Source organism: Streptomyces sp. NPDC050121, assembly GCF_044460385.1.
GTDB lineage: Bacteria > Actinomycetota > Actinomycetes > Streptomycetales > Streptomycetaceae > Streptomyces > Streptomyces soliscabiei.
Map to the genome: position 1 here is coordinate 1 of NZ_JBITJV010000016.1, position 57,671 is coordinate 57,671.

46 protein-coding genes and 7 pseudogenes (1 of these 53 running past the window's edge) are annotated in these 57,671 nt (G+C 68.6%); 27 read left to right on the forward strand and 26 right to left on the reverse strand.

All coding sequences use genetic code 11. From position 1 onward, the window contains the following. Positions 1-42 precede the first annotated feature (42 nt). Both ACIBTS_RS24030 and ACIBTS_RS24035 read right to left on the reverse strand, forming a co-directional pair. Positions 43-900 carry a hypothetical protein gene (locus tag ACIBTS_RS24030; RefSeq protein ID WP_399322001.1) on the reverse strand — a complete coding sequence of 286 codons (858 nt, stop codon included), beginning with the start codon at positions 898-900 and terminating at the stop codon, positions 43-45. Positions 901-972: 72 nt separating this feature from the next. Further along, entirely contained in the window at positions 973-1,194 is a 222-nt protein-coding gene (locus ACIBTS_RS24035) for a hypothetical protein (RefSeq protein WP_399322002.1), read from the reverse strand. 292 nt (positions 1,195-1,486) lie between these two features. Here ACIBTS_RS24035 and ACIBTS_RS24040 point away from each other — a divergent pair, with 292 nt between their 5' ends. The 4 genes and pseudogenes from ACIBTS_RS24040 (at position 1,487) to ACIBTS_RS24055 (ending at position 4,833) form a co-directional block, all read left to right on the forward strand. Continuing rightward, positions 1,487-1,774, forward strand: a complete 288-nt coding sequence (locus tag ACIBTS_RS24040; RefSeq protein WP_399322004.1) for a hypothetical protein — start codon at positions 1,487-1,489, stop codon at positions 1,772-1,774. A 199-nt stretch (positions 1,775-1,973) separates the two neighbouring features. Then, positions 1,974-2,804, forward strand: a pseudogene (locus ACIBTS_RS24045) (IS256 family transposase); the annotation flags it as partial. A 419-nt stretch (positions 2,805-3,223) separates the two neighbouring features. Beyond that, entirely contained in the window at positions 3,224-3,919 is a 696-nt protein-coding gene (locus tag ACIBTS_RS24050; RefSeq protein ID WP_399322006.1) for a response regulator transcription factor, read from the forward strand. Then, a complete protein-coding gene (locus tag ACIBTS_RS24055; RefSeq protein WP_399322007.1) occupies positions 3,907-4,833 on the forward strand; it encodes a sensor histidine kinase in 927 nt (308 codons plus the stop codon). Before ACIBTS_RS24050 ends, ACIBTS_RS24055 begins: the two co-directional genes overlap by 13 nt. Before the next feature lie 151 nt (positions 4,834-4,984). Here ACIBTS_RS24055 and ACIBTS_RS24060 read toward each other — a convergent pair whose 3' ends face one another. From ACIBTS_RS24060 to ACIBTS_RS24070, 3 genes and pseudogenes are all read right to left on the reverse strand, one after another. Then, the gene (locus tag ACIBTS_RS24060; RefSeq protein WP_399322009.1) at positions 4,985-5,452 is read right to left on the reverse strand and encodes a hypothetical protein; all 468 of its coding nucleotides are present in this window, start codon (positions 5,450-5,452) and stop codon (positions 4,985-4,987) included. Further along, positions 5,452-5,688, reverse strand: a complete 237-nt coding sequence (locus tag ACIBTS_RS24065; RefSeq protein ID WP_399322274.1) for a hypothetical protein — start codon at positions 5,686-5,688, stop codon at positions 5,452-5,454. The genes ACIBTS_RS24060 and ACIBTS_RS24065 overlap by 1 nt, the downstream gene beginning before the upstream one ends. A gap of 94 nt (positions 5,689-5,782) precedes the next feature. After that, positions 5,783-6,025: pseudogene (locus tag ACIBTS_RS24070) on the reverse strand (transposase domain-containing protein); the annotation flags it as partial. 337 nt (positions 6,026-6,362) lie between these two features. Here ACIBTS_RS24070 and ACIBTS_RS24075 point away from each other — a divergent pair. Continuing rightward, positions 6,363-7,166, forward strand: a complete 804-nt coding sequence (locus ACIBTS_RS24075; RefSeq protein ID WP_399322010.1) for a hypothetical protein — start codon at positions 6,363-6,365, stop codon at positions 7,164-7,166. Positions 7,167-7,194: 28 nt separating this feature from the next. On the opposite strand, the pseudogene ACIBTS_RS24080 reads toward ACIBTS_RS24075, so the two are convergent. Together ACIBTS_RS24080 and ACIBTS_RS24085 are read right to left on the reverse strand one after the other, a co-directional pair. Continuing rightward, positions 7,195-7,965 (reverse strand): annotated as a pseudogene (locus ACIBTS_RS24080) (SpoIIE family protein phosphatase); the annotation flags it as partial. A gap of 201 nt (positions 7,966-8,166) precedes the next feature. Next, positions 8,167-9,096 (reverse strand): helix-turn-helix domain-containing protein, encoded by a 930-nt coding sequence (locus tag ACIBTS_RS24085; protein ID WP_399322011.1) that lies wholly within the window; start codon positions 9,094-9,096, stop codon positions 8,167-8,169. 102 nt (positions 9,097-9,198) lie between these two features. Between ACIBTS_RS24085 and ACIBTS_RS24090 the strand changes: the two genes are divergently transcribed. From ACIBTS_RS24090 to ACIBTS_RS24100, 3 genes are read left to right on the forward strand one after another with little or no spacing between them, the layout of a single operon-like run. Continuing rightward, on the forward strand, positions 9,199-9,876 hold the full coding sequence (locus tag ACIBTS_RS24090; RefSeq protein WP_399322012.1) for a DsbA family protein: 678 nt from the start codon (positions 9,199-9,201) through the stop codon (positions 9,874-9,876). Next, positions 9,873-10,739: an NAD-dependent protein deacetylase of SIR2 family gene (locus ACIBTS_RS24095; protein WP_399322013.1), complete on the forward strand. Its 867-nt coding sequence runs from the start codon at positions 9,873-9,875 to the stop codon at positions 10,737-10,739. The genes ACIBTS_RS24090 and ACIBTS_RS24095 overlap by 4 nt, the downstream gene beginning before the upstream one ends. Before the next feature lie 50 nt (positions 10,740-10,789). Then, positions 10,790-11,656, forward strand: a complete 867-nt coding sequence (locus tag ACIBTS_RS24100; protein WP_399322015.1) for an SDR family oxidoreductase — start codon at positions 10,790-10,792, stop codon at positions 11,654-11,656. A gap of 359 nt (positions 11,657-12,015) precedes the next feature. On the opposite strand, the gene ACIBTS_RS24105 is transcribed toward ACIBTS_RS24100, so the two are convergent. The 7 genes from ACIBTS_RS24105 to ACIBTS_RS24135 form a co-directional block, all read right to left on the reverse strand. Next, positions 12,016-14,349, reverse strand: coding sequence for a glycoside hydrolase family 3 N-terminal domain-containing protein (locus ACIBTS_RS24105; protein ID WP_399322016.1), 2,334 nt, complete (start codon positions 14,347-14,349; stop codon positions 12,016-12,018). Between the two features lie 219 nt (positions 14,350-14,568). Next, on the reverse strand, positions 14,569-16,884 hold the full coding sequence (locus ACIBTS_RS24110; protein ID WP_399322018.1) for a beta-L-arabinofuranosidase domain-containing protein: 2,316 nt from the start codon (positions 16,882-16,884) through the stop codon (positions 14,569-14,571). Positions 16,885-16,967: 83 nt separating this feature from the next. Next, positions 16,968-17,525 carry a hypothetical protein gene (locus ACIBTS_RS24115; RefSeq protein ID WP_399322271.1) on the reverse strand — a complete coding sequence of 186 codons (558 nt, stop codon included), beginning with the start codon at positions 17,523-17,525 and terminating at the stop codon, positions 16,968-16,970. Positions 17,526-17,644: 119 nt separating this feature from the next. Then, positions 17,645-18,502, reverse strand: coding sequence for a glycoside hydrolase family 43 protein (locus ACIBTS_RS24120; RefSeq protein WP_399322020.1), 858 nt, complete (start codon positions 18,500-18,502; stop codon positions 17,645-17,647). A 266-nt stretch (positions 18,503-18,768) separates the two neighbouring features. Then, positions 18,769-19,710 (reverse strand): carbohydrate ABC transporter permease, encoded by a 942-nt coding sequence (locus ACIBTS_RS24125; protein ID WP_399322021.1) that lies wholly within the window; start codon positions 19,708-19,710, stop codon positions 18,769-18,771. A gap of 34 nt (positions 19,711-19,744) precedes the next feature. Continuing rightward, positions 19,745-20,617, reverse strand: a complete 873-nt coding sequence (locus ACIBTS_RS24130; RefSeq protein ID WP_399322023.1) for a carbohydrate ABC transporter permease — start codon at positions 20,615-20,617, stop codon at positions 19,745-19,747. 91 nt (positions 20,618-20,708) lie between these two features. Then, the gene (locus ACIBTS_RS24135) at positions 20,709-21,977 is read right to left on the reverse strand and encodes an ABC transporter substrate-binding protein (RefSeq protein WP_399322024.1); all 1,269 of its coding nucleotides are present in this window, start codon (positions 21,975-21,977) and stop codon (positions 20,709-20,711) included. A gap of 346 nt (positions 21,978-22,323) precedes the next feature. Here ACIBTS_RS24135 and ACIBTS_RS24140 point away from each other — a divergent pair, with 346 nt between their 5' ends. The 6 genes and pseudogenes from ACIBTS_RS24140 (at position 22,324) to ACIBTS_RS24165 (ending at position 28,304) form a co-directional block, all read left to right on the forward strand. Continuing rightward, positions 22,324-23,409: a LacI family DNA-binding transcriptional regulator gene (locus ACIBTS_RS24140; RefSeq protein ID WP_399322025.1), complete on the forward strand. Its 1,086-nt coding sequence runs from the start codon at positions 22,324-22,326 to the stop codon at positions 23,407-23,409. Between the two features lie 123 nt (positions 23,410-23,532). Beyond that, positions 23,533-23,934 (forward strand): hypothetical protein, encoded by a 402-nt coding sequence (locus ACIBTS_RS24145; protein ID WP_399322027.1) that lies wholly within the window; start codon positions 23,533-23,535, stop codon positions 23,932-23,934. Positions 23,935-24,802: 868 nt separating this feature from the next. Then, positions 24,803-25,564: a nuclear transport factor 2 family protein gene (locus ACIBTS_RS24150; protein WP_399322028.1), complete on the forward strand. Its 762-nt coding sequence runs from the start codon at positions 24,803-24,805 to the stop codon at positions 25,562-25,564. A 51-nt stretch (positions 25,565-25,615) separates the two neighbouring features. Then, a complete protein-coding gene (locus ACIBTS_RS24155) occupies positions 25,616-25,939 on the forward strand; it encodes a MoaF-related domain-containing protein (protein ID WP_399322029.1) in 324 nt (107 codons plus the stop codon). Between the two features lie 97 nt (positions 25,940-26,036). Beyond that, on the forward strand, positions 26,037-27,035 hold the full coding sequence (locus tag ACIBTS_RS24160; RefSeq protein WP_399322030.1) for a protein-ADP-ribose hydrolase: 999 nt from the start codon (positions 26,037-26,039) through the stop codon (positions 27,033-27,035). A gap of 29 nt (positions 27,036-27,064) precedes the next feature. Further along, positions 27,065-28,304: pseudogene (locus ACIBTS_RS24165) on the forward strand (sensor histidine kinase). Here ACIBTS_RS24165 and ACIBTS_RS24170 read toward each other — a convergent pair. From ACIBTS_RS24170 to ACIBTS_RS24190, 5 genes are all read right to left on the reverse strand, one after another. Further along, positions 28,270-28,761, reverse strand: coding sequence for an SgcJ/EcaC family oxidoreductase (locus tag ACIBTS_RS24170; RefSeq protein WP_399322031.1), 492 nt, complete (start codon positions 28,759-28,761; stop codon positions 28,270-28,272). The pseudogene ACIBTS_RS24165 and the gene ACIBTS_RS24170 sit on opposite strands and share 35 nt — an antisense overlap. A 127-nt stretch (positions 28,762-28,888) precedes the next feature. Continuing rightward, the gene (locus ACIBTS_RS24175; RefSeq protein WP_399322033.1) at positions 28,889-29,077 is read right to left on the reverse strand and encodes a hypothetical protein; all 189 of its coding nucleotides are present in this window, start codon (positions 29,075-29,077) and stop codon (positions 28,889-28,891) included. 469 nt (positions 29,078-29,546) lie between these two features. Then, complete coding sequence (locus ACIBTS_RS24180; RefSeq protein ID WP_399322034.1) at positions 29,547-31,082, reverse strand: sodium:solute symporter; 1,536 nt, start codon at positions 31,080-31,082, stop codon at positions 29,547-29,549. 1 nt (position 31,083) lies between these two features. Next, the gene (locus ACIBTS_RS24185; protein ID WP_399322035.1) at positions 31,084-31,395 is read right to left on the reverse strand and encodes a hypothetical protein; all 312 of its coding nucleotides are present in this window, start codon (positions 31,393-31,395) and stop codon (positions 31,084-31,086) included. 175 nt (positions 31,396-31,570) lie between these two features. Next, entirely contained in the window at positions 31,571-32,995 is a 1,425-nt protein-coding gene (locus ACIBTS_RS24190) for an amidase (protein ID WP_399322037.1), read from the reverse strand. 157 nt (positions 32,996-33,152) lie between these two features. On the opposite strand from ACIBTS_RS24190, the gene ACIBTS_RS24195 reads away from it, so the two are divergent. Next, positions 33,153-34,187 carry a helix-turn-helix domain-containing protein gene (locus tag ACIBTS_RS24195; RefSeq protein ID WP_399322039.1) on the forward strand — a complete coding sequence of 345 codons (1,035 nt, stop codon included), beginning with the start codon at positions 33,153-33,155 and terminating at the stop codon, positions 34,185-34,187. Positions 34,188-34,306: 119 nt separating this feature from the next. On the opposite strand, the pseudogene ACIBTS_RS24200 reads toward ACIBTS_RS24195, so the two are convergent. The 3 genes and pseudogenes from ACIBTS_RS24200 to ACIBTS_RS24210 form a co-directional block, all read right to left on the reverse strand. Next, positions 34,307-34,579: pseudogene (locus ACIBTS_RS24200) on the reverse strand (zinc ribbon domain-containing protein); the annotation flags it as partial. Between the two features lie 144 nt (positions 34,580-34,723). Further along, positions 34,724-36,409: a hypothetical protein gene (locus ACIBTS_RS24205; RefSeq protein ID WP_399322041.1), complete on the reverse strand. Its 1,686-nt coding sequence runs from the start codon at positions 36,407-36,409 to the stop codon at positions 34,724-34,726. Positions 36,410-36,907: 498 nt separating this feature from the next. Continuing rightward, positions 36,908-37,918: a LacI family DNA-binding transcriptional regulator gene (locus tag ACIBTS_RS24210; protein WP_399322043.1), complete on the reverse strand. Its 1,011-nt coding sequence runs from the start codon at positions 37,916-37,918 to the stop codon at positions 36,908-36,910. A 477-nt stretch (positions 37,919-38,395) separates the two neighbouring features. Here ACIBTS_RS24210 and ACIBTS_RS24215 point away from each other — a divergent pair. The 3 genes and pseudogenes from ACIBTS_RS24215 to araD form a co-directional block, all read left to right on the forward strand. Continuing rightward, a pseudogene (locus tag ACIBTS_RS24215) lies at positions 38,396-39,568 on the forward strand (ribulokinase); the annotation flags it as partial. A 23-nt stretch (positions 39,569-39,591) separates the two neighbouring features. Next, positions 39,592-40,353 (forward strand): annotated as a pseudogene (locus tag ACIBTS_RS24220) (L-arabinose isomerase); the annotation flags it as partial. A gap of 31 nt (positions 40,354-40,384) precedes the next feature. Continuing rightward, positions 40,385-41,113: an L-ribulose-5-phosphate 4-epimerase AraD gene (gene araD / locus ACIBTS_RS24225; RefSeq protein WP_399322045.1), complete on the forward strand. Its 729-nt coding sequence runs from the start codon at positions 40,385-40,387 to the stop codon at positions 41,111-41,113. A gap of 222 nt (positions 41,114-41,335) precedes the next feature. Here araD and ACIBTS_RS24230 read toward each other — a convergent pair whose 3' ends face one another. Further along, positions 41,336-42,355 (reverse strand): LacI family DNA-binding transcriptional regulator, encoded by a 1,020-nt coding sequence (locus ACIBTS_RS24230; RefSeq protein WP_399322047.1) that lies wholly within the window; start codon positions 42,353-42,355, stop codon positions 41,336-41,338. A 258-nt stretch (positions 42,356-42,613) separates the two neighbouring features. Between ACIBTS_RS24230 and ACIBTS_RS24235 the strand changes: the two genes are divergently transcribed. The 9 genes from ACIBTS_RS24235 (at position 42,614) to ACIBTS_RS24275 (ending at position 55,629) form a co-directional block, all read left to right on the forward strand. Then, on the forward strand, positions 42,614-44,569 hold the full coding sequence (locus tag ACIBTS_RS24235; RefSeq protein ID WP_399322049.1) for a glycoside hydrolase family 127 protein: 1,956 nt from the start codon (positions 42,614-42,616) through the stop codon (positions 44,567-44,569). A gap of 91 nt (positions 44,570-44,660) precedes the next feature. Then, a complete protein-coding gene (locus ACIBTS_RS24240; protein WP_399322050.1) occupies positions 44,661-45,911 on the forward strand; it encodes an extracellular solute-binding protein in 1,251 nt (416 codons plus the stop codon). A 115-nt stretch (positions 45,912-46,026) separates the two neighbouring features. Beyond that, the gene (locus tag ACIBTS_RS24245) at positions 46,027-47,010 is read left to right on the forward strand and encodes a carbohydrate ABC transporter permease (protein ID WP_399322052.1); all 984 of its coding nucleotides are present in this window, start codon (positions 46,027-46,029) and stop codon (positions 47,008-47,010) included. Continuing rightward, positions 47,007-47,828, forward strand: coding sequence for a carbohydrate ABC transporter permease (locus ACIBTS_RS24250; RefSeq protein WP_399322054.1), 822 nt, complete (start codon positions 47,007-47,009; stop codon positions 47,826-47,828). The genes ACIBTS_RS24245 and ACIBTS_RS24250 overlap by 4 nt, the downstream gene beginning before the upstream one ends. Positions 47,829-47,987: 159 nt before the next feature. After that, on the forward strand, positions 47,988-48,308 hold the full coding sequence (locus ACIBTS_RS24255; RefSeq protein ID WP_399322056.1) for a hypothetical protein: 321 nt from the start codon (positions 47,988-47,990) through the stop codon (positions 48,306-48,308). A gap of 31 nt (positions 48,309-48,339) precedes the next feature. After that, entirely contained in the window at positions 48,340-52,095 is a 3,756-nt protein-coding gene (locus tag ACIBTS_RS24260) for a helix-turn-helix domain-containing protein (RefSeq protein WP_399322057.1), read from the forward strand. 300 nt (positions 52,096-52,395) lie between these two features. Then, positions 52,396-52,680, forward strand: coding sequence for a WD40 repeat domain-containing protein (locus ACIBTS_RS24265; protein WP_399322058.1), 285 nt, complete (start codon positions 52,396-52,398; stop codon positions 52,678-52,680). Between the two features lie 620 nt (positions 52,681-53,300). Continuing rightward, on the forward strand, positions 53,301-54,239 hold the full coding sequence (locus ACIBTS_RS24270; protein ID WP_399322060.1) for a hypothetical protein: 939 nt from the start codon (positions 53,301-53,303) through the stop codon (positions 54,237-54,239). A 619-nt stretch (positions 54,240-54,858) separates the two neighbouring features. After that, positions 54,859-55,629, forward strand: a complete 771-nt coding sequence (locus tag ACIBTS_RS24275; protein WP_399322061.1) for a PucR family transcriptional regulator — start codon at positions 54,859-54,861, stop codon at positions 55,627-55,629. A 125-nt stretch (positions 55,630-55,754) separates the two neighbouring features. Here the strand turns inward: ACIBTS_RS24275 and ACIBTS_RS24280 are convergent, their stop codons facing one another. From ACIBTS_RS24280 to ACIBTS_RS24290, 3 genes are all read right to left on the reverse strand, one after another. Next, positions 55,755-55,982, reverse strand: a complete 228-nt coding sequence (locus tag ACIBTS_RS24280) for a hypothetical protein (protein WP_399322063.1) — start codon at positions 55,980-55,982, stop codon at positions 55,755-55,757. A 200-nt stretch (positions 55,983-56,182) separates the two neighbouring features. Next, a complete protein-coding gene (locus tag ACIBTS_RS24285) occupies positions 56,183-57,046 on the reverse strand; it encodes a hypothetical protein (protein WP_399322064.1) in 864 nt (287 codons plus the stop codon). Positions 57,047-57,509: 463 nt separating this feature from the next. Then, positions 57,510-57,671 carry the 3' portion of a UvrD-helicase domain-containing protein gene (locus ACIBTS_RS24290; protein ID WP_399322066.1) on the reverse strand. It continues 1,338 nt past the right edge of the window, so the window shows 162 of its 1,500 coding nt (coding positions 1,339-1,500); its start codon lies off the right edge, out of view — the gene reads right to left on this strand; its stop codon occupies positions 57,510-57,512.

Consider the following 57,671-nt stretch of genomic DNA (forward strand, 5'->3'; position numbering starts at 1 on the left):
GACCGCCACACCCGTGGCGCCCGCCGCGGCGCAACGCCCAGGCTAGTGACCTCCGTTCGCGAGGAGCAGGACACCGAAGTAGCGAACATGACAGGGCCGACTGGTACTTGAGGAGGAGACGTACCCGTCCTCAGGGGGTGCGATCTTCTTCGGGAGATCGTCTGTCACCGGTGGATTTCGGTGTTTGCGAGGACGAACAGGGCCCGCAGGAGGGTGGTGGCGTGCCGGGCGTTCATGCGGATCTTGGTCAGGAAGCGCCAGGACTTCAGGTTCGCGAAGCCGTGCTCGACGGCGGCACGTTCGCGGTTGAGCAGGCGATTCGCTCCCTTCTCCGCGTCGGTGAGGCGGTGCGGGTGCCCTACACAGATGGCTGGTGATCTTGTTGTGGCGGGCCGCGGTGATCTCGCTGGAGCGGCCGGGCTTGGCCGGGGAGATCCAGATCAGGTTGCCCTTCTCTTCGGTCAGCGCGGGAGACAGCAGGCCATGGGCTTTGTGCTTCCTGGAGAAGTTCTTCCGGTTGTCCGTCCCGGCGCAATGGCCCGTACGGATGAGGGTGCCGTCCAGCAGGACCACGACTCCGCCGCTGCGGGCGATCTTCTTCAGTGCCCGGTCCAGTCGCGGGGCCCGGACAGCCAGGAGCTCGATCGTTTCCTTCACGCAGCGACGCACGGCGGAGGCGGAGATGTGGTTGCCGCCGGCCATGTCGACCAGGCGCTGGTCGTGGCGGAGTACGGCGAGCACGACAACTGCTTGGGCGCCCGGGGTGAGCTTGCGCCATCGGGTGCCCAGCTGGTTGCGTCGGCGGCGTATCAGGCCGGCCCGATGAGATTGATGGTCCACTTCGATAGCGGGAGACGGACCTGGTAGCAACACGCCTTCGGCGGGCTGGTTTTTCGTCACCGATTCACCAACTCCCGCCGAAGGCAGTCTTGTTACGGACGGAATCAGCCGGTCCGCCACTGCCCTGACCGGTCAGCGCGTCAGATAGCGTCCCGCGCCGGTCCGCGAGATCCAGCCTCGGTCGGCGAGTTTGTGCAGCTGCCCGCGAACAGGCTCCACCTTCGCCGGTGTCGTCTGCCTGCCCAGCGCGCCCCCGACGTCCTTGGCCATCGCCAGAGCGTCCGAACTGGTCACGATCTCCATGATCCGCCGGTATTCCGGGGTGAGGACCTCCACCCCCCATGCCCTCGACACGGTCCGGCACCAGCCGCATCCCATCCGCACCCGGACCAGCCACCACCGGCTCCGGCTCCGGCGTGAGCGCGGATCCGGAACCGATTCGGGGAAGGGACGCAGGTCAGCGATCCGGTCCGCATCCAGCGGCCCCGGCTTCTCCAGCACGGCAGGGACGGGGGAAGACGCAACAGCAGGCACAGAACGTCCTCGTGATCATCTGGCTTCGACACCACAATGATCACGAACCCCGTGCCTGCTCCGCTATGCGCCCCAATCGGCTGATCGCCAACCCTCCACGCAATCACGGAACTTGGCGGAGCCCTGTCTCGACGACCCCCGCGCCCTGATCGCAGTGTCCGCCGCTTCCAACCGGTCCAAGGCAGACCAGGCCCCCTCCACCTGGCTCCCGCCGTATGCCGGCTACCGCCTCACTATCGACCCTGCGGAGCAGACCGCCCTCGCCCAGCGCCTCGCCGCATGTCCCGACCAGCCCATCACCGTCACCCTCACCCGCTCAACACGGGACTGGCCCGTCACCGCGGGGAGAGCGGCGCACGCACCGGCCAAGCCGTCATACACGGCGAAGACCACCTCGTAAGCAGTACTCAAGTAGTAATCCCCGCGGCCCAATTCACTTCTGAGGTACTGGGGGCGCCGGGACAGCCACTTCTAGCATTCGAGCAATGCTCAAGACCGATGGATCGAGCTCGGGGAACGCGGAGGGCGTACCTTCCCGAGTGATCGACTGATGGTCATCGAGTAGGCCGGTGTTCGCTGCACCGGTCGGGAAGGCACGCGTGTTCAGCGTAGTCAACGACGACGGCACCACGCCGAACGGCTCCCTGATCGACGCGATCGTCCGTGAAGGCGCCAGGCGGATGCTCGCCGCCGCACTGGAGGCCGAAGTCAACGCCTATATAGCCGAGTTGGCACAAGAGCGGGATGAGACGGGCCGGCGCCTGGTCGTCCGTGACGGCTACCCCCAGCCGAGGAAGGTCACCACCGCGGCCGGGGTGGTCGAGGTGCAGGCACCGCGCGTCAACGACAAGCGCGTCGACGAGGCCACGGGCGAGCGCAAGCGGTTTTCGTCGGCGAGCCTGCCGCCCTGGTGCCGCGAGTCTTCGAAGATCAGCGAGGTGCTGCCCCTGCTCTGCCTGCACGGCCTGTCCTCGGGGGACTTCGTGCCCGCGCTGGAGCAGTTGCTGGGCAGCTCGGCCGGGCTCTCCCCGGCGACCATCACCCGGCTCACCCGGCAATGGCAGGCCGGCCACGCCGCCTTCATGGACCGCGACCTCGCGGACGTCGGCTACGTATACGTGTGGGCCGACGGCATCCACCTCAACGTCCGCCTGGAGGGAGCCAAGGCGTGTGTGCTCGTGCTGATCGGCGTGCGCGTGGACGGCAGCAAGGAACCGGTCGCACTCAAGGACGGCTACCGCGAGTCTGCCGAGTCGTGGGCGGACATGATGCGGGACTGCGCACGTCGCGGCATGCGTGCTCCCGTCCTCGCGGTCGACGACGGGGCACTCGGCTTCTGGAAGGCCCTCGCGGAGGCCTTCCCCGAAACCAGCGGGCAGCGGTGCTGGGTCCATAAAACCGCGAATGTGCTCGATTCCATGCCGAAGTCGGTCACTCAACTCCGTCATCGCTGGCCTCACCCAACCGTGGAACTCCGGCGTCGTCGAGGGCCATGTCAACCGGATCAAGATGGTCAAGCGCCAGATGTTCGGCCGCGCAAGATTCGAACTCTTTACCAAAAGGGTCCTGTTGGCCTGACCGAGCGTCACCGCGCCACAGGAAGCGGACCAGAGCCCGCGCTCATGCACGTAGCCAACCGGCACAGGACGTCTTCCGAGGAGCCGCCGGACCGGCCGAAAAGCCCCGACCCCACAAACAGTCGAAAATTGCAGAAGGCCCTCGAAGTACCAACCGGTACATGCCAGGATGCCCGCGCCAGAGGGAACAGACGTCGGTGGCCCGAACGGCTGCAAAACCGAGCAACCGCGAACTCGAACAGCTACGCATTCGGCACGAGAAGACACAGGACATGACCACCCCTGCCTCCCCCTCCCTGCTCGTCGTCGACGACGAACACGGCGTCCGCGAGATGCTCACCATGGCCCTGGAGTTCGTGGGCTTCGACGTGAAGAGCGCGGCCACGGGCCGTCAGGCACTGGAGCGCGTCATCCGGTATGTGCCCGATCTGGTGCTGCTGGACATCAATCTGCCCGACCTCGACGGGTACGAGGTGTGCCGGCTGATGCGTGAGCGTGGCATGGCCATGCCGGTGCTGTTCCTCAGCGCCCGCTCGGAACTCGACGACCGGGTGCGCGGACTCGATCTCGGCGGCGACGACTTCGTCACCAAGCCCTTCGAACTGAAGGAGGTGGCGGCCCGCGTCCGGGCGCTACTGCGGCGCTACGGTGCCGACGGGCGGCCCGGGGCAGGAGGCCGGCTCACCGTCGGGGATCTACGACTCGACCCCGACAACCACCAGGTGTTGGCCGCCGGGGTGCCCGTGCAGCTGACCACCACCGAGTTCACCCTGCTGCGGTACATGATGGAGAACCCCGGGCGGGTGCTGACCCGCGCGCAGATCCAGGAGCAGGTCTGGAACCACCGTGCCGGCGGGTCCGGACTTGTCGACACCTACATCTACTACCTGCGGTGCAAGCTGGGGCACCGGCAGCCGTCGCCGATCCGCACCGTCCGCGGGGTGGGCTATCTGCTGTGCGCCGACTGACCCGCGTCGTCGCATACGGTCTGGCCGCCGCACTTTCCGCGCTGGGCGGCGCCACACTCCTGGCGGCCTGGCTGTTCCGTGAGCACCTCGGCGAGCGGGCCGTCGGCCGTCTGATCCGGTTCGAGGCGGCTCTCGGGGCGATCCTGCTGGTGGCCGTCGTGGCCGGAGCGTGGCTGCTGTGCCGCCGGGAGGCGCGGGACCGGCAGGAGTGGGAGCGGCGGTTGTGGGAGTTCCAGGCCACCGCCGGGCACGAGCTGCGCAACCAGCTCACCGTCATCTCCGGTTACACCCAGGTCGCCCGCGCCGGGAGAGAGGAGGAGACGCAGCGGCGTGTGCGCGGTACCGCGCTGGAGCGGGCGTCGGCCGAGATTCAGCGGATGGCCTCGCTCATCGACGAACTGTGCCTGCTGTCCCGGCTAGACCTTGGCCAGCCCCTGCGCAAGCAGCGGATCGATCTGGCCGAGCTATGCCGGGACGCGCACGCTGTGGCGCGCGACTGCCACCCGGAGCATCCGGTGCGGCTGTTCATCGCGCCCGGTGAACACACGGTCCGGGGCGATCCCGGGCAGCTCCACCAGGTCGTCGCCAATCTGCTGGTCAACGCCCGCGTGCACACGCCGCCCGGTACGACGACGAAGCTGGGGTTAGGCACTGAGGACGGGTACCGGGTCATCGAGATCGTGGACGACGGGCCGGGGGTGCCGCCTGAGCTGCGGGAGAGGATCTTCGAACGGTTCGTCAGGGGCGAGGACGCCACGGCGGTCGGCAGCGGGCTGGGCCTCGGCATCGTCGCGGCCATCGCCGCCGCGCACGGGGGCACGGTGAGCCTTGAGCCGCACGGACCGGGCGCACAGGGTGCCTGGTTCCGGGTGCGGCTTCCGGTGGAGGGGCCTCCCCCAAGGAAGGGCAGTTAGCGTTATCGCAGGTCACGCAAGTGATCCTGGGGACGCTGCTGTTGCGGCGTAGAGGCCGGGGCCGAGTTTGTGGATGAGGCCGCTGGCGGCCCATCGATTCAGTTGTCTGTACATGGCTTCCAGGGTGACATCGCCGAAGTGCGCGGCGATCTCAGGGGGTTGCCACAGACGTGTGGAGTCTTCCCGGAGCAGGGCCAGAATGCAGTGTCGGCGCCGTGCGGAAGGGCTGGCGTGTCGGTCGTCCGGGGAGGCCGTGGGCAGCGCGGGCTGATCCACGGGTTCGATGACGGTGACGTTCGAAGCGAGTGACGTTGTGGCTTGTGCCGGGCCGGCCGTCGGCGTGGCGCTCGCTGTAGCGGGACATCGGTGACTTGACCTTGCGGGTGCTGACCCGGTGCCGGCGGGTCGGGAACAGACCGGTCAGGATCCGACGACCGATCATCCCGAGGAGAGTGTCCCGATCGGTGTCCGCGCTGACGATACCGTTGGCCTGGATCACCTGGTCGCGGGCCGTGTGGAGCGTGATGCTGAAAAGGTCCGGGTCGGTGCCGGGGAGCGACTCGGCGGCGTCGGCCATCACGGTGCGCAGGGCCTGGTAGAGCGTGAGCAGGGACCACATCACATCTCCTGCTCGATCCCTGCCGGGTCACCCGAGCATAGGTTGCGGCCGTTCATGATGGTGTGGCGGAGCGCGTAGTACGCCGATTCGTATTCCCACCGCTGGTGATAGAAGCCCACCAGCGCGGTGGCGGGGTAACGGCGGGCGTCGGTCAGGGTCGTGACCAGTCGGTAGGACCCGGTGAAGGATGTGCCGTCCGTGACAGTCACGGCGATCTGTGCATCGATGATCCGCACTTTCACCTCCTGGCGTCGTCGGCCGGGCCAGCACCTCGAACAACGCCCGCACCGGCGCGCTGCCGATCCGCCGGCGCAGGTCACGCAACGCCTTCGCCGACGGACAGACCACCGGCATCCCGGACAGACCTGCGGTCAACTTGTCCCAGACGAGGCGATAGCCGACCTCGGGGAACAGGCACATCGCCAGCAGGAAGTAGACCCCGACCCGCGACGGAAGATCACGCAGCCGCTGCTGCACCGTCCTCGTCTCCGCAAGGACCGCGTCCACCAGCTCAAACGGCACGAGTGCTGTCAGCTCCCCCGGATACCCAGGAGCGAACCGGCCTCCGGCCACGGTGACCGTTCGGGTGATGGCTGTCAGCGCAGACGGCAGGACGCAATGACGGGGCAACGGAGCTCCTACGGGACAAGCTGTCCTGGTCGACTGCCTGTACCAACGAGCTCCGTTGCTCTGCGTCGGGAATCCTTCAACTCACTTGCGTGACCTGCGATTACGCTAACTACCCGGCCTTGGGGGAAGGCCCGGACTCCTGATGCCGTCATGCCGCCATGTCCTGACGTCGTGTGGAAGTCTGATCCGATTCTGTCGTCTCTCTGAGCGCATCGTGACCTTCGGCTGGTCCAATCTGGCCCATGGCCGGAAGATTCCAGCTTCACGTTCAGGGGGTTCAGTGACCACTCGCTCCACGATCAAGCGCGCAGGTATCGCTACTGTGCTGAGTTTCGCCGCCGTGATGGTGTCCGTCACGCCGGCGAGCGCCGCGGACAACATCCGCGGACAAGAACCGTTCAACACCGACACTGTGCTGTTGAACCTGTGCAACGGGCCCACCGGTGAGCAGTTGAAGCTCATCAACGTCAAAACCGGCGAAGTCAGGGTGGGGACGAGCCTGCAGGACATCAGGGGCGATTGGGAGCAGGTCCGGGGCTGGTGCTCCTACCCCGAGTACGCGAGCTGGACCTGGACCGGCGGCGAAACGCGGGTCAGCGACACCATCGTCAACTGCAGCAGGGGATCCACGCTGCGGCAGGACATCACCTCCAGCGGCAGCACGACCAGCACCACGACCAACAGCGTCACCGTCTCGATCGGTGTCAACTGGAGCGTCCTCAAGGACGTCCTGTCGGTTCAGGCGGGCGCCGAGTACTCCCACTCTTGGTCGTACGCGAAGGAGCAGGGCTGGTCGAAGACGAGCAGCCTCACCGTTTCGCCGCGCCGGGTGGGCTGGATGGTGCAGCGCCCGGAGATGCGCAAGGTGCGCAGCGTCCCGATCTTCCACGTCACGTCATACACCTGGAACGAGGGGGGCTTGCGAAACAGGAGCGTCGACACCTGGCGTGGCCGCGGCCCCCGGGACATCTACTCCGCAGGCGCCTACTACGAGGCGACGGCCAATGTGACCGACAGCGCCGGCAAGCCGATCGGCCAGATCGTGGCGCGTGATCGCGCGGTAAAGAGCGGCGACCGCTGCTGAGCCGGAAGGCGCCGGGCCCAGCGAAGGCTCATGAGGTCTCCTGGATCCCAGACTCCTGGATCTCGAACCAGATGCTCTTGCCCTCGCCCCTCGGCGCCACCCCCGCGCGTCCGCCGACAGTCCGATCAACATCAGCCCGCGCCCCGACCACGCCAGCTCGCTGGGGCGGCGCTTGTGCGGCAGGTCGTCACCGGTGTCGGTGACCTCGACGCGCATGCTCCGCGCGTCCGGGGCCTCCCTCACCTCGGCGACCAGCAGCGCGTCCGGGTCGGTGTGCACCAAGGCGTTGGTCAGCATCTCGGACCAGCAGCACCGCCGAGTCGCGCTGATCCTCCGACGCCCAGTCCTGCAGCAGCTTCCGCAGCTGCTGCCTGCCCTCGGCGATCCGCTCCGGCTCGGCCTGCGCGATCATCAGCATAGTGCGGCGTACCGTCGGCCGGACGGGGGCGACGTCGATGCCATAGCCCGGCGCCCGGACTTCGACCAGCTCCTCCAGATCACCCTCGTGGGACTCCAGAAGCGCTCGGATGCGCCGCCAGCCGGTGTCCAGGCTGTGCCCGCCGGTCTCCAGCAGCCCGTCGGTGCACAGCATCATCGCCTCGCCGGGCTCCCGCAACAGCCTGGTGGTGGGGTAGTCCGAGACCGGGTCGATGCCCAACGGCAGCCCGTCCGCCGTGGCCCGCAGGATGACCGTGCCGTCCGCCATCCGGATCACCCGGTCCAGGTGACTGGCCCGGACGGCCTCCGGCACCCCCGTGACCGGGTGGACCTCGACATACAGACAGGTCGTGAAGCGAACGAGGAGAACTCGTCGAACGTCCCGAAGCTCACGCAGCCTGAACTACCTCACGATCCACAGGATTTGACTATCCTCCTCGATCCGCGCCCACAACTCATCCGACACGATCCACGGAAGCTGCTCTCCCCTCCTCATGTGAAGGCTAACGTGTCATCAGGAATCAGTATTCCAAGGTAAGAAGCGCCATTCTGTTGCGAGTTCTTACCCCTGACCGGGGGCCGCCGACGGCCCGAGGCCCTCGGCACATCCCCTGACCCCGTTGCGAAAGTCGATCGGGGAGCGGCCCGTGCGTTGCATGAAGTACTTGCTGAACTGGGAGGGCGTGACGAAGCCGAGGCGGTCCGAGATCTGGGCGGCGGTCTCGTCGCCGTGTGCCAGCAGGCGCTTCGCCTCCAGCACGACCCGGCGGTCGACGAACTCCTTCGCGCTGAGCCCGGCGCCCGCCAGGGTCGCCCGGGCGAGGGTGCGCCCCGAATAGCCGAGCATGCGGGCGTAGTCCTCCACCCGTCGAGTGGTGGTGAAGTGCCGTTCGACCGCGTCACGGAACCGCAGGTAGGTCTCGTCCGGCTCCGGAGCGGGGCTGCCGACCGGGACGGTGAGATGGGCCAGCCGCAGCAGAAGGACGGCGAGGAGGTGACGCAGGGCTGCGGTGTGCACTTCAAGGGGCAGGTGACCGAGCGCCTGGAACTCGCGGCTCAGGTGTTCCGCGGCCATGGTCACCGCCTCGGCGTCGGCGGCGACGGGGGTGATGGCGACCGGTGCGTGCGGGTCGTCGACCCGTGCGGCCGTCGCCGTGGCCGGGTCCAGCACATCCTGCTGGAAGAGGATCAGGGTGCCCTCTGCCTTGGTGAGGTCGCCCCACTGATGCACCTGGCCCGGGCGCACCCACAGCCAGGAGCCCGGCCGCAGGGTGTAGCCGTTGAAATCGACGATGTGCCAGAGATCGCCCGCGGTGAGGGTGAGTAGGTGATGGAAGTCGGGGCGCTGGGGTCGCACGAGGGTACGCTCGCAGACGCGCCGCCGTAGCTCGGCCAGCGACATGACCTCGACGCCGGCGGGAGTGCCCGCGGGCGCGGCAAACGCGACCTCGGGGATCTCCCGCAGGGATCCTTGTCGGGTTTTGGCCATCATGAGTCGGAAGTTTATCCGGCTTCCCCTGTTCGCTCTTCGTACGTTGGTCATGCCACTGCGGAAACGGAACATCTCCCTGGCGGAAACCGGAAAGGACAGCACATGGCGACGACTGGAGAGAGGGTCGGGCTGACGTACGTCTTCGACGCCTACTGCGCTTGGTGTCACGGATTCGCCCCGTCCCTGCGGGCCTTCGCCGAAGCCCGTGCCGACCACGTCGACCTGCGCGTCCTGTCGGCCGGGCTGTATACGGGGGCACGTGCGCTGCCTGTTTCGGCCCACCCCGGCCTGGTGCGCGAGAGCGTCCGCATCGCGGAACTGACCGGCGCCCACTTCGGCGCGGGACACCGGCGGACAGTGGCCGAAGGCAGCACGGTGATGGACTCGACCGACGCGGCAACCGGGCTGGAGGCCCTGCTGGCCCAGCCCGGAGTGGACACTCTACGGACGCTCGAAGCGATGCAGCACGCCTGGTTCGTCGATGGCCTGAGCCTGTCGGACCCGGCGACCTACCGAGTGCTCGCCGACGAACTGGGACTGAGCCCCCTTGCCGTGGCCTGCTCCTACGCCGCGCCCGTCACACGCGCGCGAGCAAGGGCCGGACTGCGCGCCGTCCGCCGCCTGAGTGTGGAGAGCTACCCAGCCCTGTTGATCGCCACCGCCGGCGGAAACCACCACCGGCTGGGCGGACCGCTGACCCGTGTCGAGGAACTGACCACGGCCTTCGACAAGTACATGCACCGAGTGTCCGCGCCACTGGAAGGAACTTGCACGTCGTGAGCACCCTGCACAACGTTCCCGTCTCGACCGCATCGGCCCGCGAGACCATCCGCGACTGGCTTGAAGAAACCGACCGGGTCCTGATCGCGGCCGGCGCAGGTCTGAGCGCGGCCGCCGGCTACGACTACGGCGACACCGAACGCTTCAGGGAACTGCTGCCAGCGCTGTACCGCCTCGGCCTGCGCTCGCGCTACCTGCTCGGCGCACCCCTGCCGAAGGACATGATGTGGGGCTACTGGGCCGTCCACATCGACGACATCCGCTACAGCCCCGGCCCCAATGCCCTCTACCGCAAACTGAGAGAGCTGGTCGGCGAGCGCGACCACTGGGTGATGACGTCCAACGTCGACGCCCTCTTCGCCCGCAACGGCTTCGACGCGGACCGTGTCTTCACCCCGCAGGGAGACTACGGCCGCCTCCAGTGCACGGTCCCCTGCACGCAGGAGACCTGGCCCACCAGAGGGTTCCTCGACACGATCCTCGCCACATACGACCGCGACACCGGCCGGGTGACCGACCCAGCGGCCCTGCCGCGCTGCCCCAACTGCGGCGCCGACGTGTTCCCCAATGTCCGCGTCGGTCCGGAGTTCATCGACGACGTCTATCTGCCCGCCGGGCAGCGGCTGGCCCGGTGGCTCGACGACGCGCCCACGGACAGCGCCTTGCTCGTGCTGGAAATCGGGGCCGGTTTCAATACCCCCGGCGTGATCCGCCGGCCCGTGGAGAACCTGGTGCGCCAGACCCCTGGGGCCCGCCTCGTCCGGATCAATCCCGCCCATCCCGACGTCCCCTCGGACCTCGGGATACGAGCTCTGTCCGTTCCCCACGGAGCGGACCTGCTCCTCGACAGACTCCATCCCTGACGTCCGGAGGCAGCACGCCTCCGTCACCACACAGGAAGAGAGATCACGACATGTCCCAGGCATCCGAGGCATCCGTCCCCACGACCGTCGTCACCGGCTCCACCGGCCGACTCGGCGGGCGCGTCGCCCGGCGACTGGCCGAACGAGGCGTCCCGCAGAAACTCCTGGCCCGCAATCCCGCACGCGCACCACGGCTTCCCGACTCGGTGGCGGTGCGCGGCGACTACTCCGACCAGGACGCCGTGCGGGAGGCCCTCGCCGGCACCCGCACCGTCTTCATGGTCTCCGCCTCCGAGAGCTCCGACCGGCTCGCCCAGCACAAGACGTTCATTGATGCCGTCGCGCAGGCGGGTGTCCGGCACCTGGTGTACGTCTCCTTCTACGGCGCGGCACCCGACGCCACCTTCACCCTGGCCCGCGACCACTTCCACACCGAGCAGCACATCCGCGCGAGCGGACTTGCGTACACCTTCCTCCGGGACAACTTCTACGCGGAGTTCGTCCCCGACCTCGTCGGCGAGGACGGCATCATCCGCGGCCCGGCCGGGCACGGACGCGCCGCGTTCGTCGGCCAGGAGGACATCGCCGACGCCGCCGCCGCGGTGCTGTCCCGGCCCGACGACCACGCAGGCGTGGCATACGACCTGACCGGGCCCGAGTCCCTCACCCTGGACGAAGCGGCCTCGATCCTGTCCGAGCAGCTCCGACGCACCGTCACCTACCAGCAGGAGACGGTCGAGGAGGCCTACGCATCCCGCGCCTCCTACGGCGCCCTGCCATGGCAGCTGGACGCCTGGGTGTCCACCTACACGGCCATCGCGTCCGGCGAACTCGACGGTGTCAGCGACGCCGTACTCCGCCTCACCGGCCACCCCGCCACGCCCCTCGCCGACGTCATCCGCGCGACAGGGGGCTGACCACACCGCCGTCGGCACCGCCCCGGCCCGCCGCGGGGTCGTCCTCTTGTGGTAGTCATGCCGACGCTCGGCGCGGAACTCCCCGATCACCTGGTCTGCCACGGCTGCCGGCTCCAGACCGCGGGTACCCATCCAGTGGCTCAAGTGGGCCGTGAGCTGTATCGGTTCACAAGCCGACTCGGGGGTGTAGCCCTGGCGAAGCACCGTGGTGCACACGCCGGCCGCGTACAGAGCCGGCGGCCCGGTCACCACCGCTCGCAACGCATCACTCTCATACATGACCGCCCTACCAACCGGGCTTCCACCAGTCAGGCAGGCCGAGCGGCCGAACGCGACCAGGTGACGCAGGCGGTGGCCGGTCAGTCCGGGACGACGCGAACGGTGGTGGTCATGGTCCGGGTGTGGTCGACGATGCGTGTCTCGCCCCCGATCTCCACTTCCACGGCTTGGCCGGGGTCGTCCGCCGACTGTGCGACGGTCAGCACGACCCGGCCCGGCTCGACGCGACGGCGCAGGTCCCGCCCCGTAAAGCTGGTCATGTCCGTGTGGACCTGGAACTCCACGGTGCGGGTCTCACCGGCGGCCAGTTCGACACGGGTGAAGCCGATGAGCTGGCGTACGGGGCGGGTGACCGAGGCGACCGGATCCGTGAGGTAGAGCTGGGGCACCGACGTGCCCGCGCGGTCACCGGTGTTGGAAACCGTGGTCCTCACGGTGATCGTCGCGTCGACCGCGACGGCCGATTCCTCGGCGTGCGCGTCCCCGATGTCGAAGGTCGTGTACGACAGGCCGTGCCCGAACGGGAACGCGGGAGTGGGGTCGAGGTTGCTCACGCCTTCGCTCTTGAGGGCGAGCGGGGGCGCCAGATAGGTGCCCGGCTGGCCTGCCATGTCACCCGGAATCTGGACGGGCAGGCGCCCGGAGGGAGCGACTCGCCCGGACAGGACACCGGCGATGGCCGCCGAGCCCTCCTCACCTGGGAAGAACACCTGCAAGGTGGCCGTGGCTCGCCGAGCGTGTCGGCCGATCGCGTACGGTCGGCCCGATACGACGACGAGGACGGTCCGGTCCGCCGCGTCGAGCACTGCCTCCACCAGATCCTCCTGCACGCCGGGGAGCGTCAGCGCGCCGACGTCACAGCCTTCGCCGGACGTCCCCTCACCGAACATCCCGGAGCGGTCACCGACAACGAGGATCGTCAGGTCGGCCGCCGCGGCCGCCGCCACGGCCGCCTCGATACCGCTGGGGTCGTCCCCGGTGACGGGGCAGCCGGCCTCGTGACGCACCGAGGCGTCGGGGAACTCCTGCCGGACGGCCTCGAGGATCGTCGGGGCCTCGACACCCCGGGGGATCTCAGGGTGGTGAGGCAGAACGTGGTTGGGGAAGGAGTAGCAGCCGAACAGGCAGCGGGCCTCGTCGGCTGCGGGGCCGATCACGGCGATGGACCGCGGGGAGGCAAGCGGCAGGAGGGCCGAGGAGTTTTCGAGCAGGACGACGGATTCGTCGGCCAGGGCGCGGGCGATGGAGCGGTTGCGCGGCGAGTCGAAGTCCGCGGGGGCCGTGTACTGCCCGGGGTGCCAGTCCGGGTCGAGCAGACCGCGTTCCGCCTTCTGCGTCAGGACCCGCAGTACTGCCTGGTCGAGCACTTCGGTGGTCACGTGGCCGTCCCGCAGCGACTCCCTCAGGTGTTCGCCGTATCCCGAGGTGTGCGGCAGTTCGACGTCGATCCCCGCGTGCAGCGCCGACCGGCCGGCATCGGCGATGTCGGCGGCCACGTGGTGCATGGAGGCGAGGAAGGCGATGGCCCAGTAGTCGGACACCACGGTGCCCTCGAAGCCCCAGCGATCACGCAGAAGCCCGGTGAGCAGTGCCTCGTTCGCGCCGCAGGGGACTCCGTCGATGTCGTTGTAGGCGTTCATCACCGAGCCGGCACCTCCGCTGACCACGGCCTTCTCGAACGGTACGAGGATCATGTCGGCGAATTCGCGCGGACCGAGGGCGGCGGGGGCGTGGTTGCGGGCGGCACGGGAGGCGGAGTAGCCGGCGAAGTGCTTCAACGTCGCGTCGACACCGGACGACTGGAGGCCCCGCACATAGGCCAGGCCCAGCTCGGATACCAGGTAGGGGTCCTCGCCAAGGGTCTCCTCCACCCGGCCCCAGCGGTAGTCGCGTACCACGTCCAGGACGGGGGCGAGGCCCTGATGGACGCCGACGGCCGCCATGTCCGCGCCGATGGCCGCCGCCATGCGCTGGACGAGGCCGGGGTTCCACGAGGCCGCCCAGGCGAGAGGGGTGGGATAGACCGTGGCCTGCCAGGTGGTGAATCCCGTGAGGCATTCCTCGTGGGCGATGGCCGGAATACCGAATCGGTTCGCAGCCGTCACCCGCTCCTGGAACTCCGCCAGACGCTCACGGCCCGTCTCCGGGTCGACCGGGGCCGTGCCGAACACCCGGGTCAGGTGCCCGAGGCCGTCGACGATCGCTTCGTCGAAGCTCTGGAGCGCGCGGAAGGCGTCCTGCATCGGAGCCACGTCCCCGGATGAAGGACTGAAGCCCGGCCAGGTGCTGCCGAGCTGCGCGATCTTCTCGGCCTGGGTCATGGCGTTGAGCAGGGCGCGGGCGCGATCGGACGCCGGCAGGGCGGGATCGTTCCAAGGCCCGGCCGTCGCCGGGTGCTCGTCGCTGGTCGTCAAGGGATGATCCGTTTCTGTGTTCGGGTGCCGCGAACGGCGTGGTGCGGAGAGGTGCGGTGCCTCGTCGGCGCTGGTGAGGCAGCGGGAGTCTCCGCTCGAAGCTGATCGTGTGCTGCTGCTCCTGGCCAGCGTGACCCGGCCACGGCCGCAGGGCCGTCCGTAAGGTCACCACGGGCAGCCTCACCTGGGGCTCCGCAATGGACGACGCATCCCACCTGATCACGGAAGAGAAACCAGACGGACCTGGCGCAGTCGGACGGTGGCTGCGGGGCCGACGGGTTCGAAACGGATCTCGAGGGGGTCGGCGGGGCCTTCCATCTGGAGGGGGAGCACGTGGGTCATCTCCTCGTTCCGGGAGGCGGGCGGCAGCGTGAGGACGCCGAGCGGGTTTCCGTTGACGAGCACGCGGGTGGGGCCACCGTTTTCGTCGGCGAGGTAGATCACGTGAAGGGCGGTGGCGGCGTGGTCCGGGTCTGTCAGGCGGTAGGACCACCATCCGGTGGCGGCCCGCCACCTTCGTCCGTCGGTGAGGCCCGACCACGTGTCCCGCCCAGCGAAAAGGTGGTCGCTTTCGGGCTGTTGTTCGCCGGCGGCAACGGCGTCGACGGTCCGATCGTGCAGCGTGAGCGCCGCCTCGTCGGCCGCGCGCAGTTGCGCCCGACGCTGGTGGAGCCGCTCCGGTTCGGCCAGAGGGAAGTAGAGGGTGTAGCGGGATTCATGGATGCCGGCGAACGGGACGAGGACGACGGGCTCACCCGGTCGCGCGTCCACGTGATCCAGGGCGAACGCCAGCCGGCCGGGGGCGAGTCGGCGCACGCCGGACGCCGCGTCGGAGGAACTGCGGGCGAGCACGACGGGCAGGTGTTCCAGGGGGCGCAGCGGGCCGCGGGCGACGTGTCCCATGCGGGAGTCGTCGGCGAAAAGCCCTACGAGGTCGTTACGGTCGCCCTCGGCCGCGAGGACGGTGGGCCCGTAGCGGAATGACACCCACGGTGAGTGGTCGGGGAGCAGCTCGGCGGTGATACGCGGGTGAAGGCGCATGGTGATGGTGTCCCCTTTGCGCCACTGCCGCTCGAAGCGCACGTATGTCAGGGGCTGCCCGTCTGTTCCGCGGTGCGTCGTGAGCGGGGCCGAGTTGCCCTCGGGCGGTACGCCGTTGACATGGACGTGTGGCGTGCCCTCGTGCCAGCTGGGGACGCGGAGGTGGATCGCCACAGGGGTGGCGGGAGCGCAGCGTACGACGAGTCTGACCTCGTCGTCGTAGGGGGCCGTCGTGGTCTGCTCCAGCACCAGGTCGAGTTCGGGCCGGCTCAGCCGGGAGGCGATGAAGAGGTTGACGAACAGGTCGTCGCCCTCGGCGGTGTACACCAGCTCGCCGTACTTGGCGTGGTTCTCCAGTCCGGTGCCGACACAGCACCAGAAGCAGTTCTGGGGCGTCGACATGACGCGGTAGTGGCCCGGCCGCACCGGCGTGAAGTACACCATCCCGCCGTTCGGATGCAGGGACGACAGGATGTGGTTGACCGTCGCGCGCTCGTAGTGGTCGAGCACCTCTGCGTCCGGCCGTTCGAGGAACAGCGCTCGGCTCAGCTTGAGCATGTTGTAGGTGTTGCAGGTCTCGGGTCCCTCGGGCGACTCCAGCGCGGAGCCGAAGTCGTCGCGCGGATGCAGGTGCTCGCGCACGGAGTTGCCGCCGAAGGAGACCGTCCGGTGCCGGGTCATGGTCTGCCAGAAGAACCGGGCGGCGTCCCGCAGGCCGGGATCGCGGGCGACCTCGCCGAGCCGCTGGTAGCCGACGACCTTGGCGATCTGGGTGTTGGCGTGCATCCCGTCGAGGACGTCGCGGTGCTCGCGCAGGGGGCGGAGCAGGGACTGGTCGAGGAAGCGCCGTGCCAGGGCGGCGTACCGGTCCTGGCCCGTGACCTCGGCGAGGTCCGCGAGAACCTCGCACATACCGCCGAACTCCGTGCGGAGCATGGCTTCGTGGGTGTCGTCGTCCATCCCCGCAGCCGCCTGGTCCCACCAGTCGGCCAGCCGTCGGACGGCGGTCAGCGCCAGGTCCGAACCGGCGTGCCGATAGGCGTCCAGCAGGCCGGCGAAGAGCTTGTGCAGGTTGTACCACGGGACCCAGGCACCACCCAGCTCGAACGAGTCCCGCTCCACCTGCCCCGCGGCCACCCGCCGCCACAGCCGTACGCCGCCGGGGATGCCCCCGACATAGCCGGTGCCCAGGGCGTCCTGGCACTCGACGACGCCCTGGACCAGCCGCTCGACCATGGCTCTTGGCCGGGGATCGTCCGTCACCCCGCTCATGAGAGCAGCACCCGACAGCGCGTGCCCGACGGTGTGGCCGTCGAGACCGGAGCTCTCCCAGTTGCCGTAGGACTCGGCTACCGCCGGGAGGCCGACCTCGCGCCGCAAGGGAGCGAGGAGCCGGTCGGCGTCCAGAGACAGCAGGTAGTCGAGGGCGGTGGCCTGCGCGTCCAGGAACGGGCCGGGAAGAAGGCGTACCGCGCTGCGGGGGACTGACTGCACGACTGCTTGTTTCCTTCGTTCGAACACTTCGGCCCGGCGGGAGCGGACCACACGGATGACGTATGGACCTGGTGCGGACCAGATCAAAAATCGCTTTCCTGTCGGGGGCGCGGCGAGTGCATCGCTCTGCTGTCCTTTGTGCAAGGGCACGACACCGGTCGCCGAGGAGGGCGGGATGGGTGAGGTGTCCGTGCAGAAGAGGTCGGCCCCCTCGCGGACAAAGACGGGAACGCGCTCCAGCGAGGCCTCGACGTCGAGCGTCGTACCGCCCTCGACCACGCGTCTGGTGACCGGGTCGCGCCGGCGCGCGCCGGACGGCGGTTACACCGGGCGGGTCCGCGCGCCGCCTCGTACACGGGCACCACCAGCGCGGTGGGGCCGAGCAGGAACTGGTCGTGCACGCCCCATGCGTGCTCGTCGTCGGGGAAGTCGAAGAACAGCGGGCGCATCGGCAGGACACCCGTGCGGTGGGCCTCCTCGGACAGTCGCGTCAGGTACGGGCACAGGCGCTCGCGCAGCAGCAGGTGGTCCCGGCGGATGTCGTACGCCGCTTCCCCGAACGACCGGACCTCGTTCGGGCCGCCGGTCGCCTCCGTGCAGAAGTCGGGGTCATGCGGCAGACGGTTCCCGTGCAGCCGCATGACGGGGCTGAAGGTGCCGTACGGGCCTCGGCGGTCGACCGCACCGGCCACTGTGTCCTGTCGTACGACTGCCGGCGGATCTGTGTACGGCACGGCCTCTGCCTTGGCGGGCGGCTGATTCACCACGATGAGAGCCCCGTCGGAAGGTGCGTCTGCAGGACGGAGGCGTGTCGCATGCCCGTCGGAAGGGCGAGGGAGACGGGCTCCCACTCCACGCCGTCCTTGCTGCGGACGACTGCGTACTTCCCCTCGAGGTACTGGTCGAAGATCATGACCCACTCGTCTCCGCGGCGGAAGAACGACGGCCCTTCCACGAGTGAGGGGGTGACCGGCCCCGTACGGGAGGTGTACGGGCCACCGGGAGTATCGAACGTGGTCACTTGGATGTCCTTGTGGGCGGTGGCGGGGTCGTTGGTGCCGCGTTCGTCCTTGAAGGCCATGAGGAACCCGCCGTCGTCCAGCTCGTGCACGGTGGCGTCGATGACCGAGTGACCCGGGTCGAAGAAGACGGCCGGGTCCGAGAACGTTGTGAAGTCCTCGGTGGTGCAGTGCCAGATGCGGTGGTCTTGGGTGACGTGCTCGAAGTCGCGGCCCTCGGCGGTGCTCCCTGCCTCGACGACCGACGACCAGATGAGGTGGTACAGCCCGGTCGCCCGGTCCAGGAAGAACTCCGGAGCCCAGGCGTTGTGGACCCCCTCCACGCCGGCCATGACCGGGACGAGTCGCTGCTCGGACCAGGTCAGAAGGTCCGTCGAGGTGGCGTGGACGATGCAGGGACTCGTCCAGCCGTCGGTGGCCAGCAGATGGAAAAGGCCGTCGGGTCCCACCCCGATGAACGGATCCCGCAGCCGGCCGGTGCCGACCGTGCCCCGCAGGACGGGCCGGCCGCCGTTCACCGTCTCGAACTGCTCCCCGTCATGGCTGTAGGCCAGGTGCAGTGCCTCGTCGGCGCTGGTGAAGTAGGAGACCACGTACATCGGTGGGACGGTCCTTCCGGAACGTTCGGGCGGGGGGACACCCGCGGACGATGGGGGGGTCGTCGTGTGCCTGAGCCGGGAGGCCGGGCGGACACGCTCGCACGCTGAGTGAGCGCGCCGACAGGCACATGCGGGGACGACCGGAACAGGGGATGGGGATCGGACGGGGGGTGGAGCATGAGGCGTCGGCATGCCGGTCGCCGGCCGTGACCGCTGTTCTCAGGGAGTCACGGGGCATGGCCTCAGGCTGACGGCCGGATAGGAAGTCATGACTTGACCGCCCCGGCCGACACGCCTGCTACCACCTGGCGCTGGAAGAAGAGGAAGATGACCAGCAGTGGCAGCACTCCGAGCAGGGCGGCCGGGAAGAGCGTGGTCGGCTGCACGGTGTGCGGGTCGATGAAGGAGTAGGCGTTCACCATGACCGTCCGCTTGCCGGGGTCCTGCAGGAACACCAGCGGAACCAGCAGGTCGTTCCAGATCTGAAGGGAGATGAAGGTGAGCAGGGTGCTGGTGACCGGCCGGAGCAGGGGCAGGATGATCGTGAAGAAGGTGCGCAGTGCGCCGCAGCCGTCGAGCGCGGCCGCCTCCTCCAGGTCGCCCGGGATCGAGCGGATGAAGCTGGTGTAGAAGAACACGGCGACCGGGAGGTTCAGGGCCGTGTAGATGAACACCACGCCCGTGTACGTGTCCAGCAGGTTGAGGTCGCGCATCAGCAGGTACAGCGGCGCCACGACGACGAACACCGGAACGGACGTACCGAGGATGAACAGCCGGTACACGGCCGTGGACCAGTGCTGGGTGATCCGGGCCAGCGGATAGGCGGCGAGCGAGCCGACCACGGTGACGGCCACGCAAGACAGCCCGGTGACGAGCAGGGTGTTGAGGGTGCTGGGGCCGTAGTGGATCTGGCTGAAGGCGTCCGCGAAGTTCTTCAGGGTCAGTGAGTGCGGGATGCCCAGCGGGGAGCGGGCCACGTCCGCCGCGGTGCGCAGCGAGGTGACGACCGTGAACAGGAACGGCAGGACGAACACCACGCTGCCCAGGCAGAGCAGGACGGTGCCGAGGCCACCGGCCAGGCGGCCCAGCGGGGTACGCGGCGCTCCGGACGGTGTCGTACGGGGGCGGGGTGAGGGACGATCCGGGGCCCTCCGGGCGTGCGAGGGGGGCCGGGTTCGGGTCGAGGGCGCGGAGATGTCTGAAGTCATGGTGGCGATCCGTCAGTTTCTGGGAACAACCCCGTCAGATACGTCGCTCGCGGAGCCGGAGCAGGGAGGATGTGGCGCTGGAGAGGACGACCACGGTCACGAGGAGCACGACCGACAGCGCGACGCCGTAGGCGAACTTCCCGCCGCCGAAGACGTTGCGGTACACCAGCACTGTCAGCGTCTCCGTTGCGCCGGCCGGGCCGCCGTTGGTCAGCACGAGCGGGAACTCGAAGACCTTCAGCGAGCCGATGAGGCTGAGGGTCACGTTGACGGTGAGCGCGGGGGCGAGCAGCGGCCACTCCACACTCCAAAAGCGCCGCCAGCCGCGCGCTCCGTCGAGGGAGGCCGCCTCCAGCAGTTCGGCCGGCAGGTTCATGTAGCCGGCGAGGAAGATCGCGCAGGAGTAGCCGGTGAACATCCAGATGTTGACGGCGGCCACCGCATACAGCGCGGTGGATGTGTCGCCGAGCCACACATGGGTGAGGCTGTGGAGGCCGAACAGGTCGAGGAGCACGTTGATTCCGCCGCTCGGGGCGAACAGGTACGACCAGATGAAGGCGGCCATCACCGGTGAGATCAGCGTCGGCGTCAACAGCACGACGTTGAGCACCTTGCGGACGCGGGGGCGGCGGAACAGCATGCTCGCGAAGAGCAGCCCGAGGCCGTTCTGCACGACCACGACCACCGCGGCGTACAGCACGGTGTGCCACAGGGCTGCGGTGACGGCCGGGTCGTCGGCCATGGCGCGGTACTGCTGTGTGCCGACGAAGTTCGCGACCGGGCCGCCGAGGCTGTCGGTCATGCTCAGATAGATCCCCCGGGCCAGCGGATACAGCATGAACACGCCGTACACGGTGATCGCCGGGAGCAGGAATGCGGCCATGGTGGCGCGCCGTCGGTGGAACACGGGGATCCTCCTCTTGCCCGATGGGCCGTGGCGAGGGGCGTCAGGAGCCGTCACGCGCGCCCCTCACCACGGCAGTCCCGGGGCGGGTGGGTTACTTGGCGGACGCCGCGGTCTGGATGTCCTTCAGGGTCTGCGCGGCGGACGCCTTGCCCAGCAGGTACGCCTGGATCTTGGAACCGGTCGCGGTCTCGGCCGCGCCGCCGTACCAGGTGTTGGACGGGAGGATCCGGTAACGGCCTTCCTTGAAGGCCGTGGTGAAGGCCGTCGTCTCGTTGCTCTCCGGGGTCGTGCCACCGGTGAACGGCGACTCCGCGTGCTCGGCTTGCAGGAACTTGGCCAGGTTCTCGTTCTGCGACCAGAACTTGACGTACTCGCGTGCCGCCTCGGCCTGCCTGGACTGGGAGTTGACCGCCCACATCGTGCCGGAGAAGAGCATTCCGTTGGGCTTGGTACCGGCTGCGCCGCCCGGCCACGGTGCGAAGGAGACCGGGAAGCCGGCCTCCGCGACGTTGGAGACCTGCCACGCGCCCTGGTACCAGAAGGCACTCTTGCCGGCGCTGAAGTCCTGCGGGCCCTGCGCCCACTCGTCGACGCCGAGCTCGTTCTTCCAGTTGACGTACCCCTCGTCCTCAAGGGTCTTCAACTGCTCCAGCGGCGCCTTCCAGTCCGGGTCGAAGGAGGCTTTGCCGCCCAGGAAGTCGGCGTCCCACTGCTTGTTCTTCTGGTAGACGAGAGTCGATCCGCTGGCCTGGAAGACGGACTCACCGGTCCAGCCGGACTTGTCGGGCAGCGCGATGGGGTTGATGCCGGCCTTCTTGACCTTGGCGAGGACCTTCAGGAACGTCGGCCAGTCGGCGGGGACCTCCGTGACGCCGGCCTTCTTCAGCACGTCCATGTTGGCGTACAGACCGATGCCGATCAGCTCCATCGGCATGGCGAGCGTCTTGCCGTCCGCCTGCGCGAACGGCTTGGCGTCAGGGGCGATGCGGCTCGCCCAGGCCTCCCCGGACAGGTCGGCGAGGTAGCCGGAGGCGCCCCACTTCTTCGTCTTGTCCGCGTCGACCATGATGACGTCGCCGGCTTTGCCGCCCAGCAGTTCGGGCTGCAGCTTCTGCGTGTATGTGGGGTCGGCGGTGATGTACTCGAAGTCGACCTTGATCTTCGGGTGCGCCTTCTCGAACGCCTTGTTGATCTCTGCCACGTTCGCCGGTTCCGCGCCGCCGCCCTTCCATGCCTCCACATGGATGGTCACCGTGCCGTCACTGGAGGCACCTGACGACTCGCCTCCACACGCGGCCAGCGACATCGCCATGGCGGCGACCGTGATGGCGGCCGCGAGAGATCTCCCGGAAGGCTTCATTGCACACCTCACCCATCGTCGGTACGGGGACCGACTCGTCATGATCTGAAGGATTTGAACCGGTCAGTCTGCTTCCGTGTGGGTACAGTGCTGACGCGTATGGAAAGGGCCGTGTCGGCCCGAATCGCGGCGAACGTTACCTGCCGATGGCGGGGACTGTAACGCAAAACTTACGAGACATCTATACGTAACTTTCCGCGGCCGTCCGAGTGGCCACGATTACCAAGTCCCCCTGCGTAGACCGAGCCTCATTGACGCTGTCGAAGCCTTATCGCTACACTTTTCCGCGAGCCTTCAACGCGGGTGCAGACCCGACAACGGTCGACGGGCAGAAGGAGTTGCTCTGGTGGCAGGGCGGGTGACCATCGCACAGGTGGCCGAGGAGGCCGGCGTCTCCCCGATGACCGTGTCCAACGTCATGAACAGCAAGCCGGGGGCCTCTGAGGAGACCCGCCGCCGTGTCATGGAGGTGGCCGGGCGGCTCGGATACCGGCCGAACGTCGCCGCCCGCAGTCTCAAGGCCGGCCGCAGCGGCCTCGTCGGTCTCATCGCACTGGACCTGACCAGCCAGTACGGACTGGAGATCCTGCGCGGCGTCGCCGACGAACTGGCCAGCGCCGAGCAGGAACTGCTCGTCAACGCCACCTACCACGACGCAGTACGTGAGAAGGATCGCGTCGAGTTCCTGGGACGTGGCCTCGTCGACGGGGTGCTCATGATCGCGCCGGTCCTGGAGGACGAGACGATCGAGTTGCTGCGACGGCAGAACGTCCCGTGCGTCATCATCGATCCGCGACGCCTGGACGTACCGCTGCCCCGTCTGAGCGCCGACAACTATCACGGCATGCGCCTGGGTACGCAGCACCTGATCGACCTGGGGCACACCCGGATCGCCTACCTGAGGGGCCTGGACGAACTCGAGAGCACGTCCATCCGCTTCCAGGGATTCCAGGACGCGATGCGGCTCGCCGGGCTGGACGTCGACGAACGGCTTGTCGCGTCATGTGACTTCTCCTATGCCAGCGGATTCCGCGCCGCCGCGCGCCTGATCGACGACCACCATCCGACGGCGCTCGTCGGCGGCGCCGATCTGTTGGCGCTCGGCGCCATCGACGCCGCCCGGGCACGCGGCCTCGACGTGCCCGCCGACTTCTCGGTCGTCGGCTTCGACGACCTCCCGCAGGCCGCGCAAAGGTTCCCTGGCCTGACCACCGTGCGTCAGCCGCTGCACGACATGGGGCAGAAGGCGGCCCGCGCTCTGCTGTCCCTCATCGAGGGCCAGAAGTTGCTCATGGAGTACATGGAGGTGGGCACCGAACTCGTGGTGCGCAACTCCACCGCCCCGCCCCCGCATCCGGCAGGGGCAGGTCGTGACGCTGCGATGCCACACCAACTCGCCGCAGACCAGGCCAGGCGTGACGCCGGGGCGTGAAGGACATCCGCAAGCGAGCGGCCCGCTTGGGTCAGCTCGGTAAACAGGCCCGACCATGCACCGTGGCTTCTGCCGCACTGCGGGACCCACCTGGTCTCCGTCGCCGAGGGCCGGGAAATGATCATGGTGACGACCTTCATCTTACCGAGTGATGCGGCCTCGCTTGGGCTGCCGCGTCGGAAGCCGAAGAAGCCCGGACCCGCGCCGCTGGCGGACAAGCGTGATCAATACCTTCGCCTCTTGGCGCAAGGGATGAGCAACTCGGCCGCATGCCGAGAGGTGGGAATCAACCGCAAGACCGGGAACCGGTGGAGGTACGGAAGGAAGGTCGTCGACCGGGCCGGCAACGTGCGCGTCTACCTGCCGATCACCGAGGTGCGGGAGCCCGACGCGGTCTCCGAGCGGTTCCTGTCGGAGAACGAGCGGATCGTGATCACCAACCTGCTCCGTGCCGGGCACTCCCTGCGCGCCATCGTCCGGGAACTCACCCGGGAGGGCCACGATCAGCCGGGAAGTGCGCCGTAACCGCGACCCGCGCACTGGCAAGTACCACCTTTTCCAGGCCCAGCGGCGGGCATCCGTGCGACGCGCCCGCTCCAAGGAGGGGAAGATATGGCGCGATCCGGAGCTGAAGGAGTTCATCCAGCAGCGCCTGGACCGGCGTTGGAGCCCGGAGCAGATCTGCCATGCCCTGCGCGCCGCCTTCCCGGACGAACCCGACCGTCACCTGGCGCACGAGACCATCTACCAGGCCCGTCTACCTGCCGCACCGCGGCGGCCTGGAGCGCACGGCTGGCACCCTGCGCACCGGCCGTCCCGCGCGTCGGCGTCGTCGCGCGCTGCTCAGCGCGCCACTCGGTTCATCGATCCGGGAACGCTGATCAGTCACCGGCCAGCGGAACTTCGATCAGCCGCGCACACCAACCACGGAAACGGCCTCCCGGTCACCCGAAAAGCCGCCGATGATTTCCGACAAAACACCTTAAAAGCTTACACGCTGCCCTTTCATACTCGCACCGGGGTCCAGGAGGCAGTCGGCTCGAACGTCGCCTGGACCCGCGTCGGCAACAAGGTGCTGCGGCCCTTCAGTACTTGTGCCTTCAGCACCTGCGGCCCCTGCTCGGCCAGCGCGCACGGCCACCCCGGCTGCTGCGACACCTTCATCCCCCCGCGACTTCGGCGACACCGACCCCCATGGCAGCACCCCGTTCACGACGAGCGACCGGGCGGCCCCCGGTAGTGCCCGACACCTCAACAAACGAATCGTGTCGATTTTTGACCATCAGGAGTCGATGTTCGTGCCAGTCGACCCGGTGCCGTCGGCATAGTTTGAACGCATCCCCCACTGGACCACCGGCCCGTCCCGGCCGGCGCCCCGAGCAAGGAAGACCTCATGAGCAACGCGAAGAACACCGTCCTTCAGGCCGCCGCCGAGCTGTTCGGCGACAAGGACCCCTCCGCCGTGGGCCGCTGGGTGGCCGCGGACTACACGCAGCACAGCGCGCTCGCCGCCGACGGCCCCGAGGCCCTCCGCGGACTGGTCGCCGGCCTGGGCGAGGACTTCCGCTACGAAGGCGCCCGGGTCATCGCCGACGGTGACCTGGTCGTCCTGCACGGCACCTACCACGGCTTCGGTCCGGACCCGCTCGTCGGGTTCGACATCTTCCGGGTCGACGCCGATGGCAAGCTGGCCGAGCACTGGGACGCCCTGTCCCCTCAGATCACGGACACCCTCTCCGGCCGCTCCCAGACCGACGGCCCCGCCGAGGTCACCGAGACCGACAAGACCGACGCCAACCGTGCCCTGGTGGCCGAGTTCGCGGACAAGGTACTCGTCGGCGCCGACTACTCGGTGCTCACCGACTACATCTCCACCGAGACCTACCACCAGCACAACACGGAGGCCGCCGACGGCCTCGACGGCTTCGGAGCGGCCGCGGCCACGTGGGCCGAGCAGGGCAAGAACCTCGTCTACAAGAAGGTCCACCGGGTCATCGCCGAGGGCGAGTTCGTCCTGACGCAGTCCGAGGGCGAGTTCGGCGTGCCCGTCGCCTACTACGACCTCTTCCGTGTCGCGGACGGCAAGATCGTCGAGCACTGGGACGTCATCGCCCCCATCCCGGCCGAACTGCCGCACGGCAACGGCCTGTTCTGACCGGCCCGCACACCGCCCGGATCACCGAACACATCGACGGAGCTCAAAGGCATGAGCAACCTCACCTACGCAGGAAAGACGTACAGGTTCAGCGTCGACAACGGCGTCGTCTTCCACAACGCCTACAGCCCCGACGGCACCACGCTGCACTACGAGACCGTCGCCGGCCCCACCGCCGGCGCGAGCGAGGACGTCACACTGCACGCAGCCGAGGCCGCCCCCGGCGTCTTCCTGCTCGGCTGGGTGGAGAAGTCCGGCATGACCGTCACCCACGCCATGAACCTCAACACCCTCACGGTCCACGCCTTCTGGACCTACGACACCCCTGAGGGCCGGATCGGCGAGCTGCACGTCGGCTCACTCGAAGAGATCTGATCCACGGCTGATCCACCGGCCGATGGCCCGGCCGCGCGCCGACGTGCGGGGCCGGGCCATCGGCACACCTCGTTCACCCGCCCCACCGGAGCCCTCGATGATTCCGATCCGCGCCGAGTCCGATGCCTTCGCCGGGACCAAGACACGGTCCTCCGCGCTGCCCCTGGCCGCCTACCGATCGGCCGTCGCCCTCGACGAGCCCTTCCGCCCGACGGCGGCCCCCGCCCCGGCCGCTCGGCTGGACGCCCATGTGCGCTCGGCACTGCGCCTGCTCAGCGCCGATCCGGCCGTATCCCGGCTCGGGCTGCGAGCCGACTCACTGAAGCACCTCGCCGATACCGACACCCCCGCCGACGCCGACACGGCCCGTCGGGTGCTGCGCGCCCTGCTGACCGTACGTGATCCCGGACCGCTGCCGGAGGGAGCGGACCGGGAGCTGGACGCGCTCCTCGGCGCGGAACGGCGCCTACGGCCCGCCGTCTCGGCACGCGAACTTCCCACGATCCACGAGGAGTTCCACGGCACGACCTTCCGGGCCCCGGCCGAGGCCGTCCTATGGCGGGGAGACATCATCACCCTTGCCGCCGACGCCGTGGTCAACGCCGCCAACAGCCAACTGCTCGGCTGCTTCCGCCCTCTGCATCCCTGTATCGACAACGCCCTGCACAACGCCGCCGGACCCCGCCTGCGCGACGACTGCCACACGATCATCACAGCGCAGGGAACCCCCGAACCGACCGGTACAGCCAAGATCACCCGGGGCTACCACCTGCCGGCCCGGTACGTCCTGCACACCGTCGGCCCCGTCGTCCAGGGCCCCCCGCACGCGCAGGACGCGCAGGCGCTCGCCTCCGCCTACCGAGCCTGCCTGGACCTCGCCGCCGAGGTGGAGACCATCCGCACGCTCGCCTTCTGCGCTGTCAGCACCGGAGTCTTCGGTTACCCCAAGGAGGAAGCCGCACCGATCGCGCTGCACACCGTCGCCGACTGGATCGCAGCGCATCCCGGCCGATTCGACCGCGTGGTGTTCACCGTGTTCGAAGACGACAACGAACGCGCCTACCTGAACGCCCTTGACGTAGGCGCCCGCCCCTGACACGACGTCCTTCACACATTCGGCCGCCGATGCGGCTCACCCTCACCAAGCAGCTGCGCGACCACACGAGGCTCTCCGTCGTACGCGAGGCCAAGACGATGGCGCTGCTGCTCGGCGGCGCCGACGGCATCTCGTGCGGGGCCCTGACCAAGGTGGCGAAGCCGTACGACCGTCGGACCCCCGGCGCGGTCCAGGTGACCCCCACCGGCAGCTGCACCCCGGACCTGCCGAGGCCCACCGTCGACTCGGGCCATGACGGACGGCGAGACGGCGAGCGACTGGGGTTCCGACTTCATCTGGGGCAAGCAGCTGACGGTCACCGTCCCGCCGAGGGGACGCGGCCGTACGGATCGTCTACTCGACCTCGGACATGACCAAACGGTTCTGGCAGATCTGGTGCTTCCGAGCCGACCTGGCCGCGCTCGTCCTGGCGGCGCCGTGGCGATCGGCGAGGTGGCCGCCCGCCGGATCACCCGGCCGCTGCGCGAACTCAACTCCATGGCGAGCAGGTTCAGCGACGGCGACCTCACCGCCCGCTCCCCCGTCACCGGCCCCCGGAGACCCAGACCCTGGCCCGCTCCCTCAACCAGGGCGCGGAACGCCTGGACACGCTGGTCGCCTCGCAGCACATCTTCGTCGCTGACGCCTCCCACCAGCTGCGCACTCCGCTGACGGCGTTGCGCCTGTCCCTGGACAACATCGCGGACGGGGTGGACGACGACTTCGTGCGGGAGAACGTGGAGCAGGCGACGGCGGAGGTGGTCCGGATGAGCCGCCTGGTGAACGGAGTGCTGGTGCTGGCGCGGGCGGAGGCAAGGTGACGGACGCCGAGCCGCTCCCCTGATGGACATTGTGACGGAACGCCTCGATGTCTGGAGACCGGCCGCCGACGAGCGCGGAGTCCACATCGCGCTCAGGGGGTACAGACGGCCGGCCGTCTGCGCTGGACCAGGTGCTGGACAACGTGCTCTCGAACGCCCTGGAGGTGTCCCCGGACGGCGCCACGATCACGGTGAGCGTCGAGCAGTCGGCCGACGAGGTGACGCTATCCGTCCTGGACGAGGGTCCGGGCATGACCGACGCGGAGAAGTCCCGCGCCTTCGACCGCTTCTGGCGCGGCCAGGGCCTGACCGGCCGCTCCGGCTCGGGCCTGGCCGTTGTACGCCAGCTGGTGATGGACGACGGCGGCACGGCCGCCCTGCGGGACGCGCCGGGCGGCGGCTGTGCGTGTCGATCACCCTTCGGGCATCACCGAGGAGTGGTGGTTGACGATCAGCCACTTACCGCTGCGCTTCTCGTACTCGTAGGTGTAACGGGCCTCGGTGACACTCTTCGCGCCGGTCTTCGGGTCGGTGAGCGTGAACTCGTAAATACCCGTGTCGATCGCGGAGTTGCGGTCGAGCACATCGACGATCGTCTCGACCTTCTTGCCGACCGGCTTCTTCTCCAGGAAGTGCTCGAAGTAGTCGACGATCCCGGCGTGGTCGGTCCGGATCCGGTTGGAGAGGGTCGGCAGCAGGACCGCGTCGCTCGCGTACAGGTCGGCGACCTTCTCCGGGTCGCCCGTCTGCAGGGCGGCGTTCCAGTTGTCGAAGAGGCCGGCGATCTGCGCCTTGCCCGGCGCCGGCTCCGGACCGGCCTGGCTGACTCCCACGGACACCGTGGCTGCGGTGGCGAGGGCGGTGGCGGTGACGACGGCGGCGCGTATACGGGTCTTGCGGGTCATCGCTGCTCCAGTGTGGGGGCGGTGCTTGCTGGGATGACTCAAGATTCGCTTTCCGCTGGTTAGAGGCCGTGCATCTGACGTACAGCGGACGGGCAAAACTGATCCAATTCGCGTTTCTCAGCCGCTTTCAGCTCCGGAGCAGGCTGACTCCGGCCCCCATCCCGACGGCGGTCATAACTCCCTGCGCCCCGTCGACGACGAAGGGCACAACGGCGGCGACGACGAGGTTGAAGAGGAAGAGGACGCAGCGAGTACGCGGGCCACCAGGACATCCAAAACCGTTCGGGGTGTCCGCAGTGGCCAGGTACGGGTCCAAGACTCACTCCTGCTCACTGGTTAGGCACGGTGGGTTCAACATGGGCGGGGTTGCCGTCGGGGTGGCGTTTTGCTGCCAGTAAGCGGCCAGCCCGGTGCGGTCGACCCGCCACTCGGCGAGCGCCGCCTCGTCCGTACGTGTCGGGTAGGAGCCCTCGACGCCGGCCCGGGCGATGCCCCGCGTTGTGTGGTGGGGGGGAAGGTGAACTCTGCGTACAGCAGGCAACGTGTTTATGAGTTGCGCCCCTGTGCAGTCGCAGCTCCGCACTTTCCGGATTCCGCCACAGCCGAGGCACTTGCTCATGGCCGCGTCCTCAACCTAAAGGTTCAGATCGATGGGCGTGCTACGGAATTCCGTCAGCGCCTGGTCAAAATCCGACTGTGTGTCGTCTTCGGAACGTCTTCCAGGGCGCAGGCTCCGGGCCGGTAACGCTCGCGCAGCTGCCCAGCGGACGGAGCCGGCAGGTCGCTCATGCCGGCTCCGTTTCGGTGCCGAGACGAATGATTGGCTCAGCCGAGCGCACCGGCCGGGCACCCACCTCGAACAGCTCGTCGACCCGTTGGCGTTCTTCCGTGCTGTTGCCCGTGACCGCGGAGACGATGAGGTAGACGACGAGATTGACGCCAAGGGCCACGATGCCGCTGGTAATGCTGCCGAGGGCTTTGATGTCGTCCGGAAAGATGATCGTGAGCACGAGCGCCGTCAGTGCACCGGTGAGCATGCCCCACAACGCACCGTGCTTGTTCCCACCCCGCCAAAAGATTCCCAGGAAGAGAGGAACGGCGAGCTGGACGATGCCCTGGTATGACACCTGGGCCAGGAGCTGGAGCCGGTCGAAGTTGAAGGTCAGGTAGGCAACGACGCCGGCAAGAGCCATGAAGACGATCATGCTTCCCTTGGCGACGCGGGTCAGTTGACGGTCCGTGAGCGGGCGTCGGGGCGAGTTGACGAGGTCATTCGCGATCTGGAGTCCGCATACCTGCACGCTTCCGTCGATATGGCCCATGGACGCGGCGAAGACCATCGTCACACCCAGACCGAGCAGCCATGTCCCACCGTAGGCCTGCATGATGGTGAACCACCCGGCCTGCGGATTCGCCGCAACCTCAGGCATGTTCCACGCGGAGATACTGAGCAGGGTCAGCAGCGTGTAAAAGCCACCCGAGATCAAGACCGTGCGCACGGTGGCGGACTTGACCGCCCGCACGCTGGCGGCGGTGTATATCCGCTGGAAGCTCATCGGCCAGCACAACGACCCGATCATGCCGGTGAGAATGAGGCTGAACAGGTACATCGGCCCGTAGTGGTCACCGTCGCCGGGAACGCGCAGCATCCTCTCCGGCACATGCGCCAACTGAGCGAAGCTGACGGGCCCGTCGCCCAGCCCGAGCAGAAGCGCGAAACAAAGGATGCCGGATAGCACGTAGGCGACGATTCCTTGGAACGCGTCGCTCAGGATGAGCCCGCGCATACCCATCTGCACGGTCCAGTACTGCCGGACGAGGATCACCGCGAGCCCAATCACCAGGCACGTCGTCACCGACAAGACGCCACCGGTGGCGACGTGGAAGACCTCGCCGAGGGACTGCATCCCGAGTACGACCCAGGGGAAGACCGAGATGATCCCGATGACGCTCGCGACGACCTTGACAGCGCGCGAGCCGAACCGTACGCCGAGGAGATCCGGCTGGGAGCGCAGGTCATACCGCGCCCCCCAGCGCCAGGCGCGCGTCGCCATGAAGTACATGGCCGCCACGCCGAGAATCGAGTACGCCAGGCCGTAGAACCCGAAAACCCCGAAGCCCGCGGACAGTCCGAAGAACGCGATGAACGTCGCCCCGGGGTACCAGGAGTTGACGTACGACATCGCGACGTACCACGGGCCGTAGGAACGCCCGCCGACCGAATACTCCTCGAACGTGGGCTTGGACGGTTGCTTCGTGAGGTAGAGGATGGCGACGACGATGGCGTAGAAAACGCCGAGCATCGCAAGGATGACGAGCATGTCAGTCCACCTCCTTGACCGGCATCGCCGACGGCGTGATCGAAGAATCAGCGAGAGTGCTGGGCCGGCGAATTTCGTCGAGTTCTCCTCGGATGTCCTCCACCCAGTAGAGAGCCCAGAGGGAAAGCCCGACCAGGACGGCGATGAGGATCCAGTACCAGATCGCGACCGGAAGGCCCGCGATGACGCCAGCGGAACCACTCGCCCACAGATAGACGGGCGGAAAACAGCCGAATACGAGAGCGAGCCCGTATATTCCGCCGAACGCGACGCGGATCTCGACCGCGTCACGCCGTTTGATGAACTCCTTCATGACCCTCCTTGGCACAGCTGCTAGGCACGGCAGAGACCGAACAGACTCGTGAAGTACTTCCTCAGCCGTCAGGCAGGTTCCGAGCCCTATGATCCGGGCGGCGTCGCCTCACATCCGCGGGAACGCCGGCAGCGTCGGCATGCGTATGCGTGCCATCAGCTGTGGCGCCCTTCCCCTACCGCGGGTCTATAGGGGTCAACGACCCCATGGCGTGCTCCAGCACCTCGCCGACGTCCAGCAGCCGCCGGTCGTCGAAGCGCCTCCCGACCAACTGCACGCCGACCGGCAGACCGTCCGCCTCACCGGTCGGAACGGCCAGCGCGGGCACGCCGAGCAGGGGGAGCGCCATCATGGGCCACTGGATCTCCATGACGTGCCGCATGCTCTCCTGGTCGGCAACGTCCTGGTCCTGCACCATCGCCTGCTCGGCGGACACTGGCAACAGCAGGGTCGGGTACCGTTCCAGGAAGAGCTGTAACTTTCGGCCCAGGGTTCCCCGCCAGGCGTAGCCGGCGATGAACTGCTCCAGCGACGGCGTCACGCCCCACCATTCGGCCGAGTTCGCGAGCATGTACTCGGCGGCGGCCAGCATCCCGGCGTCACCGACCTTCCGGACCTGCGGCAGCTGCGTGGCGAACTCCTGCAGAACCAGGAGGTACCACAGCCGGTATGCCTCGGCAAGCAGCGGGAGTTCGACCTCCTCCACCGCGAATCCGGCGGACTCCAGAGCACGTGCCGCCAGGGTGAGTGCGGCGTCGACCTGCGGAGACGGTGGCACAACCCCGGGGTCACGGACGACGCCGACCCGCTTGGCGTTCGGCGACATCGGTGGCGTTGGGTCGCCGGGGATCTGCCAGAAGCCGCGCGGGTCCCACACCTCGATGGCATCGAGCGCCAGCCGCGCGTCGGCCACGCAGCGCGCCAGGGTGCCCTCGACCGCCATGGTTTGCATCGCCAGCGTGTGCCCGGGCGTCCCGGTCGCCGATGTGAAGGACGCGACCCTGCCCGGCGTCGGGCGCAGGCCGACGAGTCCGGTCGCGTACGAGGGGTAGCGGATGGAGCCGCCCACGTCGTTTCCGTGCCCGATCGGCACCATCCCACTGGCGACCGCGGCCGCCGCGCCGCCGCTGGACCCGCCCGGGGTGCGCTCGGCGTCCCACGGGTTGAGCGTCCGTCCATGGAGGTCGTTGTTCGCGAACCAGCGGAACCCGAACGCGGGCGAGTTGCTCCTGCCGGTGAAGACGGCACCGGCGCGGCGGAGACCGGCCACGACCGGGGCGTCATCGGTCGCGATGTTGTCGACCTGCGCGACGATGCCATCGGTGGTCGCATAGCCACGATGGTCGGTATTGATCTTGGTTGCGACGGGGACGCCCAGCAGCGGGGCGTCGCTGCCCGCCCGGATCGCCGCGTCCGCCCGGTCGGCGGCGGACAGGGATGACTCCGCGCGGATCTCGACCAGCGCGTTGAGTCGGGGGTTGACCTCAGAGATCCGGTCCAGGCAGCTCTGTGTCACCTCACGGGCCGAGATGTCACGGGAGGCGAGAGCGGTCCGCAGACGGGTCGCCGTCCAGGTCCACAGGGGTTGATCGTCGGTCACGGACACGTTCGGCCTTCCGAAGGAGACGCCGCGGACGACCCACGGTAGGTACGACGCCCGCGCCGAACTGTTCCGCCCGTGCCGCGAACTTGGCCATCCGTGCCATCTCGCTGTATCCGATTCCGTGCGACCCAGGCTATTATCCCGCCAGACCATCATGGTCACCGGCACCGTTTCGATCATGAAATCCACGGATATCCGAGTGCTGCGGTGGTCGGCACACCACGCCGCAGCACCCCGTGACAGGGCCAGGCACATGGGCATTACCGTTCGTCACCTTCAGGACGGCAGCATCGTCTCCGGGTATCTGCCGTCCACCGATCCGGCCGTCCAGTTCGACGACCAGGTCCTCATGTCCTGCCGGGGCGGGCAATTCACCGGCGACTTCTCGGCTTGGCGCACGGGCCGGCTGCTCGGCTGTGACGTGGCCAACGACGCCGCATGCACGGCCAAGCGGATCGCGCCGCACGACGGGAGGGGAATCTACATCGTCGGTGCGCTGCTGGAAGGCGAAGCCACCTATGCCGGCTCCACGGGCTCGACGACCCTCACGCCGTCCTCACTCATCGTGTATCCCGCCCAGGAACCGTTCTTGTTCTCCTATACGGCGGCTTTCCATTACACGCTGATAGCCGTCACCGCCAAGGAACTGCGGGTGCCCGATAGTTCTCTGGCGCGGTTAGCCCAGCAGATACAGGTGGAGGCGTCGCCCTTCAGTGCCGCTCTGATGGCGTTCATGCGAACGGGTAACTCGTCCGCCGTCGCGCCCCTGTCGGCACACGACCTGGCCTATGCCGGCGAATACGCCACGCAGATGGTGCGCCGGATTGTGGCGCGCTCGGACGAGAACCACTTCGGTCGGAGCGGCGATGCTCGGCTGGCGCAGATCCTCGCCTGGATCGAGCAGAACCTCTCCGACATCCGCCTTGGGCCGGAACGGGTGGCTGCGGCTCACCATGTCTCGCTGCGGCAATTGCACCGGCTGTTCGCCGGGACAGGCACCACCTGTAGCCAGTACATCCTGCGCCGCAGGCTGGAGCGCATCCGCGAGGACATCCTGCTGTACGACACCAATTCGTCGCTGACCACGATCGCCGTGCGCTGGGGCATCGACGACCCGTCCTACCTCTCGAAGGTGTTCCGCAAGCACTTCGGCACCAGCCCCCGCGAAGCCCGCCGCCGGTTTACCTGAGACGGCAGACGTGCCGCACTTTGGGCGGCGTGGTCACGGTGGGCTCGGATCCCAATCACTGGCCGTGGGTGCGGTGGGTGCACCATTGACTTCCTCCCCCTCCTGAAGGAGGGGGATTCCTACGGCTCGCGCCGTGGGGATTTCTGCTTCACGGCCGAGTGCCCGCCCGGAGTGCTCCGTTGAGGTCTCACACCAGCTCCACAGACAGACCCCGTCAGCCCGACGGCCAGAATGTTCTTCGCCGCGTTCACATCCCGGTCATGGACCGTCCCGCAGCCGCACGTCCACACGCGGACGCTTAGCGGCATCCTGTCCTGCACGATGCCGCAGACGGAGCACAGCCTGGAGGACGGGAACCATCAGTCGACCGCGATCACTTCGCGGCCACACCAACCGAGCGCGGGGGCGCACCGGCCGACGATCGGGCCGCGTCCGCCCGCGCTCCGGCGATCGCGACCATGTCCGTCACCGGTCGCATTCCTCTGCAAGCGGCAAGGGCCGCTCCGCGAACGGAACGGCCCTTGCCGCCGCGCTCCTCAGGAGAGCGTGATGCTGTCGAGTTCTGCGTACCCGGTGCCTCCGGAGAAGCGGGGCGATCCCTTGGCCAGACGGATCATGTTGTAACCGGCGTTGAGGTTGACGTTGACGGAGACCGCGCCGGTCGGGTTGCCCCATCCGGAACTGGTCGGCGGGTAGGTGACGGTGGACCAGGCGCCGCCGTTGTAGGCGAGGCCCTGGGTGGAGTTGGCGCCCGTCGCGTTGGCGTACTTGATGTTCATCGCGTACGTGCGCGCGGTGGGCACGTTGACGAGGAAGTCCACGAAGCTGTCGTCACGCATGTCGGTCTTGTTGTCGATCTGACCGACGTAGCCGCCGTTCGAGGCATTGGTGGAGCTCAGCCTGTTGGCGTTGACGACCGTGGCGTTCTCCGCCTCGTAGGTCTGCTGCCAGGTCGGCGTACCAGTCGTCGGCGTGATGAGAAGCTGGTATGCCTTGACGGCGTCCATGCCGGTCACCGGGACGCTGATGCTGCCGTCCGCGCCCACGGTGTAGGTCGCGGTCGATACCGTGACCGGGGCGGCTTCGTTGGTCTTGCGACCGGTGTTCTCGGTGCGCGAGAGCGTCACGCTGACCTGCGAACCGAGGACGCCGAGGCCGTTCACCTTGATTGTGTTGTCGCCGCTGTCGCCGCCGAAGACCACGTTGACCTGCTTGCGGCTGGCGTCGTAGGAGGCAACACCGTCGAGCCAGGACTGGGGCACTGTTTGGACGATGTTGCCGGACTGGTCGCCGTACCACTTGTACGCCCAGTAGGACGCCGTCGGCTGGTTGTTGTAGAGCAGGCCGTCCATCGTGCCGGCCTCGTACCAGTACGCACGCTCGGCGTCATGGATGCCGGCCCGCTCCAGCGAGGCCATGTAGTGCACGCCGATGCTCGGCTGGTCGACCTGCGACGGGGAGGCGTACTCGTTGATCGAGATCGGCCGGTGCGACAGCCCCAGCGAGGTCTCGATGACGCGGAAGTCGTCGACGTGCGCCTGGATGTTCTGGTAGCCCAGGTTCCCGAGCTCGTGCCACACCGCCGTCGACGGCAGCGTGTTGGTGTTCTTGGCGTTCGTCATGAAGTCGAGCATCCAGGCGTGGTTGTAGCTGCTCGCGCCCGGGCCGACGATCGGTGTGCGGGTGTCGATGGCCCGGATGTCGTTGTAGGTGCGCGTCCACGCGTCGTCGAACGTGCCCGCGTTGCCGCCGGTGCTGGTCGTCCAGTTCGCGTCGGGCTCGTTCCAGATCTCGTAGCCCGCGATGTTCGTGGTACCGGTGGCGTCCATACGGGCCTGCACCATCGTGCGGACCTTGGACTCCCAGTCGGGCCAGCTCACCCAGTTGTACGGGAAGGTGCTGAAGATGTCGGGCAGGCGGATGTACTGCTGGCCGCCGGCACTGGTGATCTTGCTTGCGACCTGGAGCGCGTCACAGCACGGCGAGGTCGCCCCGTTGCCCAACTGCTGGGTGCCCGGCGGGGGCTGGGTGAAGTTGTTGACGTGCAGCGGGTACAGCTGGCTCAGGGGCGGGGTACTGCCGGTGTCGACACCGTAGAGCCCGCCGGCGGCCACGTGAGTCACGGGGCGCACGGTCGTGCCGACGTTGACCGTGAGGGTGTTGCCGGCGGCGTGCGCCGGAGCCGCCGCCGCGAGACCGAGCAGCGCCGCCAGGGACGCCATCACGGTCGTGGCCGCGGTCTGGCGCTTCAGCCGACCACGTCTTGTGCGTATGTGCGAGGCCGCGTACGGGGGTGTGGGCGCCGCTCGGAAGCGACGTGCCCTAGGAGATCGCCGGAACACGGAGTTCCTTCCCTTCCTGGGGAGTTGACGGAGGGGGATGACTACTGGAGAGGAGGAGAGGAGGAAACGCTTCCCCACTGCTGCCCGGCCTGTTCCCGGTGTCGCAACGCAGGGGGCGCCGGAGGCCTTCAGAGCGGTGGCTCGGAGACCGCGGTTCAGAAGTACCAGATCAGCGACCCTTTGAAGGATCGAAGTTGCGGTGATGTTTCCGCACGGTGAGGGCCGTGTCAATAGACGGGGACGCTCACACAGTGCGAGCGAAGGGAAAACCCATTGAGGTAACGCTTCCCCATCTGCGCCACATGGGATGGCAGACGCTCGCGGGCCGTCACCGTTCGCTGCGCGCTCGAAGCAAGGGCGCCGGGGGTTTCCGGCAGGTCAGCCGCTCGCGGTCGATCCCCTGACCACCAGTGTGCAGGCGTGGAGCCGCACACCACCGCCCACCGGCTCGCCATCGATCATGCCGAAGAGGTCGCGCACGGCCGCGGCGCCAAGTGTCAGCAGGTTCATGTCCACCGTCGTCAACGGCGGATCGGTCTCCAGGGCGAACACCGGCCAGTTGTCGAAACCGGTGATCGCGATGTCGTCCGGTACGCTCCGGCCCGAGGCACGCACCGCCTCCGCGACACCCATGGCCAGTTGGTCGGAGCCGCAGACGATCGCGTCGACATCAGGAGCCTGCGCCAGCAACTGCTCCGCAGCGGCCCGGCCGGCCCGCTGCGACCACGGTGCGTGCAATACGCCGTGCACCAGCTCGATCCCGCTTCGCCGCAGAGCCGCGGCAACGCCTTTCCCTCGCTCCATAACAGCTCGCCCCGACTGCGGGCCCGTGATCACCGCCGGCCGGCGACGGCCCAGCTCGAGGACGTGTTCCACCGCGGCGCGGGCTCCCGCCAGGTCATTGGGCACGTGCACCACGTCGTCGCCCGCGCCGGTCTCGCCGTACACGTAGACGACCGGGGGGCCGAGTCGGCCCAGACCCGGCGCGGGCGCGTTGTTGTCCCCGACCACAAGCACGCCGTCGACCTTGCGTTCCCGGAAACGGTCGACGATCTGCTGCAGTCGCGTCTCGTCCCCCCGCGCATCGCCAATGATCATGCTGAGATCGATCTCGCCCAGCGCCTCCTCGGCCCCGAGCAGGATGGGCAGGGCGAATCGCTGCGCCAGGCTGTCCACCACCACCAGCCCCACGGTGCCGCTGCGTCCGGTGATCAGGCTGCGCGCTATGCCGTTGGGCGTGTAGGCCAGTTCCCGCGCGGCCTTGAGTACACGCCCTCGGGTCTCGGCGGACACCCGCGCCCGACCGTTGATGGCTTTGGACGCGGTGGTCAGTGACACACCGGCCCGACGTGCCACTTCGGTGAGGGTCGCCGCCCGCGCTGACTGCATGCGCCGATTGTTGCAGGTCAGGGTGCGCGACAGGACGGGACTGCGAAGGGGTTCCGTTCCGGCTCATCGCCGGTCGGTTTTGCGCAACAAGTGAGAAAACAGTTTTCTCACGGGGGCGCAATCAGTACCTCCTGGAGCCAGGCAGCCCTCGGCGACCTCCGCCGCTCACCCTCGCGGCCTGCAGCCGCGACAGACGTCACCCCTGTATCCATCTAGCAACTGACCGCCTTCAGCCCGATTTGGGGCAGGTCACACCGGTCCCGCACGCAGAGAGCCGGACAGGGGTTTACGCGGCGGCGCGGAGGCGTCAAGATGGCGCAGCGAAGTGAGCAATCATTTTCTCATTGATGTCGCCAGGATGTCTCACGCGCGCTGATCACGTTGACGTGCGCCCAACATTCCGAACGGTGATCGGTATCTCGAACTGGAGTGGGTCTCACTCACCACCAGCCCTTTCAAGAGCGCTAAGGACGGCCGGTGCACGCAGAGCACGATGAATCGACAGACCTCGCCCCCTGTGTCGTCGGGGTGGACTTCGGCACGCTGTCCGGGCGGGCCGTTGTGGTCCGGGCCCGGGACGGCGCGGAACTCGCGTCCGCGGAACACGCCTACTCCCACGCCGTCCTCGACCGGGAGCTGCCTGATGGTGCCCGGCTGCCCCCGGAATGGGCCCTGCAGGTGCCCTCGGACTACATCGACGTACTGCGTCACGCCGTACCCGAGGCGTTGGCGGCGGCCGGAGTTCACCCCGAGCAGGTGATCGGTATCGGCACGGATTTCACGGCCTGCACTGTCCTGCCCGTGCTCGCCGACGGCACGCCCCTGTGTGAACTGCCCGAGTACGCAGACCGTCCACACGCCTACGTCAAACTATGGCGCCACCATGCGGCCCAGGCCCAGGCGGACCGGATCACCGCGCTGGCCGCCGAGCGCAAGGAGCCGTGGCTGGAGCGGTACGGGGGCAAGATCTCCTCGGAGTGGGAATTCGCCAAGGCGCTGCAAGTCCTGGAGGAGGACCCGGAGATCTACGACCGCACCGAGCGGTGGGCCGAGGCGGCGGACTGGATCGTGTGGCAACTGTGCGGGACGTATGTCCGCAACGCGTGCACGGCCGGTTACAAGGGCCAGTTCCAGGACGGCGCATACCCGTCCGCCGACTACCTCGCGGCGCTCAACCCAGGCTTCGCCTCCTTCGTCACCGACAAGCTGGAGCATCCGATCGGCCAACTCGGTGAAGTCGCCGGCCGGCTGACGGCCGAGGCGGCGGCCTGGACGGGCTTGCCGGAGGGCATCGCGGTCTGCGTGGGCAATGTCGACGCCCATGTCACGGCCCCGGCGGCGGTCGCGGTCGAGCCCGGTCAGATGGTCGCCATCATGGGCACCTCCACGTGCCACGTCATGAGCTCCGACCAGCAGGGCACCGTGCCCGGCATGTGCGGAGTCGTCGACGGCGGCATCCTGCCCGACCTGTGGGGCTACGAGGCCGGGCAGAGCGGTGTCGGCGACATCTTCGGCTGGTTCGTACGCACCGGCTTCCCGGCCTCGTACGCACAAGAAGCAGCCGCGCTCGGGCGCGACGCTCACGAGCACCTGACGGCCCTCGCGGCCCAACAGGCCATCGGGGAGCACGGATTGATCGCCCTTGACTGGCACGGGTGCCGAAGGCGGTCGCCGAGTCGTACGACGTCGTGCCCGCCCTGCGCCCCGGCGGCATCCGCCACGACTCCCTGCTGTATGCCGCCCGCATCGAACTGGGCCTGCGCACCTTCCTCACCGAGGGCGGCTTCACCGCCTTCACCACCAACTTTGAGGACCTCGGCGGCCTGCGCCAGCTCCCCGGCCTCGCCGTCCAGCGGCTCATGGCGGACGGCTACGGCTTCGGTGGCGAAGGCGACTGGAAGACCTCGGCCCTGCTGCGCACTGTGAAGGTGATGGGCGCCGGGTTGCCCGGTGGGACCAGCTTCATGGAGGACTACACCTACCACCTCGGCCCCGGCACCCCCCGCGTTCTCGGCGCGCACATGCTGGAGGTCTGCCCCTCCATCGGCGGCCGTGAAGACCCCGTCCGCCTGGTATTCAACGCGGCCGAAGGCCCCGCCGTGGTGGTCGGCCTGTCTGACCTCGGCGACCGCTTCCGGCTCACCGCCAACGCCGTCGACGTCATCGCCCCCAGCGAGCCCCTGCACCGTCTCCCCGTCGCCCGAGCGGTATGGAAACCGCGGCCTTCGCTCGCCGAGTCGGCCGAGAACTGGCTGCTGGCCGGCGCCCCGCACCACACCGTGCTCAGCTCCGCCGTCGACCTCGAGACCCTGACCGACTACGCGTCCATGACCGGCGTCGAACTCCTCACCATCGACGAAACCACCACCACCGGCCAGTTCGCCAAGGAAATCCGCTGGAACGCCGCCTACCACCGCCTCGCCCAGGCCCTGTGACGGCCATGAACCGAATGGGAGGAGACAAGCGATGACCGTACGAGTTCGCGACGGCCTGCGACAGGAGGTCCTCGACGCGAACCTGGCCATTCCTCAGGTCGGTCTGGCGACGCTGACCTGGGGCAATGTCAGTGGGATCGACCGGGAAGCAGGGCTGTTCGTCATCAAGCCCTCCGGAGTTCCCTACGAGGACCTCACCATCGAACACCTGGTGACGGTGCGCCTGTTCGACGGCGAGGTCGTCGACGGCGACCTGCGCCCCTCCACGGACACCGAGACCCACCGCTGCCTCTACCTGGCGTTCCCGTCCATCGGCGGTGTCACCCACACCCACTCCACCCACGCCGTCGCCTTCGCCCAGGCCCGCCGTGACATACCGGTCCTGGGCACCACCCACGCCGACACCTTCAACGGCCCGATCTCCTGCACCCCCGACCTCACCCCGGCACAGTGCGCGACGGACTACGAGTACAACACCGGCCGCGTCATCGTGGACATGCTCCGTAATGACCGGAAGGCAGTAGAGGTTCCCGCGGCGCTGGTCGCCGGCCATGGCCCCTTCACCTGGGGGGCCAGCGCCCGCAAGTCCCTGGAACACGCCATCATCTGCGAGGCGGTCGCAGACATCGCCCTGCACACCCTCGCTCTCGCTCCGACCAGTCCACCGCCCCCGCACCTCCTCGCTCGCCACTACACCCGCAAACACGGCCCCGACGCCTACTACGGCAACCCGGAACCGGGCGTGACCGCCGGACTCTGACCGGCCATGTCCGCGGCCTCGTGACGGATCCGGCCGGCCTGGCGGGGTCGGCCGGATCCGTGACCTTTCGCGTCGTGGCCGCCCGAGGACTTCGCGGAAGACGGCGCCCGGGAAGTTGGCGACCAGCAGGCCGAGATCCGTGCGGCCGCTCCGGTCCGGTGGCTGATCGGTCCCCGGACCGGCCGGGCGGTGTCGTCATTCCCTGTGCGGGCCAGGAGCCGCTCAGGTCGATTCGCGGACCACGAGACGGCAGGGGACGACGTGCCTGCCGGCCTCCGGCTCGTCGGCGATGGCGTCCAGCAGCCGCAGGGCGGCCTGCCGGCCGATCTCGGTGAGGTCTGTGTCGATCGTGGTGAGGGGCGGGCGGCTGGCCAGAGCCATGACGTCCCAGTTGTCGTAACCCACGATCGCCACGCGTCCCGGAACGTCCACACCGTTCTCGCGCAGAGCGTCGGCGACGCCCCTGGCGATCTGGTCGTTGCCGCAGAAGAAGGCGTCCGTGTCCGGTGCGGTCCGCAGCACCGCTTCGGCCGCGCGCCGTCCCCAGGCCTCGCTCCACTCACCGTAGTGGACCCGGCCGGTGGCCAGCTCCAGCGAGGAGCCTTCCAGCAGCTCGCCAGTGTGGCGGGCGCGGTCGCGGGCGGCTGCGTGGTGCTCGGGTCCGGTGACGTGGGCGATCCGGGTGCGGCCGGTGGCCAGCAGATGCTCGACGGCCAGCCGGGCTCCGCTGCGGTCGTCGGACACGACGGAGATGTCGTCCGGGTCGGTGGACGGCGACAGGGCGTAGACGGTCGGTATCGGCTCGACGCCCTTCAGGGGCGGACGGGGATCGGTGCGTCGGCCGGTGACGATGATGCCGTCCACGCGCCGGTCCATGAGGTTGCGCAGATGGTGCTGCTCACGGATGGCGTCGCCCCGGGTGTCGCACAGCAGCACCGAGATTTTCCCGGCGCCCAGCGCGTCCTCGGCGCCCAGCAGGACCGGCGTGCTGAAGCGGCCGATACCGTCCGTCGTCATCAGGCCCACCGTCCAGCTGCGGCCGGTGTGCAGGCTCTGCGCATGCTGGTTGGGGCGGAACCCGAGCTGCTCCACGGCGTCCAGCACCCGCTGCCGGGTCTCGGGGCGCATCCTGCCCCTGCCGTTCAACGCCTTCGAGGCCGTCCCGACGCTGACACCGGCCAGCCTGGCGACATCTGCGAGCCTGGCGCGCCCTGGAGACAGAGACTCTGGCACGGCGGTCACGCGCAATCCTTTTCCTAGATGATGTAGGTGACGTACATCCTGACATCGTTCACCTGGGCTGACCAGCCCAGCACGGGTTTCCAAAATACTTGCGCACACCTCTTGACGCACACTCCCTTCACTTTCTACGTTTCCGCCAAGAAAAACGTTTGCTCATTCGGGTCCGGGAGACGGAACACCGCCTGTCCGACGTCGACGCCGTGGCACCCAACGGAGCGCTGACTCCCGGTCCGTCCCCCGCCTACTTTCCGGAGAGTCATGCCTCGCCCCCGTTCCGCCGCGCCCTCCTCCCCATCCCCGGCCACGACCGGACTGGGAGTCTCCCTCTCGGGGCCGGTCCGCCTCGGGCCCGGGGCCAAGGCGGCGCTCGCCCCTGCCTCCGTCGAGGTGCACGGCGGATTCTGGGACACGCGCCGTGAGGTGAACGCCCGCGTCTCCATTCCCCAGGGCCCTGGTCTGCTGGAGTCCGCCGGGAATCTGCACAATCTCAGACTGGCGGCCGGCACGGTGGAGGGCGAGTTCCAGGGCGCCTACCCCTTCGTCGACACGGACGTGTACAAGTGGCTGGAGGCCGCCGCCTGGCAGCTCGGCCACGAAGGCGACGAGGCGCTGGCCGCGGACGTCGACCGCATCGTCGCCCTCGTGGCCGGGGCACAACAGCCGGACGGCTATCTCAACACCTGGTTCCAGCTGACCAAGGGCGGCGAGCGGTACAAAGACCTGCGCTGGGGCCATGAGCTGTACTGCGCGGGTCATCTCATCCAGGCGGCGGTCGCCCACCACCGGGCCACCGGACGCCGTGAACTCCTCGACGTGGCCGTGAAGTTCGCCGACCACATCGACACCGTCTTCGGCGCTCCCGGCAGCGGCAAGCCCATCGACGGCATCGACGGGCACCCCGAGGTGGAGACCGCCCTGGTCGAGCTGTACCGGGAGACAGGCGAGCGCCGCTACCTCGACCTCGCTAGCTACTTCGTGGACCGCTTCGGCCACGGCCTGCTGGGCGGGGAGGCCTACTGCCAGGACCGGGTGCCGCTGCGCGAGGCAACCAACGTCGAAGGGCACGCGGTACGCCAGGTGTACCTGCTGGCAGCGGCGACCGACCTCGCCACCGAGACCGGGGACGCCGAACTCCGGTCCGCCGCCGAGCGGCTGTGGACGGCGATGACCACCACGAAGACCCACCTCACCGGCGGGCTCGGCGCCCATCACGACTGGGAGGACTTCGGCGACCCCTACGAACTGCCCAACGAACGTGCTTACTGCGAGACCTGCGCCGCCATCGCCTCCATCCAGTGGAGCTGGCGCATGGCCCTGCTGACCGGCGAGGCCCGCTACTCCGACCTGATCGAACGCACGCTGTTCAACGGCTTCCTCGCGGGCGTCTCTCTGGACGGCGAGCGCTGGCTGTACGTCAATCCGCTGCAGGTCCGTGACGGCCACACCGACCCCGGGGGCGACCAATCGGCCCGGCGCACCCGCTGGTTCAAGTGCGCCTGCTGCCCACCGAACGTGATGCGGCTGCTGGCGAGTCTGGAGCATTACCTCGCCTCGGCCGACGGCGGCGGCCTGCAGATCCATCAGTACGTCACCGGCAGCTACACCGCCGACGGCATCTCCGTGCGCGCCGAAACCGACTACCCCTGGCAGGGCACCATCGCCCTCACCATCGACGAGACCCCTACCGACCGCCCCTGGACGCTGTCCCTGCGCATCCCCGAGTGGTGCCGCGACTATCGGGTGCGGTGCGGGCAGGAGAGGTACGACGCCGGCGTGGACGACGGCTGGCTGCGGCTGGAGCGGACCTGGGCGCCCGGAGACAAGATCGTCCTGGAACTCGGCCTGGAGCCGCGGCTGACGGCGGCGGACCCACGCGTGGACGCCGTACGCGGCTGTGTGGCGATCGAACGCGGGCCGCTCGTGTACTGCCTGGAGCAGGTCGACCACCCCGGCGGCGGCCTGGACGACATCGTCCTGGACACCACGCGCCCGCTCGCCGTCAAGCACCGCCCAGACCTGCTCGGCGGCGTCACCACGGTCGTCGCGGCCGGGCGGCGCCTCGACATCCCGGACGCGGGCTGGTGGCCGTACCGGGCCGCCGACCCCGATCAGACCCCCACCGACGGCGAGGCCGTCGAGCTCACCGCCATCCCCTACTACGCGTGGGCCAACCGGCAGGACGGCAGCATGCGCGTCTGGCTGCCCACCTCCTGAGCCCCCACAGCTTCGCCCTTTCCCATATGCCCCTCACGCTCCGTCCCTCCCTCCTGTTCCCCGCGCCAGTCCCAAGACAATGAGGTCACCCGTGAGAAAGTCCCGACGTACTCTGCTCGCCGCCGTCGCCACCGTCGGCGCGCTCACCTCCGTAGCCGCCTGCGGCGGCGGTTCCGACTCCTCCGCCTCCGGGACCGGCGGCGCTGGCGGGACGTACACCTTCTGGGACCCGTACCCGCAGTTCGACGGCTCGTCGGCGTGGGGAAAGCTCGTCAGCAAGTGCGGTACCGACGCCGGGGTCAAGGTCAAGCGCACCGCCATGGACACCACCGACCTCGGCAACAAGGCCCTGCTCGCCGCCCAGCAGGGCAACGCCCCCGACGTGATGCTCGTGGACAACCCGGTCGTCTCCACGCTGGTGGAGGCGGGCATCCTCAACAAGACCAGCGATCTCGGCCTTGACACCAAGCCGATCCAGAAGAACATCCTCGGCGCGGGCGAGATCGACGGCTCCTCCTACGGTGTTCCGATCGGCGCCAACACCCTCGCGCTCTACTACAACAAGAAGGTCCTCACCGCCGCGGGCGTCGACCCGGCCTCGGTCAAGGACTGGAACTCCCTCACGGCCGCCCTGAAGAAGGTCAAGGCGGCCGGCAAGAAGGGCATCACCTTCTCCGCGATCAACACGGAAGAAGGCAGCTTCCAGTTCCTGCCCTGGTTCTGGGGCGCCGGCGGTGACCTCACCGAGCTCAACTCGGACAAGGGTGTGGCCGCGCTGTCCCTGTGGAAGGGCTGGGTGGACGACGGACTGGCTCCCAAGGACGTCCTGCAGAACACCCAGACCACCAGCTGGCAGGAGTTCGCCACCGGCGACTACGCCTTCGGCGAGAACGGAACCTGGCAGCTCGGCAACGCCGACAAGGCCGGCTTCGACTACGGCGTCATCAGCATCCCCGGCCAGACCGGCGGCTCGGCGCCCGTGCCGACCGGCGGGGAGTTCGTCACCGTCCCGGTCCAGAAGGACAGCGGACGCTACGACGTCACCAAGAAGATCGTCACCTGCCTCACCAGCTCCGCCAACCTGCTGGCCACGGACAACACCCTGACGTACGTCGCTCCCACCGCGGCGGTGCAGGCCGAGCAGGTCAAGTCGAACCCCAAGCTCGAGCCGTGGGTCACGGCGGTGGCCGCGGCACGCGGTCGCACCAGCGGCGGTCTGGGCACCAAGTACCCGACCATCTCGCAGCCGATGTGGACCGCCGTCCAGGCCGCCCTGTCCGGCAGCAAGAGCCCCAAGGACGCTCTCGACGCCGCGCAGACGGCCGCCGGCAAGGGCAACTGACGCTCGACGCCCTCGTGGCCCGCCCCGGGGCCCTTCCTCTGAACACCGCACGGCACCCGCAACCGCCCGGACACCACCACGGCCCCGGGCAGGCCACCCGCACCCAGGAGTTCGCATGACCACCGCCCGCGTCGACCACCGCTCACCGCGGTCACCGGTCAAGTTCGCGGCGACCGGCACCGAGGACCGGACGGGCCCCTCGGCGTTCCGACGCCGACAGCGCCGCAGGAGCCGGCTCACCGCGCTGGCCTTCCTCGCCCCGCTGGCCCTCTACCTCGCCGCGTTCTACGTCTATCCCCTCTACCGCAACCTCGACCTGAGCCTGCGTGACTACACGGTCCGCTCGTTCGTGGCGGGCGACGCGCCGTTCTCCGGACTGGACAACTTCAGGACCGTCCTCGACGATCCCACCTTCGGCCCGGCGATGCGCCACACCATGATCTTCACCTTCGTGTCGATCGTGTTCCAGTACGCGGCCGGGCTCGCCCTCGCCGTCTTCTTCAACCGGCACTTCCGGCTGGCCGGCACGCTCCGGGCCCTCTTCCTGATCCCCTGGCTGCTCCCGCTGATCGTGTCGGCGTCGACCTGGTCATGGATGCTCAACAGCGAGTCCGGCGTCATCAACTACGCCCTCCATATGGCGGGCGTGTCCCCAGTCGACTGGCTCACCTCCCCCGACTGGGCGCTGACCTCGGTCATCATCGCCAACATCTGGATCGGCATCCCCTTCAACCTGGTCATCCTCTATAGCGGGTTGCAGAACATCCCCGGCGAGCTGTACGAGGCCGCGTCCCTGGACGGGGCGAGTGCCTGGCAGCAGTTCCGGCGCATCACCTTCCCGCTGCTGCGGCCGGTGTCCGCGATCACGCTGCTGCTCGGGCTCGTCTACACCCTCAAGGTGTTCGACCTGATCTGGATCATGACCAAGGGCGGCCCCGGCGACTCCTCGTCCACCCTGGCGACCTGGTCCTACCAACTCGGGTTCGGCACCCTGCTGCCCAAGTTCGGCCCCGGTGCCGCCGTCGGCAACATCCTCATCCTCATCGCCCTCGTCTTCGGGCTGCTGTACATCCGCACCCAAAGGAGGCAGGAAGCATGAACTCCCGTACCGGCAAACGCCGTTACACCGTGATCGGCCTCCTGCTCACCGCGCTCATGCTGTTCCCGGTGTACTGGATGCTCAACGTGTCCCTCACCCCGCAGCACGACATGCGCAAGAACCCGCCCGACCTGTTCCCGCTGCACCCCACCTTCGAGGGCTACCAGGCCGTCCTGGACGACCAGTTCCCCTACCTCGGCACCAGCCTGCTGATCGGCCTGGGCACGGTGGCCCTTACCCTGGTCCTCGCCGCCCCGGCCGGCTACTCTCTGGCGAAACTCCGTCCGCTCGGCGGCGGCGCACTGGGCCTGGGTCTCCTCATCGCCCAGATGATCCCCGGGATCGTCATGGCGATGGGCTTCTACGGCATCTTCCTCGACCTCGGTCTGCTCAACTCCTGGTGGGGACTGATCATCGCGGACTCCACCATCGCCGTGCCGTTCGGCGTCATGATCTTCACCGCGTTCATGTCCGGCATCCCCGGCGAGCTCATCGCCGCCTCCCGGATCGACGGCGCCGGCACCTTCCGCACCTTCTGGTCGGTCGTACTGCCGGTCAGCCGCAACGCCCTGGTCACCGTCTCGCTGTTCACCTTCCTGTGGGCCTGGTCCGACTTCGTCTTCGCCAACACCCTGGACGGCGGCGGCGATCTGAGGCCGATCACCCTCGGCATCTACAAGTACATCGGCAACAACAACCAGGAGTGGAACGCGATCATGGCCACTGCCGTCGTCGCGTCCGTCCCCGCAGCAGTCCTGCTGGTCCTCGCCCAGCGTTATGTCGCCGCAGGCGTGACGGCAGGCGCAGTGAAGGACTGAGCCGCTGGCCCCGCCCTCGCGGGGCCGCATGCCTTCCGCCGCCTCTTCCGAGGAGAACCAGAATTGTCGGCAACGGCTCCGGCGTCGAGAACGAAACCCCACCGGAGAGCTGTAACGACCAGAATCGTGCCCAGATCTGGTTCCTCTACGGCAACGTTGATGACCAGTGACGGCACCTGCCTGAAGGAGGACCACACGCTCAATCAGCGCTTTGTCGCCTACTGCGACGGCCTGAGCTTCCTCGACAAGCCGAGCAGCAACGACGACGACCAGTTCGTCGCCACCCCCAACGGTGGCACCTACATCCCCGACACCGTCCACTACGGAGCCAGCACCTGTCGGTCTACGAGCACGCCTGACGCAACCGCTCCGTCAAGCGCGGTGCAGCCCGGGCCGGTGGCCGCGACCACCGGCCCGGGGTTGTACGCTGCCGGTCGGATCCGACATAGTGCGGGTCAATTGTCGTCCTTGCACGCCTGAGGGAGTCCGATTGGGTCGTCCGGAGCGGGCGGTGGACCCCGATGCCGGCCCTGTGCAACGGTTCGCCCACGAACTGCGTCTGCTGCGTCAGAAGGCCGGCAGCCCCTCCTACCGCGTGATGTCCCAGCGCACGGGCGTATCGCTGGCGACCTTGTCGCGGGCGGCCGGTGGCGAGCGGTTGCCGGTGGCGGCGGTGGTACGCGCCTACGCGCGGGCGTGCGACGCGGACCCGGACGAGTGGGAACTGCGCTGGCAGACCGCCGCCGGGGAGGAGGCGACGGCCCGCGATGCCGCGTACGCCGCCGTCGGCGACGCGACGTCTCCCTACCGTGGGCTGGCGCGCTTCGAGCCGGGCGACCGGGAGTTGTTCTTCGGGCGCGACCGCCTGGTGGCCGAGTTGCTGGACCTGGTGCGGGAGCACCGGTTCGCGGCCGTCTTCGGAGCCTCCGGCAGCGGCAAGTCCTCCCTGCTGCGCGCGGGGCTGATCCCGGCCGCCCAGCAGGCCGCGCAGCGCCTGGGGCGTCCGGCGGCGGTGCGGATCCTCACTCCGGGCGAGCGCCCGGCGGCCACGTACGCCCACCTGCTGGCGCCGCAGGACGGTGAACCGGACAGCTGGCTGATCGTCGACCAGTTCGAGGAGGTCTTCACCCTCTGCCGGGACCGGGCCGAGCGCACCCGCTTCATCGACCTGCTGCTCACGGCCAAGGACCCGGACTCCCGGCTGCGTACGGTGATCGCCATGCGCGCCGACTTCTACGGGCGGTGCGCCGAGCACCCGGAACTCGCCGACGCGTTGCGGCACTGTGGCCTTCTGGTCGGGCCGATGAGCCCGACCGAGCTGCGGGAGGCGGTCATCGGACCGGCCACGACGGCCGGACTGGTGGTCGAACGGGAGCTGACCTCCCGCATCGTCGAGGAGGTCGTCGACCAGCCCGGCGGACTCCCCATGCTCTCGCACGCGTTGCTGGAGACCTGGCGGCGCCGGCGCGGCCGCATCCTCACGCTTGCGGCGTACCAGATTGCGGGCGGCGTCCACGGCGCAATCGCCGCCACCGCGGAACGGTCGTTCGGCGCGCTGACGTCCGCTCAGGCGGCCACCGCGCGGCGGCTGCTCCTGTCGTTGATCGCCCCCGGCGAGGGTATTCCCGACACCCGCCGCTCGGTCGCCCGCGCGGAGCTGGAGGAGTGGTCCGACCCCGAACTCCCGTTGGTCGTCGAGCGGCTGGCCGCCGCCCGGCTGCTCGCGCTCGACGGCTGCACCGTGGAGCTCGGTCACGAGGCCCTCATCAGCCACTGGCCGCGGCTGAGCCGCTGGATCGAGGAGGACCGCGTCAGGCTGAGCGAACACCGCCGGCTGAGCGAGGCCGCCCGCGCCTGGCTGGAGCTCGGCCGCGATCCCGGAGCCCTGTACCGGGGTGTGCGCCTGGACAGCGCCGCGGAATTCTTCGCCCCCGGTGAGCGGCTGGCGTGCGACCCGCACGAGGACCTCACCAGCAATGAGCGTGCGTTCCTGACCGCGTCGCTCGACGCACGCGACGCCGAACGGTACGCCGCTGCCCGTACCAGGCGGCGGACCCAACGCCTGGCCGCCACGATCTCCGCGCTGCTCGCCCTCGCGCTCGCGATCGGCCTGGTCGCCTGGCAGCAGCACGGTATCGAGGTGCGGGACAACCAGGAGGCCGCCGCCCGGCGGGTCGCCGAGGTGGCCACCACCATGCGGAGCACGGACCCACGGACAGCCATGCTGCTGAGCCTGGCAGCCTGGCGGGTCGCTGCCCTGCCGGAGACACGTGCGGCGCTGCTGGGTGCCCTGACCGAGCCTGAGCAGGACGCCTTCACCGATCCTGTGCCGGACAGCGAAGCCACTCGCTTCCTTGTCAGGTCCGGCCGTGTCCTGCTGAGCGTCAGCGGCCGGACGTGGCGCACCTGGAGCACCGTCACCCACCGGGCGCTCGCCACCGGACGGCTCCCCGTGGGGACCTGGCAGGCCAGGGCGGCCAGCCCGGACAGCAGGGTGCTGGCGCTCGACGGAGGCTGGGGCGAGCGGTTGTGGGATGTGTCCTCGGACCGCTGGATCGAATCCGCCCCTTCACTGCCCGGGCAGCAGATCGCCACCTTCGGCGCCGACCCGCGGAGCTACCTGCTGAGCGAGACCGATCAGCCGCAGGTGCAGCTGCGCGCCGTGTCGGACGGCCAGTTGCTGTTCCAGGCCCGGACGGCCGGCGCCACGAACGTGTCCACCACGGCAGACGGCCGGCTGGTGGCAGTCTGCCCCGTCAACGGCCCCATCCGTGTCTGGGACACCGTCCGGCACCGCGACCTGACGGGGGACTGGACGAGCGCCGGCAAGAACCACTGCGCCGACAAGACCTCAGGGCTCGAGTTGGACGCCGGTGGCCACCGGCTCGCGGCGGTCTCCGATACCGGCGTGCGTGTATGGGACACCGCTTCGGGGCGGCAGGTCACCGACATCGCCTATCCGGGCGTCACCTTCACGGCCTTCAGCAAGAACGGAACCTTTCTGGCCATCTCCGGTTCCGGCATGGTCACGGTGTGGCGGCTCTCCCTCCCGGAGTCACCCGTCTTCGGTCACTCTCTGAACGGCCAACGGCTGTACGGCGGCCTCGCCTGGGATCCCGACCGGCCCGTGCTGCGGTACCTCGAAGGGGGCACGGTGCACACTCTCAGCATGGGGACTGCGGTCACCTCCGCCTGGCGGACCAGCCCGCTGAGTGACGCCCTGCTGAGCCCGGACGGCCGTACGCTCGCCACCGCGGAAGAGTCCCACGGCGGCTACGTCTTCCGGCTGCTGGACCCGGGCAACGGCCACCTGGTCCGCACGCTGCCCACCGCGCCGCTCCCCACCGCCCAGGACGGCGGCGGACCTGTGTCGGCCGGGTACGCCCTGCCGCTGATGGCCTTCAGCCCGGACGGCAGGCAACTCGCCTACGGCGTCTCCTCCCCCGGCCGGGTCGCCTCCGGGCAGTCGCTGACGCTCTGGGACGTCGCACCCGGCCGCATACACACCAAGCTCGACCTGGCGCCGTCCTCGCCCGCCGCGGGGGTGCAGAAGCTCACTCTCGGCCCAGGCGGGCGGACACTGGTGACCGTCCAGGGCCAAGCCGACGCTGAGCAGGGCGAGGTCTGGGACACCGCGATCCGCCGCAGGACCACAACGTTGGGCGACGTGGAGGCCACCGCCCTGGCTCTCCGGCCGGACGGCCGGCTGCTCGTCGTCGGTAACCGCCTCGCCCGCCTGCCCTCCGGGCCGCGCACGGTGCGGGCACTCAGCCAAGGGGAGGAGATCGAGGCAGTGGCCTTCAGCGCGGACGGCTCCCGGGTGGCGGTCGGCGACGCATCGGGACGCGTCGCCCTGTGGGACGGCAGCCTCAGCCACCGGCTCGGCGTCCTGCCCAGCACCTTCCCTGTCCCCTCGGCGAACGGGCCCCCGGAAGCCGTCAGCGCCTTGGCCTTCAGCCCGGACGGCGGCACCCTCGCCGTCGCCGGCGACTACGGCAGGCTCCAACTCTGGGACACCGCCAGTCAGCAACCGCTCGGCAACATCCTGTCCACCTCCGGCGAAGGCATCAGCTCTCTGGCCTTCACCCCGGACGGCGCTGCCCTCTACGCCACCAGCCCCCACGCTCCCGTCCAGCACTACCCCGTCAATCCCTCCGACGCGGCCGGGCTGATCTGCGCCCGCACGGACACGACGCTGTCCCCGGCCCGGTGGCGCACTTACATTCCCGACGCCCCCTACCGCAACGTGTGCCCCGGCAACGGTTGAGCGCGGACGGGAGGGCAGGGACCGGGCTCATGCCAGCTCACCAGTCCCATGTCGTCGTAGACGAAGATCACCAAGGACGCGGTCGCGCGCCGGTCCTGGCGAGGATGTGGCTGACGTTGGACTTGACGGTGGATTCGGAACGGACGCCCGTCTGCTGGTCGGCGGCGACCGCCTTGCCCGCATGCCCTCCGGGCCGGTCACGGCGCAGCAACTGAGCCTGGGCGAGGAGATCGACGCGGTCGCCTTCAGCGCCGACGGATCCCGGGCCGCGGTCGGTGACGCGTCAGGGCGTGTCGCCCTGTGGGACGGCACCTTCGGTCACCGGATCGGCGTCCTGCCCAGCCCCTTGGCCTCCGCCCAGATGCCGGGCCCCCACGACTGGTCAACGCCCTGGCCTTCAGCCCGGACGGCGGCACCCTCGCCGTCGCCGACGACGGCGGGACGCTCCAGCTCTGGGACACCGCCAGTCAGCAGCCCCTCGGCAGCGGCCTCACCACCCCAGGCGAGGCCATCGCCTCCCTCGCCTTCACCCCCAACGGCGCCACCCTCGAGGCCACCGGCCGGCACGCCCCGGTCCAGCGCTAACGCGTCGACCCAGCCTACGCGGCCGACCAGATCTGCGCCCGCACGGGAACCACGCTGTCGCCCGCCCAGTGGCACACCACATCCCCGAGGCCGGCTACCGCGCCTTGTGCCCGACGCACAGCGACTGAGCGCGCCTGGCTCCGACCCGGCGTCAGGCGCAGCAGTACCCTTCCGCGCTTTAAGTCCGCATGCTGCCGCGGCAGACATCGGTAACCGCGGAGCCACATACGGGAAACAATCCCCGACGTTGAATTCAGAGTTCTTCGGATAACCGCCCCGTAGCGTTCCTCCGGGCGAAGGGCGGTCGCACAATCCCTGCAAGAAAGAGTCAACTCCACCAGAGTCGACCAATTCCAAGGAAACACGGAGGCTCACCTGTGAGAAGATTCGCAAGGGCGCGGCGGCATGCCGTCTCGCTTCTCAGCGCTGCCGCCGCCCTGTCGACGACCCTCGGCCTTGGGCTGGTCCAGGCGCCCCAGGCACATGCCGACACCTGGGGGTGCGCCGGGCTGATACACAACGACTTCGCGTATTGCATCAACAGCGAGTCTGAATATGACCATCCGATCGGGAACCCGTGGAGACCGACGGACCCAGACCAGAAGTACATGGACCAGTCGATGATTGTCCGGCGCTGCCTGACCAGCGCTGACGCGAAATGCACCTCTGACCGCGGCCCCGACGACCAGATCATGCTGTGGGAGATCGACAAGATCACTTGGGTGAAGCCGCGGTACTCCGACTACTTCGACCAGAAGGAGGTGAGCACCACGGCTCCCAGCTTCGGCTGTACCAGCGGCTCCCGCAGCCTCAACGCCACCTTCACCGCCGGCCATGGAACCGAGTTCGAGTCCTTCGGGTTCCTGCCCGACCTGGGCGCCGAAAAGGAGCACCACCCGAACTTCCTGAGCAAGGCCTTCGGCACGAGCGTCGCCTTGCTGGGCGACATCACGTTCGGAGCCTCCACGCCCGACAAGTGGCAGCTCGGCGAAACGCACACCGTGAACGTCGACAGGGGCGACAAGGCGTGGCTGAACGTCACCCCGGGGTTCGTGAAACTTCAGGGAGAGGCCATCCTTCACATGCAGTACCGCTGGAACGACGTATTTCACCCCTGGCACCACGTGGACCTGAGAATCCCAGACGCGGAGTTCGTGGTGCCGCACACGGTGTACTACAACGGCGCGAAGATCCAGTCGGCGGTGAGTGCTTTCCGGTCTCAGATGATGAACAGGCGGGAATGGGCGACGTGGTGCCGCGGGCAGTCCCCGAACCCCTGGCACAACCTCAAGATCAAGACATACCCCAACACCAATGGCATCCGCGTCACGGACAAGGCCACCGGTTACGCCCACTGCTTCGGCATCGACCGCCGCAACCGGACGGCCTGGTTGGACACCAATGCGCGCGACAAATTCTGGGTCTTCCAGGGAGACGACGTGCAGGTGGACTGGTACAACACCGCCCTCTGCAGCTATGGCGGGACGCGGCCGAACCGTCCCACTTTCAGGCACACAGCGCCGCGCATCGACGGGCTCACCAACTGGTGGATCAGCTGAGCCGGCCACTGAGTCCATCGGACAGGTGACTGTCCGGAATCCTGGCCGGAAACGCCGCCGGGCCCAGGAGAATTGAAGCGGCAAAGGCACGCCCACGGATGACGGAGGCGTGCCTTTGCGTGCTCACCGGATCCGGCGGTCGTGGGCAGCGCTCGCGGCAGCCACGGCAGCACGTCACCCGCTGAGGGTGGTGCCGAGTTGCCGAGCCTGCTGCCGGGGGCCGGGAGGCCACGGCGAGCACCAGGGGCGCTTCCCGCGGAGTGCGTCACACCGGCCAAGACGACGCGCCACGAAGTACCGCAGGCCGCGCACAGCTGCTCGCACCGCCGGCCGCACCCCGGCCGAGCCACCCCACCGACTTCCGCCCGTATGGCTCCGCGTCAGCCGCAGGCCGGCGCGACGCCCGGGGCCGCAGGGCCGGACTGCGCCCACGATGCCGGGTTGTTTCAGCCCTTGACCTGGGATTGTGCAACAACCTCACCCCGGCGAGGGTCCGCTGTGGGCCCGGGTCACTTCCCCCCCACGGATGACGCGGGCGGGCAGCCTCCGGAAAGCCCGGCAGCACGCCCGCAACCGACCAGCCGATGTTCATCCGACGTCCGCCGAGGTTAGGAACGACATGACCATGCAGATCCTCCACCAGCCCGCGCCGGTCACCGCACGTACAGCGGGCAGGCCGTGGCATGAGGCCGCGCCGCTGGCGCCGGCCTGGGCTGTTCTCGGGATCTGGGCGCGGGGCTGCGCCGACTCCCCGCTGGCCGGCTCACTCATACGGCGCTTCGGCCCGGCCGCCCGGCTGCGGCTGAGCGGCGGGGGCCGCGCTGCGCTGCTGGTGCCCGCTCCGGATCGAACACAGGCCCTGCGGCTGGCCCATCAGGTCCGGGAGGATCTCGGCGACGGTGTGTGGATCTCGATGGCCTGGCGGCCGTACGAGGAGCTTTTCAGCGGCCTACGCGAGATCGAGGACGTCCTGGCGGTGGTGTGGGCGCTGAAGCGCCGACCCGGTCTCTACCAACTCGGTGACGTGGCCGTGGAGTGTGCCGTGGCGAGCAGCCCGGCGGTGTCCCAGTGCCTCACGGAGCTGATCGAGCCGGTCATCACCCGGCCGGAGCTCCTGGAAACGCTGGAGGCGCTGATAGCGGCGGACGGCAACCGGGCCCGGGCTGCCTCCGAACTCATCATCCACCGCAGCACCATCGACTACCGGCTGCAGCGGATCGAGCAGGTCACCGGCCACTCGCCGACCTCGGTACGCGGGATGCGGACGCTGTGTACGGCACTCGCGGCCCGTGCCCTGGTGCGTCTCAACGGTGTCCCGGCCGGTCACCGCGAGCCTCACCCCGCGCTCGGCAGCACGCTGCACGAGAACACCGGCAAGGAGGCACCGTAGCGCGCGCAGCAACCGGACACGACGGATCATCGACCGTCAGGACACCGTGCTCGCCAAGTCGCCTGTCGCCACCGACCAGACCCGGCAGTACTTCCGCAACGTCTTCATCCAGGGCCCGATCGACTTCACCTCGGAAACGCCACCGCGGTGTTCGACCAGGCCAACATCGAGATGACGACCTGGCCCGGCGGCACGATGCTGGCGCCCAACACGGAGCGGAGCAAAAAGTACGGGATCCTGGTCACCAACAGCACCATCTTTTCCAACGGCGCGCCGAACAACTCGATGTATCTCGGCCGACCCGTAAGCGTGCCCATAGAGGACCAGTCGATGCAGTCCAAATCGTTGATCATGCGCGGCACTATGCCGGAGAGCACTGGCACCGGCCCCTGCCCTATCTCCAAAGACTGCAGACAGACCCGGGCGCTATAGCGCTCATTCACAACGGTGCGAATGAGCGCTCCAGTTGGCACCGTTCGCACTGTACTGAGCTCAGAAGAGCCTTGCAGCGTGCAGGCCCTAATCCGGGTGCGACTAGGCAAAGGCCAGGGGCTCAGCGCGTGCCGCGGGTGTCGATCACCGTCAAGGCCCCCAGGCTCTCCACCTCTTGCATCAGCAGTCGAGACAGCTCAACTCGGCATCTCCGAACCTCCAGAAGACTGCGCTGCGCGTTCCCGAGGGCTGTGCGGAACTGCGGGCTGTGGGGATCTGTCTTGATCAGTCGCTGCACCAGCCTCGACGCCTCGTCCAGTACGTTCACGATGGCGCGCTGCCCCCTTCCGGATTCCATGGCCGCGTCCCGGGCGGCGTTCAGCTGCCGGTCAGGTAGCACGAGACTTCGCCACCCTTGGGCTGGCGGAGCTTCGTGCGACGGGGCGGGAACAGCGGGAGGAGCGCCAGACGGTGAGGCCGAAGGCGTCGGCGAGGCTACGGGGGAAGAATCGTCTGAGGCGGGAGAAGATTCCCCCCAATCGGGCAGCATTGTTGATGCAGCGAGGGGCACGCTCCCGATATCGGAAACGACCCGGATGCCAACGGTCAGAGCGTCATAGCAGGCGGTCTTCAAGGCGTCCCGAAACACGTTCTTGGCGAGCACGAAGTCGGCTAGATCAAGGGTTGCTCCGTCCGCCACATCCGCAATCGCCTGGTCCAAGTGGTCGTACCAGTCGGCCGCGCACCGGCGGATGAGCACGACTCGCTCCACGACGTTCGTGCGCCTCTCGTCATCTTGGGCCGTCCTGGACTCCTCAAGACTGATCTGTTTGTCCAGGAGCTTCATGCTGCGAGTGAAGTCTCGCTCCTCCCGCGCCTGCAGAAGCTCCCGGTTCTTCACGTGTATGGGCCCTAGGTAGGCCACGGCACCAGCGATCACCGCTCCACCCAAACCGCCCAGAAGGCCGTACAACGCCTCAGACATGGCGTCCCTCTCGCGCAACAGCGCACAGCGCTCCAGACCCGGCAATACGCCCGAACCGACCTTGCCAGTATGGCCCTGTGCGACGAAGTTGAACCGCAGCGAACCGAATCCGCATGACGGCCCGGCGCAACTGGGCCATCGGCCGCGGTGCACCGACTGGCAATCGTGCGTGATGGTGTCGAGAGCGTTGCGGAGATCGGCCCGTTGTGGCACGAGCTTCGTCAGGCTCCGCTCACGTCGCGTCCCCGCCGCCGAGCTGCGGGGACGCGACCGGCAGGTCCCGGTCGTCCAACGGCAGGCTGCACCGTCGGCCCCGCTGGACCGCGTCCGCTCCTCGCGGCGCAGCGCCCTCACCCGCTTGCGAAGCATCGCGGGCTCAGCCCGGTAAACGCCCGGTCCTGAAGACGGATCGTGTTCCAGAAAGGGCTGCGGTGTCGGGTCGCAGAGGGGCGGGTTGCGCGTCTCATGCTTGCCGGCACGCCAGAGGTGTCTGTTGCTGTGGCATGGTGCCGTGGGGGTGGTCATGGATCCAGGACAGGCCGCCCAGGTCGAGGCGTTGGCGGGTACGGGTGACGGCGACGTAGGCGAGGCGGGCTTCGGCGTCGTCGATGGGGTCGGGCGGCGT

Excerpts from the sequence above, each read along its gene's own strand:
- ACIBTS_RS24180 (WP_399322034.1), bottom strand. The coding sequence starts at position 31,082 with ATGCTCGTCATCCTTGCGATGCTCGGCGTTTTCTACGCCATCGTCGTC.
- ACIBTS_RS24210 (WP_399322043.1), bottom strand. The coding sequence starts at position 37,918 with ATGCAGTCAGCGCGGGCGGCGACCCTCACCGAAGTGGCACGTCGGGCC.
- ACIBTS_RS24280 (WP_399322063.1), bottom strand. The coding sequence starts at position 55,982 with ATGATCAACGATTTGGACTGCATCGACTGGTCCTCTATGGGCACGCTT.
- ACIBTS_RS24195 (WP_399322039.1), top strand. The coding sequence starts at position 33,153 with ATGGTCACCGGCACCGTTTCGATCATGAAATCCACGGATATCCGAGTG.
- ACIBTS_RS24125 (WP_399322021.1), bottom strand. The coding sequence starts at position 19,710 with ATGACTTCAGACATCTCCGCGCCCTCGACCCGAACCCGGCCCCCCTCG.
- araD (WP_399322045.1), top strand. The coding sequence starts at position 40,385 with ATGACCGTACGAGTTCGCGACGGCCTGCGACAGGAGGTCCTCGACGCG.
- ACIBTS_RS24170 (WP_399322031.1), bottom strand. The coding sequence starts at position 28,761 with ATGACCCGCAAGACCCGTATACGCGCCGCCGTCGTCACCGCCACCGCC.
- ACIBTS_RS24185 (WP_399322035.1), bottom strand. The coding sequence starts at position 31,395 with ATGAAGGAGTTCATCAAACGGCGTGACGCGGTCGAGATCCGCGTCGCG.
- ACIBTS_RS24285 (WP_399322064.1), bottom strand. The coding sequence starts at position 57,046 with ATGTCTGAGGCGTTGTACGGCCTTCTGGGCGGTTTGGGTGGAGCGGTG.
- ACIBTS_RS24135 (WP_399322024.1), bottom strand. The coding sequence starts at position 21,977 with ATGAAGCCTTCCGGGAGATCTCTCGCGGCCGCCATCACGGTCGCCGCC.
- ACIBTS_RS24205 (WP_399322041.1), bottom strand. The coding sequence starts at position 36,409 with ATGGCGTCCCTGGCGGCGCTGCTCGGTCTCGCGGCGGCGGCTCCGGCG.
- ACIBTS_RS24085 (WP_399322011.1), bottom strand. The coding sequence starts at position 9,096 with ATGATGGCCAAAACCCGACAAGGATCCCTGCGGGAGATCCCCGAGGTC.
- ACIBTS_RS24160 (WP_399322030.1), top strand. The coding sequence starts at position 26,037 with ATGATTCCGATCCGCGCCGAGTCCGATGCCTTCGCCGGGACCAAGACA.
- ACIBTS_RS24145 (WP_399322027.1), top strand. The coding sequence starts at position 23,533 with ATGGTGACGACCTTCATCTTACCGAGTGATGCGGCCTCGCTTGGGCTG.
- ACIBTS_RS24270 (WP_399322060.1), top strand. The coding sequence starts at position 53,301 with ATGATTGTCCGGCGCTGCCTGACCAGCGCTGACGCGAAATGCACCTCT.
- ACIBTS_RS24250 (WP_399322054.1), top strand. The coding sequence starts at position 47,007 with ATGAACTCCCGTACCGGCAAACGCCGTTACACCGTGATCGGCCTCCTG.
- ACIBTS_RS24235 (WP_399322049.1), top strand. The coding sequence starts at position 42,614 with ATGCCTCGCCCCCGTTCCGCCGCGCCCTCCTCCCCATCCCCGGCCACG.
- ACIBTS_RS24090 (WP_399322012.1), top strand. The coding sequence starts at position 9,199 with ATGGCGACGACTGGAGAGAGGGTCGGGCTGACGTACGTCTTCGACGCC.
- ACIBTS_RS24050 (WP_399322006.1), top strand. The coding sequence starts at position 3,224 with ATGACCACCCCTGCCTCCCCCTCCCTGCTCGTCGTCGACGACGAACAC.
- ACIBTS_RS24120 (WP_399322020.1), bottom strand. The coding sequence starts at position 18,502 with ATGTACGTGGTCTCCTACTTCACCAGCGCCGACGAGGCACTGCACCTG.
- ACIBTS_RS24150 (WP_399322028.1), top strand. The coding sequence starts at position 24,803 with ATGAGCAACGCGAAGAACACCGTCCTTCAGGCCGCCGCCGAGCTGTTC.
- ACIBTS_RS24060 (WP_399322009.1), bottom strand. The coding sequence starts at position 5,452 with ATGTGGTCCCTGCTCACGCTCTACCAGGCCCTGCGCACCGTGATGGCC.
- ACIBTS_RS24155 (WP_399322029.1), top strand. The coding sequence starts at position 25,616 with ATGAGCAACCTCACCTACGCAGGAAAGACGTACAGGTTCAGCGTCGAC.
- ACIBTS_RS24115 (WP_399322271.1), bottom strand. The coding sequence starts at position 17,525 with ATGCGGCTGCACGGGAACCGTCTGCCGCATGACCCCGACTTCTGCACG.
- ACIBTS_RS24245 (WP_399322052.1), top strand. The coding sequence starts at position 46,027 with ATGACCACCGCCCGCGTCGACCACCGCTCACCGCGGTCACCGGTCAAG.
- ACIBTS_RS24255 (WP_399322056.1), top strand. The coding sequence starts at position 47,988 with ATGACCAGTGACGGCACCTGCCTGAAGGAGGACCACACGCTCAATCAG.
- ACIBTS_RS24100 (WP_399322015.1), top strand. The coding sequence starts at position 10,790 with ATGTCCCAGGCATCCGAGGCATCCGTCCCCACGACCGTCGTCACCGGC.
- ACIBTS_RS24275 (WP_399322061.1), top strand. The coding sequence starts at position 54,859 with ATGACCATGCAGATCCTCCACCAGCCCGCGCCGGTCACCGCACGTACA.